Consider the following 56,741-nt stretch of genomic DNA (forward strand, 5'->3'; position numbering starts at 1 on the left):
ACACCTGACCTTTTCGGTTGACGACTTCGCCAACCTCATCGCCCGTGCGAAGCAGGGTGAATTCAGCGACTGAACTGCTCAGCGAAGCGAGGTTTCGGTGACGGTGGTGCGCCCGGCTGTAGTCTCGTTCCGGGTCGACGCGGACAGGGGCCGGCACAGATGAGCGAGACCGATCCGCACATCCACGTTGAGCGGAAGGTGCTAGAGGGGGCCCCGATGTCCGCAACCTGATCTCGTCGATGCTGGGCCGCGTGCCCGACGCACCCAGCGTCGTCACCTCTGGTTGCGGCCTCCAGGTCTCGTATGCGATGACCTCCTCGCGTCCGGAATGTGTCACCTGCCTCGTCTTTCGGGAGCACGCTCACTCGGAGTACCTGCGCTTTGCCGAGCAGGTCGAGCGCCTGTGGCACGGCCCGATGCCCAGGGTGAACGTCACTGGGGACCAGCTATCTGAGGCTGTGGAACGGGTCACGGAACTTGCGAAGCGGTTCTCCGAGCGCTGACGAGTCCCGGGCCAACTCGCTGTTAGAGAGCATTCCCCTTGAAGGGGTGCACCACTGAAGGGGTGGGGGTCTGGGGGCTTGCCCCCAGCTTGGGGCTCGGGGCGGGAGCCTCGATGGGGTCGTCCGAGCGGAGCGAGGGCCTTGCTTTGGGAGGCGCGAGCGGTGCGGGGCCGCGCTTGTGGGCGTGGTCACGTTGGGAACAGGTTTGTGAGTCGCGGTGTTGGGGCTCCTGGGCCACACTGGGAGCTTGGCCCTTTTCCGGTCTCTCAGGAGGATCACGCATGCCCACGCTCGACGCCGCGACCGAAGCCGTTCAGGCGCAGACGCAGGTCGACGGGGAGCCGTGCGTGCTGATCAAACTCGGTGAGGTCGTGCTCAAGGGCAAGAACCGGGAGCTGTTCGAACGGCGGCTGGCCGACAACGTGCGGGCGGCGGTCCGGCCCATCGCCCGGGTGGACGTGATCCGGCGGCACGGCGTCTTCATCGTGCGGACCAAGGACGCCACGGTGGAGAGGGTCGACGCGCTGGCCGAGCGGATCTCCGATGTCATGGGCATCGTGTGGGCGCACCGGGCGTGGCGGGTCGGCAAGGACGTCGAGAGCGTCCAGCGGGCCGCCCTTGAGCTCATGGCCGGGCGGAGCGGGTCGTTCGCGGTACGCACCAAGCGGCGGGACAAGCGCTTCCCGTTGACGTCCACGGAGCTGGACCGGCTGGTCGGCGGGCTGATCAACGACACGTACGGGCTGCCGGTCAAGCTGAAGGGGCCCGACCACACGGTCTCGATCGAGATCGACCGGGATGAGGCGTTCGTCTTTTCGGGCGGGCTGCCCGGGCAGGGCGGGCTGCCGGTCGGGATGAGCGGGCGGGGTCTCGTGCTCATGTCGGGCGGCATCGACTCGCCGGTGGCGGCCTACCGGATGATGCGGCGCGGGCTGCGGGTCGACTACCTGCACTTCTCCGGCATGCCGTTCACGGGGCCGGAGTCGATCTACAAGGCGTACGCGCTGGTGCGCGAGCTCGACAAGTTCCAGGGCGGCTCGCGGCTGTTCGTGGTGCCGTTCGGCAAGGCCCAGCAGCAGATCAAGTCGTCCGGTGCCGACAAGCTCGCGGTGATCGCACAGCGCCGGCTGATGCTCAAGACCGGTGAGGTGCTGGCGCACCGGCTGGCCGGCGGCACGCTGATCACCGGGGACGCGCTGGGGCAGGTCAGCAGCCAGACGCTGACCAACATCACCGCGCTCGACGACGCGGTGGAGCTGCCGATCCTGCGGCCGCTGATCGGCATGGACAAGATGGAGATCATGGATCAGGCGCGCCGGATCCGGACGTTGTCGATCTCGGAGCTGCCCGACGAGGACTGCTGCACGCTGCTGGCGCCGCGGCGGGCCGAGACGCGGGCCAAGATCGACGACCTGCGGCAGATCGAGAAGCGCCTGGACGTGGCCGAGCTCGCCGACCAGCTGGCCGAGTCGGTGCAGGAGCACCGGCCCGTGTACGGCGACTCCTAGTCTTTCGGGCGCGGGGGCTCGGGGCCTTCGGCGCCCATCAGCACGATCCGTTCGATCCGGACGATCCTGAAGCGGCGTCCGGCCACCTCCAGCCCGTTCTGGCGGGAGCGGCCGGACAGCTGGGCCGCGGCCGCGGCGTACTCTTCGAGCTGCTCAGTGGCGGGATGCTCGACCGCCGGCACCACGTGACGGAAGTAGGTGGCGAGCGAGTCGCGGGCCTGCTGCGGCGTCTCGTGCAGCCTGCCGCCAGGACGCCAGCGCCCGCTGGCACGTTCCGCGACGGTGAACGCGGGGGAGAGCGACACCGGGGTCAGGAACGCCCCGGGCTCGGTCGCGGTACCCGCCGTCGTCGCGTCCAGCAGCTGGCACAGCAGCTCGGCGGTGGCGATGTCCGGGGCCGACTGGTCGTCGGGCAGCAGGTCGTACGGGCGGCACGGTGGCAGGCGCCGGTCGTCCGGCCTGGGATCGAAGTCCGTCGGCCGCGGCGGCTCGGGGCCGTCCGGACCCGTGCGCACCAGCTGCTCGATCCGCACGATCCGGAAGTGCGAGCCCGCCACCCGCACGTCGTCATGAGGTTCGTCCGCCAGGCTCCGGGCGGCCGCGCGCAGCTCGCGGCCGGGTATCCAGTCGGCCAGGGCGGCGCGGTCGTGGAGGTGCTCGGCGAGCAGTTCCCGGGCTCCCTGGGGCATCGGGTCGCAGGGACAGACGATCTGCCAGCCGCGGGGCACCCGTTCGGCCGCCGCGAACAGCGCTCCCGCCGCCACCAGCTCCGGGTAGGCGGCGATGGAACGGCAGGCGTCCGCCAGCATCACCGCGGCGACCGGATCGACCCCGTCCAGGTCTTCGGGGAACAGCCGCCCTCCGGCGTCCCCATCGCCCAATGTCATGCGCGACATCATCCTCGCCAGAGCCGATGCTGGCGAGGGGTTCGCCGCACATTTCCGTTCTGATTCGAACGACTGACGCCGCGCCGACGGGGCCCTTCCGTGCTGACCGGGTGGCCCCGCACTGGCTTGGCGGGGCCACCCGGCCGGGGGCGGATTACTCGCGTGACGGGAGCATCAGCAGCACCAGGCTCGCCGCCAGCAGGGCGAGTCCGGCCAGGGCCAGGCCGCCGAGTTGCTCGTCCAGCACCGCGACTCCCAGCACCGCCGCCACCGCGGGCTCGGCGAGCGTCAGCGTCGTCGCCGTGGTCGCCGGGGTGGTGCGCAGCCCGCGGGCGAACAGCAGGTAGCCACCGGCCGTGGTGATCCCGCCCAGGTAGAGGAGGATCAGCGCCCCCGAGGGCGTGGCCGTCCAGCCGGGCCCGGTGGTCGCCAGCACGGGCAGCAGCATGATCGCCGCCATTCCGAAGAGCGCCGCCACCACGGCGCGGTCGTCCTCGCCCCGGGTGATGAACGCGGACGCGACGCTGGCGTACACCGCGTACGCCAGCCCCGACAGCAGCGCCAGCCCCACGCCGACCGGCTCCACCCCGGCCGACTCGCCGCCGCCGACGAGGGCCGCGCAGCCGGCCACGGCCCCCGCGGTCGCGGCGAGCCACCGCGGGGTCAGCCTGGCCTGGCGGGTGAGGGCGCCGAGCAGTCCCGCGAACGCGGGCGCGCTGCCGATGGTGACGACGGTGCCGACCGCCACGCCGGTACGGGCCGCCGCGACGAAGAACGCCGACTGGTACACGGCGACGGCGACCGCGCCGAGGCAGGCCAGCGCCCAGCCGCGGCGCGTGCTCAGCAGCCGGGCCAGGCCGGCGCGCGAGGTGACCATGGCGAGCGCCAGCAGCAGCCCGCCGCCGAGGACGATGCGGGACGCCGCGATCGAGACGTTGGACGCCCCGTCGACGAAGGTGCGGACCGTTCCGGTGGTGCCCCACAGGCAGGCCGCCACCAGGATGTCGAAGGTCCCTCCTGCGCGCACGGGCGCAGGACGGGAAAGAGTGCGTGCGGACACGAAGAATCGCTCCAGAACTCGAAACCGGAAGAAGGGTTCGAATCCGGGGCGCAGGAGATCAAGACCGGGCGCGCGTCAGCGCCGGTCTCGCAGCATGCTCAGGGTGAGATGAGTCGCACGCCCCGGTCAGGAACGGGGCGGGCCGCAGTTGGGGGTCCAGTACGCCATGGGCGAGACCCTACCACCCGCCGCGATCATGACCCGGGGCTCCATGATCGCGGCGAGGGGGGACGGGGCGAGGCGTGCTCAGGCGGGCACGCCGTCGGGGGCCTGCGTGAGGCCGCGGCCGACCATGGGGGGCAGATCCCGCACGACCTTGGCGAGCTCCCGCAGGTCGCCGTCCACGAGGGCCTGCGGGCCGTCGCACAGGGCGGTCTCCGGGTGCGGGTGCACGTCGATGATCACGCCGTCCGCACCGACCGCGATCGCGGCCCGGGTGAGCGGCAGGACGAGGCCGCGGCTGCCGCCCGAGTGCGACGGGTCCACGATCACCGGCAGATGGGAGAGGCGCTGCGCGACCGGGACCGCGGAGATGTCGAGGGTGTTGCGGGTGGCCTTCTCGAACGTGCGGATGCCGCGTTCGCAGAGCACGATGTCGAGGTTGCCGCGCTGCGCGACGTACTCGGCGGCCATCAGCCACTCCTCGATGGTGCCGCTCATGCCGCGCTTGAGCATGACCGGCTTGCCCGCCTCCCCGGCCGCCTGCAGGAGGGCGAAGTTCTGCGCGTTGCGGGTGCCGATCTGCAGCATGTCGGCGTACGAGGCGACCAGTTCGACGTCGTGGGCGTCCACGACCTCGGTCACGACCGGCATCCCCGTCTCCTCGCGGACGTCGGCGAGGATGCGGAGCCCGGCCTCGCCGAGCCCCTGGAAGGCGTACGGCGACGTACGCGGCTTGAACGCGCCGCCGCGCAGCAGCGTGGCACCGGCCGCCTTGGCCATCTGCGCCGCCGCCAGCGTCTGCTCCGGGGTCTCCACGGCGCACGGCCCGGCGATGAGCGTCATCGTGCCCGGCCCGATCGGGACGCCGCCGACGCGGACGACCGTGCGCTCGGCGTGGTTCTCGCGGCTGACCAGCTTGTACGGCGCCGAGATCCGGATCACGTCGGTCACGCCCCGCATGCCGCGCAGGTTGAGGGAGCCGAACTGCTGGACGTCGCCGACCAGCCCCACGATGGTGCGTTCGACGCCACGGCTGACGAACGCGTCGCCGCCCGCCGTCTCGACCAGTGAGACGACGGCCTTGATATCTGCTTCGCTGGCCTCCGGGGCCATGACGACGACCATGCTTGCTGCCTCTCCTCATCCGCGGAACCGGGGCGGGTTCCGCCTACGACACCCGGGCCGACGAACCCCCGGGAACGACAAAAGCCCCGGGCCATCGCGGCCCGGGGCTTTCGCCATGTGGTCTGTCAGCGCAGCGTCTGGCAGACCAGCCTCCCGGGCTGGTCGTACCAAAAGAAATAGATCACGTTGCGCATGCCCCACAGCGTAGCCCATGAGGCGGGTGCGTCGGCGAGGTGGGGGCGAATATGGCTCAGCTCACCCCAGATGGCAGTATGGCCGCGTCATGTCGCCACCCGAAAAGCAACTGCCGCCCGGGCAGTACATCCCCCGCGGCTGGCCGGTCCTGCACTACGGCCCGGTTCCCAAGTTCCGTCCCAAGGACTGGGACTTCCGGGTCTTCGGCGCGACCGAGTCCGGGGAGCAGCACCGCTGGACGTGGGACGAGTTCGACGCGCTGCCGCGGATCAAGGCGGTCTCCGACTTCCACTGCGTCACCAAGTTCACGATCCCCGACAACGAGTGGGAGGGCATCAGCGGCTCGGCGATCGTCGAGCTGGCGCCGCCCGCCCCGGACGTCACGCACGTGATGGTGTGGGCCGAGTACGGCTACAGCGCCAACATCCGGATGAGCGACTTCCTCGCCGAGGGCACGCTCTTCGCCACCCACCGGAACGGCGAGCGGATCAGCCCCGACCACGGGTTCCCGATCCGGATCGTCGTGCCGCACCTGTACGCGTGGAAGAGCGTCAAGTGGGTCCGCGGCGTCGAGTACCTCGTGAGGGACCGGCGCGGGTTCTGGGAGGAACGCGGCTACCACAACGTGGCCGATCCGTGGCGTGAGCAGCGCTACTCCTACCAGGAGGACGAGGGCGAGTCCCCACCGCTCTGACCGCCGATGTGCGGGACCCGCCCCCGCGGTGCCTCATGCGGCGTTACCGTGGGTCATCGTGATCGCACCGTCTGTGCAGGATGTGGTGGCGTGCGCGCTCATCACCGGCACGGCTCTCCTCCTGAGCGCCGTGCGGCGCTGGCTGCGCGCCCGGCGGCGCGGGTTCGGGACCCTGGCCGACGAGGCGACCTTCGCGACCCTGCACACCATCTCCCGTGCCTCGCCCTCGCTGCGCGCCGGGCTTGACCGCGAGTCCGCGCGCAAGGCCGCCAAGCACCTGCGCGTCCTGCTGGGAGCCGAGGCGGTCGCGCTCGTCGCCGTCCACCCGCACGACGCCGGTGACTTCGATGCCCGCGCCCAGGCCGCCGAAGACTGCCAGGCCGCCGCGAACGGCGAGGAGGCCGCGAACGGTGGGGACGCCGCGAACGGTGGGGACGCCGCGAACGGTGGGGACGCCGCGAACGGTGGGGACGCCGCGAACGGCGAGGACGCCGACGAGCTGGCCGACGAGCACGGACGGCTGTTGGTGTGGGACGGCCCCGGCGGCGAAGCGCACGCCCGCCAAGCCCTACGGCACGCGCGGCCGGTGCTCACCTCCGGAAGGCCACGCGTGGTGGCCTCCGAGCGCGACTGCTGCGACGACCCGCTGTGCCGCATCCGGGTGGCCATGATCGCTCCGTTGTCCGTCGAGGGCCGGGTCGAGGGCGCGCTGGCCGCGTACGGCCCGGGTGCCTCCGCCGCCCGCGTCCGCGCGGTGGGCGAGGTGGCGCGCTGGGTCTCCAGCCAGCTGGAGCTCGCGGAGCTCGACTCGTCCAGAGCCCGGCTCGCCGAGGCGGAGATGCGGGCGCTCCGCGCGCAGATCTCCCCGCACTTCGTCTACAACTCGCTGACCACGATCGCCTCGTTCGTCCGGACGGACCCCGAACGGGCCAGAGAGCTGCTGCTCGACTTCGCCGACTTCGCCCGCTACTCGTTCCGCAATCCCCGCGACTTCACCACGCTGGCCGACGAGCTGCGTTCGATCGACCGCTACCTGCTGCTGGAACGGGCGCGCTTCGGTGACCGGCTGCAGTTCAGTGTGGAGGTCGCGCCCGAGGTGCTGCCGGTGGCGATGCCGTTCCTGTCGTTGCAGCCCCTCGTCGAGAACGCCATCCGGCACGGCATGGAGGGCAGCCGCGAGTCGTTCCACATTCGGATCGTGGCGCGCGACGCGGGCGCCGAGGCCGCCATCAGCGTCGAGGACGACGGCGTCGGCATGGATCCTGACCGGCTGCGGGAGGTGCTCTCCGCGGGCGCCGGGCCGCCGGGGCGGTCGGGCGCCGGGATCGGCCTGGCGAACGTGGACGAACGCATGCGGCAGGTCTATGGCGACGAGTACGGGATGACCGTGGAGACGGCCCTCGGCGCCGGTGCGAAGGTCAATCTGCGGGTGCCGAAGTACCGTCCCGGCGTCTTCCCGAACTGACCAACGCCCGCCCCGGGGCGAATTTGACGGCGACATTGACCTCGCATAGCGAAATCGATTGCGGACAGAGAGTAATCACGGCAGGGTCCTCTTTATGCTGCGCGTCCTGACGGTCGATGACGAGGTTCCCGCACTGGAGGAAATGCTCTATCTGCTGCGCGAGGATCCGCGCATAGAGCAGGTCACCGGCGCCGGTGACGCGGCGGCGGCGCTGCGCGACCTCAGCCGCATGCTGGTCGCCGGTGAACGCCTCGACGCGGTCTTCCTCGACATCCGCATGCCGGGACTGGACGGCCTGGACTTCACCCGGCTGCTGACCGGGTTCGCCGCACCGCCCGAAGTGGTCTTCGTGACCGCGCACGACGACTGCGCCGTCGACGCGTACGAACTGGGCGCGCTCGACTACCTCCTCAAACCGGTGCGCCCCGAACGTCTCGCCGAGGCGATCCGCCGCGTCGACGAGGCCGTGCACCGGCCCTCGCGCGAGGACGCCGCGCCCGAGCAGCCCGCCGCCGACGAGATGGTGCCCGTCGAGCTCGGCGGACGCACCCGACTGGTCTCCCGCCGTTCGGTGACGCACGTCGAGGCCCACGGCGACTACGTGCGGCTGCACACCGGCGAGGGCAGTTACCTGGTGCGCATGCCGCTGGCCTCGCTGGCCCGGCGATGGGAGGCGGCCGGGTTCATCCGCATCCACCGCAGCACGCTGGTCGCGTCCGCCCACATCAGCGAGCTGCGTTTCGACGGCGGCCGGGCGGCCGTGCAGGTCGGCGCCGAACTGCTCCCGGTGAGCCGCCGCCACACCCGCGAGGTCCGCGACCTGCTCGTCCGCCGCTTCCGGCACACCGAGTCCGGCGACGAGCAACGCGACCCTGCCAGCGACCCCCGCGAGGGCCACGATGGACGTTTTGTGCTGCGCGAGGTCTCTGGCCGGGAACGGGACGGGGATGTCTGAGCTGCGGCGGGTCGTGGTGTCGAGCCCGCGTACGCACCGGGCGCGCATGGCCGCCCAGCGGAGCTGGAGCCTCGCCCACGACCTCGACGAACAGACCGAGCTCGGCGCCGTGTACGTGCGCACGCTCATCCGCGCCCAACTGCGCGCGGCGCTGGCCACCCTCACGGTCGTCGCGGTGGTGATCGTCGGGCTGCCGCTGCTGCTCGTGCTGGTTCCCGCGGTGAGCCGGTCGCGGGTGTACGGCATCCCCGTCACCTGGCTGGCGCTCGCGCTGTGCATCCAGCCGATCTGGATCGCCGCCGCGGCCCGGCACCTGCGCCAGGCCGAGCGCATCGAGCGGGACTTCGCCAGGCTGGTGGACCGGTCATGATCGTGATGGCCGTGGCCGCCGCGCTCACCGCGCTGGTCGCCGTGCTCGGCATGGTCGCGGTCCTCGGCTCGTACGGGCGGCGGCGCACCCCGACGACCTCGGACTTCCTCGTCGCCTCACGTGGCGTCACGCCGTTGTGGAACGCGTCGGCGATCAGCAGCGAGTACATCTCGGCCGCCGCCTTCCTGGGGACGGCCGGGATGGTGCTGGCCTACGGCGCCGACGTGTTGTGGCTACCGATCGGCGCGGCGGCGGGCTACGTGCTGCTGCAGGCGTTCGTGACCGCCCCGTTGCGGCGGTCCGGCGCCTACACCATCTCCGACTTCGCCGAATGGCGGCTGGGCTCGCGGGCCGTACGGCACATCGTCAGCGTGTGCGTGTGCTTCATCGGATGGTTCTACCTGCTCCCGCAGTTCCAGGGGGCGGGTGTGACGCTGAGGGTGCTGACCGGGGCGCCGGTATGGGTCGGCTGGGCCGTCGTAGTCGGGGTGGTCCTCGCCATCGTCCTGTCGGGCGGCATGCGCAGCATCACCGTCGTGCAGGGCGTGCAGTACTGGGTGAAGCTGGTCGCGGTGGCCGTTCCAGCGGTGGCGCTGCTGTCGCTGTGGCACCTGGACGGCGGCGACGACCCGACCGCCGACCGGCTGCCCGCGTTCCCCCGTGAGACGACCGTGCGGTTCCAGGCCGAGGTGGCCGTCCGCGTGGTCACGAGCGACACCGTCGTGACCGTGCACGGCGAGGTGGACGGCAGGTACTACGACGGGGCCGATGTGCCGTTCCCCGCGGGCAGGCACGTCGTGGGGGAGGGGAGCACCCTGGTCTTCCCCGCGGGCGCGCCCGTCCCGCACGCCGAGCGCCTGCCGCTCCAGGACGGGCACACGTGGGCGATGCCGTTCGGACGGGACGAGGGCCACCCGTTGTTCGCCACCTATTCGGCGGTTCTCGGCGTGCTGCTCGGCACGATGGGGCTGCCGCACATCCTCATGCGCTTCTACACCGATCGCTGCGGCCGTGCCGCCCGGCGTACCGCGGCGTGCGTTCCGGTGCTCCTGTCGCTGTTCTACGTGTTCCCGGCGCTGTACGGCGCGCTGGGCCGCCTCTACACGCCCGAACTCCTCATGACCGGGGACACCGACGCCACGATCCTCATGCTTCCCCAGCGGCTCGCGCCGGGGGCCGGGGGCGCCCTGCTGGCCGCGCTCGTGGCGGCGGGGGCGTTCGCCGCGTTCATCTCGACGTCCTGCGGGATCGTCGTGGCGATCGCGGGCACGTTCTCGCAATGCCTGTGGCGCGGCGGCGTCCACGCGTTCCGGATCGGCGCGCTCCTCGCCCTGGCGGCACCGCTCACCCTCGTGGCCCATATCGGGCCCCTGGGCGCCGCAAGCCTGGTGACGCTCGCCCTTACCGTCTCAGCGTGCTCCCTGTGCCCGCTGCTGGTGCTGGGCATCTGGTGGCGCCGGCTGACACCCGCCGGCGCGGGCGCCGGTCTGGTGGTCGGCGGCGGCCTCGCCGTCATGGCGGGGGTCGTCTGGATCCTCGGCGGCCCGTGGTCCGGCTGGACTGCCGCCGTGCTGGCCCAGCCCGCGATGGTGATCGTGCCGATCAGCGTCGCGGTGACGGTCGCCGTGTCACTGTTCACACGGCGTCACATTCCGCGCCGCGCGGACCGTGCGATGGCCCGCCTGCACCTCCCCGAAGAGATCGTCAGCCGCTGAGGCACCGTTCCGGGCTTCGCCGAACGGGGCGGAGTGCCGCGTGGATCGGTCCCATCACCCGGCCGCGACCGTTCGTCGCGCGGAACCGACCGCCCATCGCGCGACTACTCTACGTATATCGATGACTGCGCACCGTTCATCGAGCGTGGGGCCGTGCAGGCCCCGATGGGCACGCTGACCCCTCTAGTGTTCTCAGTACCGCACCGGGGAAGCGGGCGGGATCGGAGACGGTCCCGCGAAGACCTCGGCCAGAACGACACTGGAGATCCGGCGGGCGCCCGTCGAACGCCGGATCAGGAGCCGTCGGATCCCGTACCGGGGGGGTGGGATCCGATGGCGGTCGGCTCGGGCGCTGCTGAACAGTCGGGGGGTTGTTCAGTAGCGCCTGAGTCTTTTTCTTTTACGGCCTCGGGCCCTCGCCTGGCGGCTCGGACCCGAACCGCAAAAGCGGCGAGCGCGACATCGCTTCGCGATCTCTCGTGAAGCTTCGCCTCCGGCTCGCTTCACGACCCGTTAGCGCGCTCGCGTGACGGTTGCGGTTGTTGCGCTGAGACGGTTGAGCCAGGTGGTTATGCGTTGTCGCGTAGGCGTTTGAGGGTTTCTACGTCTTTGCGGTGCGGGTCGGCGCTGCGGCCCGGGGTCTCGATGATGAACGGGACGCCCGCGACCTCCGGGTGGCGGAAGAGTTCGGCGAAGGGCTTCTCGCCGATCTGACCGGCGCCGATGTTCTCGTGCCTGTCCTTGAACGAGCCGCACGGGTCCTTGGAGTCGTTGGCGTGGACGAGCTTGAGGCGACCCGGGCCTACGGTCTCCACGAGCAGGTCGAGGGTCTTCTGGACGCCGTCGGGGGCGGCCAGGTCGTGACCGGCGCAGAACGCGTGGCAGGTGTCGAGGCACACGCCTAGCTTGGGGTGGTTTTCCAGGTGCTCGAAGAACGGGCCCAGCTGGTCGACCGTCGCGCAGAGCATCGCGCCCTGGCCTGCCATGGGTTCGAGGAGGATGTCCGGGGCGTCGTTCGGCAGCTCGTCGAGGAGCGGGAGGACGTGCTCGCGGACCTGGCGCATGGCGTCGTCGAAGGGCTGGGTGACGGCCGAGCCGGTGTGGACCACGACGCCGAGCGCCCCGATGGCGGCGCCGCGCTGGAGGGAGTGGCGCACGGAGGCGACCGACCTCTCCAGGGTTTCGGGGGTCGGGGAGCCGAAGTTGACGAGGTAGGGAGCGTGCACGAACGTCGGGACGCCGCTCTCGCGCATCGCCGCGTCCTCGGCGGGCTTGCCCGCCGCCTGCGCCCACCCGCGCGGGTTGGACACGAACACCTGGACGGCCTCGGCGCCGATCTCGGCGGCGTACTTCAGGCCCTTGGTGGCCATCCCGCCGGCGACGGGGATGTGTCCTCCGACAGGGCTCTTCTTAGAGGTCATAGGTCTCCCAGCCTAGTGGCGGGAGGGGCCTGGTCAGGGGGCGCGCACCAGCGTGATGGTCGAGCCGCGGGGCGCCTCGCCGCTGCTGGGCTGCTGGAAGCGGACGATGTTGCCGCCGATCCCCGTGACGTTGACCTTGAAGCCGGAGTTCTCCAGGGCCTGGCGGGCCTCGTCGACGGTGCGGCCCGTCATGTCGGGAACGGGGATCTTCTCCTCGTCGTCGCCTCCGCCGCCGTCCCGGCAGAAGAAGTCGCCGAAGAGGCAGTCCTTCTTGTTGACGACGATCGTCACCTCGTCGCCGCCGGAGACGCCCGTGCCGGGGTCCGGGGACTGGCTGAGGACCGTGCCCGGGGGCTTGCCGCCGTCCTTCTGCTTCTCGACGTTGACCTTCAGCCCCATCGAGCGCAGCTGGTTCTCAGCCTGGTCGGCGTTGCGGCCCACGAGGGACGGCATGGACATGCCGGTGCTCACGACGATGGCGACCGGCTGGTCGGGTGAGTGCCGTTCGCCCGCCGCGGGATCGGTGCGGATGACCTCGTCCTTGGAGACGGTGACGCTCGGCGCCTTCTGGACGTCGCCCGGCGTGAAGCCCTTGTCCTTGAGGATCTGCTGCGCCTCGCTGAGCGATTTGCCCTCCACGTCCGGCACCTTCCTGGGCGTGCGGCCCTTGGACGGTGTCAGCGTGACCACCGCGCCGCTGGACACGCGTGCGCCGGCGGGCGGGTTGGACTTGGCGACCTGGCCCTTCTTGACCTGGTCGGAGTAGACCGCCGAGGCGACCCGTACCTGGAGCCCGTCGTCCTGGAGCCGCTGCCTGGCGTCCTTCAGCTCCATTCCGATGATCTTGTCGGGGACGTGGTCGTACTGCCCGGAGACCTGGTACCACACCGCCCAGCCGAGGATCACGGCCGCGACGGCGCCGATCGCGATGAGCACGTACTTGCCGGTGATGGCGCCGATCGCACGGTCGGTGGCGGTGCGCTGGGGCGCGTACTGCGTCTCGTATCCGGGCGGGGCGGTGGGGCCGGCGCCGTAGACGGCGGTGTGCCCGTCCAGGGGTCCGGCTTCGAACACGGCCGTCTGGTTGCGGGAGGCCGCCGCGACGCGCTGGTCGAAGTCGCGCGGGAGCCCGCCGTGCACCTCGGCCGTGGCGGCCAGGAACTGGTTGGCGTCCTGCGGACGCTGGGCGGGGTCGTGCGAGGTGGCCCGGGTGACCAGCAGGTCGATCTCCGGCGTCGACCCCGGCACGGCCGTCGACGGCGCGGGCACGGTCTCGTTGACGTGCTTGTAGGCCACGGCGAGCGGCGAGTCGCCCCGGTGCGGCAGGACGCCGGTGAGCAGCTCGAACAGCATCACCCCGGCCGCGTAGACGTCTGAGCGCACGTCGGCGTTGCCCGACAGCACCTGCTCGGGCGCCAGGTAGCCGACCGTGCCGATGATGAGCCCGGTCTTGGTCATCTTGCTGGCGGACTCGGCCCGCGCCAGCCCGAAGTCGGCGACCTTGATCTGGCCGTCGTCGGTGATGAGGACGTTCTCGGGCTTGACGTCGCGGTGCACCAGGCCGCTGCGGTGCGCGGCGCCGAGCGCCGCCAGCACCGGCTGCATGATCTCCAGCGCCTCGCGCGGCCCGAGCCGGCCCCGTTCGTCCAGCAGGTCGCGCAGCGTCCGGCCGGGCACGTACTCCATCACCAGGAACACGTGCTCGCCGTCGGTCCGCTGGTCGTAGACGGCGACCACGTTGGGGTGCGACAGCGCCGCGGCGGCCTTCGCCTCCCCGATGAAGCGCCGGACGAAGTCGTCGTCGGCCGCCAGGTGGGAGTGCATCACCTTCAGGGCGATCTCACGGTCCAGCCGGATGTCGCGGGCCACGTACACCGTGGCCATGCCGCCGCGGGCGATCCGGGACTCAATGCGGTAGCGCCCGTCGAGCACTTGCCCGACGAGTGGGTCAGCAACCGTGGCGTCCATCAGAGCGAGTTTAAAGGCGAACCCAAGGTGGTCTCATCACTCGGGAGTATGAGCATGAATCACGCCGAAGGACTGGATTCGTCCGGACCGTCGCCTAGGGTCGGCCTATGGGCGCTCCTCACCTCGAATTCACGTTGTCCCTTCTCCGTGAGTTGCCGGCCGGGGAGAACTTCGCCTGGTCGCCGTACTCGGTGGCGTCTGCACTCGGCGTCGCGTCCGCGGGCGCGCGGGGGCGCACCTACGACGAACTGGCGGCGGCCATCGCGCCGGGCGGTGATCTGGGTCACGTGGCGGCGATGCTGGCGAGCTCCGCGGAGATCGAGCGGCCGCACGGAGAGGGCGGGCCCGAGATCGCGGTGGCGAACGACCTGTGGATGCGGGCCGGGCTCGGCTTCGACGAGGAGTTCCAGAAGACCGTGCTCGGCTGGCCCGGCGGGGCGCTGCACACGGCCGACTTCGTGGGTGATCCCGACGGGGCGCGGCGGGAGATCAACCTTGACGTGGAACGGACGACCAGGGGGCTGATCAAGGATCTTCTCGCCGCCGGGTCGATCCACCCGGACGTGGCGGCCGTCATCGTCAACGCGCTCTACCTGAAGGTGGCGTGGCTGCACGCGTTCGAACAGACGATCACCAGGCCCGCGCCGTTCCACGCCCCGTCGGGGACTCGCGAGGTGCCGACGATGCGGCAGTCGGAGTTCTTCGGCTACGCGGAGGGCCACGGCTGGCGGATGGCGACGTTGCCGACCGAGAGCGAGGCCGTGGTCGACGTCCTGCTGCCGGACGGCGATCTGGCCACCGCGGAGCGCTCCCTGACCGCGGACGTGCTCGGCTCCCTGTACGGCGACGGAGAGGGCGGAGCCGAGCTCGACCTCGCCCTGCCCAGGTTCCGCGTCGAGTCCGAGGTGGGCCTGGATGGGCCGCTCCAGGCCCTCGGCGTGAACGCGGCGTTCACGCGGGAGGCCGACTTCTCCGCCATCACCGAGGAGACGGACATCTGGATCGACCAGGTGGCGCACAAGGCCGTCCTGACGGTGGACGAGGAGGGCTTCGAGGGGGCCGCGGCGACGGCGCTCGTCATGCGGGCGGTCTCGGTCCAGGTTCCCGCCACTCCGGTGCCGTTCCTGGTGGACCGGCCGTTCCTGCTGATCGTCCGGCACCGGCAGACCGGCGCGGTCTACTTCGTGGCGCGGATCGTCGAGCCCTGAACCGGCTCGGGCTCCCGCTCCAGCTCGCCGGCGGGCTCGGGCTCGGGCTCGGGCTCCACGACGGGCGCGGGCGCGGCGACGGGCTTCTTCCCGCCGCGTGAGACCGCGACGCCCGCCAGGCAGAGCACGCCGCCCAGGAGGGTCAGCCAGCCGGGGACCTCGCCGAGGAACGACCACGACATCAGCACGACCAGCGCGGGGGCGGCGTAGGTGGTGGCGCCCATCTTGCCCGCCGAGGTACGGGCCAGCGCGTAGGCCCAGGTGGTGAACGCCAGGGCGGTCGGGAAGACGCCCAGGTAGATCACGTTCAGGGTCGCGGTGAGCGAGGCGTCCGGCACCTCGGAGATCAGCCGGCCGGAGAACGGCAGGCAGGCGATCGTCCCGACCACGCAGCCGAACGTGGTCACCTGGAGCGCCGAGCCGTGCCGGAGGGCGGGCTTCTGGCTCACGACCCCCGCCGCGTACGTCACGGCGGCCAGCAGGCACAGCCCGACGCCGAGGAGCGAGGAGCCCCCGCCGTCGGACATCGAGACGCCCACGACGGCGGCGCCGGCGAACGAGACCGCCATGCCGGCCAGCAGCCGCGGCGGGAGGCCCTCCTTGAGCAGCCAGCCGCCCAGGAGCGCGATCAGGATCGGGCCGACGTTGACCAGCAGGGCCGCCGTGCCCGCGTCCACCTCCTGCTCGCCCCAGTTGAGCACGACCATGTAGAGGCCGAACCAGAGGAGCCCTGAGGCGACGATCCCCGGCCATGCCGCGCGCGGTGGCAGGCCCTCCCGCCGCACCAGGCAGATGACGGCGAGCGCGATGGAACCCGCCAGCAACCGCCCGAGCGCGAGCGCCCCGGGGCTGTAGTCCTCGCCGGCGCTGCGGATGGAGACGAACGCCGAGGCCCACAACACCACGGTGACGGTGGCGGCCGCGATGGCCAGGCGCTCCGTACGGGACTCGGCTGACTTACGTTGATCCATGCGCTGAACCTTAGGTAGGGGACATTTCCACGAACACCGAAAGATGGCCGGTGGCTGCGGTGGCGGTGGGTGCAGTCTTCTGTCCCGTGACCGTTCAGGTCCAGCGATTATTTCTTCAGGTCATTAATTAGCGATGCTTCACTCTGGGCGGCTCATTCCGTCCCACGGCGACGACGCCTGGGCGTAGCGGCGCTTGGGAATGCGGCCCGCCAGCCGGGCCAGGCGCCCGCCCTCGACGGCGTGCCGCATGGCGGTGGCCATCATGACGGGGGACTGGGCCCGGGTGACGGCGGTCGCGAGCAGGACGGCGTCGCAGCCGAGCTCCATCGCCAGGGCGGCGTCGCTCGCGGTGCCGAGACCGGCGTCCAGGATGATCGGCACGTTCGCGCGTTCGACGATCAGCTCGATGTTGTGCGGGTTGCGGATGCCGAGGCCGGAACCGATCGGCGAGCCCAGCGGCATGACGGCGGCGCAGCCCAGCTGCTCCAGCCGGCGCGCCAGGACCGGGTCGTCGTTGGTGTAGGCCATGACCACGAAGCCGTCGTCGACCAGTTGCTCGGCGGCCTCCACCAGCTCGATCGGATCGGGCAGCAGCGTGTGCTCGTCCGCGATGACCTCCAGCTTGACCAGGTCGGTCTCCAGCGCCTCACGGGCCAGCTTGGCGGTGAGTACGGCCTCGCCCGCCGTGAAGCACCCGGCGGTGTTGGGCAGCACCTCGATGCCGCACTCGCGCAGCACGTCCAGCACGGACCCGCGCGCCGCCGGGTCGACCCGCCGCATCGCGACCGTGGTGAGCTCCGTACCGGACGCGGCGAGCGCCGCGCGCAGCACGTGCATGCTCGGCGCGCCGCCGGTCCCCATGATCAGGCGTGAGCCGAACTCCCGGTCCCCGATGACCAGCCGCTCGGCGCCCGCGTTCGCGCTCGCCCGCTCGTTCGTTCCCGGCTCCGGCCGCTGAACGTTCATGGCCTCGCTCACCTCAACCTCCCTGCACGGCGGTCAGCACTTCGAGCCGATCCGCGTCCCGTACCGTCGTCGCGTCCCACTCGGACCGCCGGACCACCTCGTCGTTGAGCGCCGCGGCCACCCCGGACACGGCCGTGGTGACGGTGGCGACCACCTCGGCGACGCTCACGCCGGCCGGCAGCTCGCGCGCCTCGCCGTTGACGATGACCTTCACGATGGGATCACCTCGAAACGATCGGGGGTGAACGGCTTGCCGAGGTCGGGCACGGTGCCGTCCAGCAGTACTTCGGTGAGGATGTCGGCGCTGACCGGGGTCAGCAGGATGCCGTTGCGGAAATGACCGGTGCCGAGGACCAGTCCGGGCAGCGCGGTCGGGCCCATCACCGGCGCGTTGTCCGGCGAGCCGGGCCGGAGCCCGGCGGTGACCTCGGCGAATTCGAGCTCGGTGATGCCGGGCAGCAGCTCGCGGGCGTCCCGGAGCAGCTCCCACAGGCCGCCCGCGGTGACGCGGGTGTCGAACCCCATCTCCTCCTGGGTGGCACCGATCACGATCTCCCCATCCGCGCGCGGCACCAGGTAGATCGAGAAGCCCTTCACCAGGCCCCGGGTGGACCGCCGGAGGAACGGCACGCGGCTCCGGAGCCGGATCACCTGGCCCTTGACCGGCCGTACGGGCGGCACGACCCCGGCGGGCACACCCTCGATGTCACCCGACCACGGTCCGGCGGCGAGGAGGACCTTGGCGGCCCGTACGTCCGAGCCGTCCTCCAGGCGCACGCCCACGGCCGTGTCGTTCTCGACGACGATGCTGGTGGCGCGCTGCCGTACGAGCCGTACGCCGAGCCTGTCGCCCGCCGCCCGCAACGCCGGAGTGAGGCGCCGGGGATCGATCGAGCCGTCGTCGGGCGCCAGCAGGCCGCCGCGCACACCGGGCGCCAGCATCGGCTCGGCCTTGCGGCACTCGCGGCCGGTGAGCGCCTCGGTGGGGATGCCGAGCGACTCCTGGAACCGGCGCAGCTCGTCGAGACGGGCGAGGTCGTCGGCGTCGAAGGCGACCTCCAGGATGCCGTCGGCGCGGTAACCGGTGTCGTGCCCGGTCAGCTCCTCCAGCTCGGCCACGAACGTCGCGTACCGCTCCCTGGAGGCCAGCCCCAGGCGCAGCAGCGGCTCCTCGCCGTACGTCAGCTCGCTGACGGGTGTCAGCATCCCGGCGGCGACGGCGGAGGCCCCGCTCGCCGGGTCGGGATCGACCAGGGTGACGGCGGCGCCGCGGGCGGCGGCCCGCCAGGCGGTCGCCAGCCCGATGACCCCGGCACCAATGATCACAACGTCCATCGCGCTCCCTTCGCCGGCATGATCCGGATCAGGTCGTGGCGGTCGGCGGCCCATGTGGCCGGTGTCGGTCACCGGCCTCAGCCGCCCTCTCAGCCCGGTCGAACCGGACTCCCGCGCCTTCCCACAGCCCAAAGGCTGCCTACCCAAGCCTACGTCTTCCTGCATGTATGCATATGTCTGGACACCCGTCTAAATATCGGGGAAGGGCGGCCGACTAAGGTTCACCTTCATGGACAGGGTGATCGTCGTAGGCGGCGGGCTGGCGGGCGTTCGCGCCGTGGAGTCCCTCCGCAGCAAGGGATACGAGGGTGAGCTGACCCTCGTCTCGGCCGAGCGGCACAAGCCGTACGACCGGCCGCCGTTGTCGAAGGCCGTCCTCGCCGGGGACACCGACGACACCACCGTCGACGCAGACTGGGAGGCGCTCCGCTGCCGGCTGCTGCTCGGCGAACGGGCGACGGCGCTGCGGCTCGGAGCCGAACGCGGCGGCACCGTGGCGACGACCGCGGGCGACCTGCCGTTCGACGGGCTCGTCATCGCCACCGGCGCGACCCCGGTCACCCTGCCCGGCGACGGTCCCCAGCACGTGCTGCGCACCGTCGACGACTCCCGCCGGCTGCGCGCCAGGCTGGTCGAGGGCGCCCGCGTCGTCATCGTCGGCGCCGGCTGGATCGGCGCCGAGGTCGCGACCACCGCCGCCAAGAAGGGCTGCGCGGTCACCGTGGTCGAGGCCGCCGACGCGCCGCTGGCGAACGCGCTCGGCCCGGAGGTGGGCGGCCTGACCGCGCGCTGGTACGCCGAGGCCGGGATCGACCTGCGCACCGGCGTCAAGGTCGCCGCCATCGAGCACGGCCGGCTGCTGCTGGCCGACGGCGACCACGTGGCGGCCGACGAGATCGTGGTGGGCGTCGGCGTCCGGCCCGAGGTGGGCTGGCTGGAGGGGTCCGGGCTGGAGATCGAGGGCGGTGTCGTCACGGACGCGGCGCTGCGCACCGGCCGTCCTGAGATCGTCGCGGTCGGCGACTGCGCCGCCTGGTGGTCGGAACGGTACGGCCGCAGGATGCTCGTCGAGCACTGGGACACCGCGCTCAACGCCCCCGACGTGGCCGCCGCGACCCTGCTCGGCCAGGAAGCGGGCTACGACGCCGTGCCGTACTTCTGGTCTGAGCAGTTCGGGAAGATGGTGCAGTACGCGGGGTACCACCCGGTGGCCGAGCGCATGGTGTTCCGCGGTGATCCGGCCGAGGACAAGTGGGCCGTGTGCTGGCTGACCGGCGACCGCCTCGACGCGTTCCTGACCGTGGACAGGCCACGTGACCTGGTTCAGGCCCGGCGGCTCATCGCCACCGGGACACCGGTCGACCCCGCGGCCTTGGGTGATCCGGAGGTGCCCGTTCGCCAGGCGGTGAAATCCTGAGGGTTTGACGGAACGGCGGGCGTGGTAGGCAGGTGGCGTGACGCAGATGCACGCAACCGTCGACAACGCTCTCGACCCGCAGACCGATGCCCTGGTGGGGGAGTGGCTGACCCTCAACGAGGCCGCCGACCGCCTCGGCATCAGGCTCAACCGCACCAAGCAGCTCCTCAGCGAGCGCAGGCTCCTCGCCGTGAGGCGGGAGGGGAGCCCCGCCGTGCCCGCGGCGTTCATCAAGGACGGCCAAGTGATCAAGGGCCTGTCCGGCACGCTGACGCTGCTCTCCGACGCCGGTTTCGACGACGTCGAGACGCTGCGCTGGCTGTTCACCGCGGACGACACGCTGCCGGGCACGCCGGTCCAGGCCCTGAGCGAGAACCGCGGCACCGAGGTGCGCAGGCGCGCCCAGGCGCTGGCGTTCTGAGGGGGTCCGCACGGCCGTTCGCCGACATAGCTGAAATAGGGAAGAAGACTGACGTGGCAGGATTGCGGGGTCACGCGGGCGATGTCCGCGTGGCCCCGCATCCACGTCTGAGAAAGGAACCGGCCCGCACCGTGTCCAGGCACCTGCTCTCCGATCGCGCGGTCGCCCTCCGAGCCCGGCTCAGCCGCGCGCGCCTCTACCTCTGCACGGACGCCCGGGAGCGCCAGGGCGACCTGCCGGAGTTCCTCGACGCCGTCCTGGCGAACGGGGTGGACATCGTCCAGCTCCGCCAGAAGGGCCTGGAGGCGCGGCAGGAGATCGAGCACCTGCGGGTGTTCCGGGCCGCGTGCGAACGGCACGGCGCCCTGCTGGCGGTCAACGACCGCGCCGACGTCGCCCACGCCGTGCACGCCGACGTGCTCCACCTCGGACAGGACGACCTGCCCGTTCCGGCGGCCCGCGCCATGGTGGGCGAGGACATCCTGATCGGCCGTTCCACCCACTCGGGCGAGCAGGCCACCGCCGCCGCCGCCGAGCCGGGCGTCGACTACTTCTGCGCCGGCCCGGTCTGGCCGACCCCGACCAAGCCGGGCCGCGAGGCGCCCGGGCCCAAGCTGCTGGAGTACGTGGCGGCGCAGCGCGAGGGGCGGCCCTGGTTCGCCATCGGCGGAATCGACCTCGGCAACCTCGACGAGGTGCTCGCCACCGGAGCCCGCCGGGTCGTGGTCGTCCGGGCGCTCACCGAGGCCGCCGATCCGGGCGCCGCGGCGGCCGAGTTCGCGCGGCGCCTGCCACCCGCCGACTGATCCGCCCGTGGCGCGGCGGGCGGACCGGTTCCGTTCACGCCGCCGACACCGGGGGTTCGCCGATAGCAGTTCGCGGCATGCCGCAGAATGGACGCATGACCTTGGGACCCGACGACGACCGGCCGGTCGAGCTGGACGACGACCTGGAGATCCTTCCGGACCAGACGTCGGACGACACCGACACCGGCTGGGGCGAGTGGCGCGGCGGCGGAAGCGACGACGACCGCCTGCTGGAGGATCGCCCGCCGCACTGGTGACGTCCGCGGCGGTGACGTTTGCAGCGGCCTGACCGGGACGCTAGAGCAGCCCGATCAGGAAGCCCAGCGTCATCACCGCCGCGAGGGCGAGCATCATCCGCCAGCGGTAGGCGGGGATGCGCGTGGGCTTGGGTTTGGGCGTCGGCACCTCGTTGTCGCGCAGCGCCCGGACGAGCTGCCCGGCCCTCGGGCGGGCGGCCGGGTTCTTGTCGAGGCAGCGGGCGACCAGGTCGCGCAGCGGCCCGTCCAGGTCGCCGAGGTCGGGACGGCGCGTGGTGACCCGGCGCATGACCGCGGCGGTCGCCCCCGTGCCGAACGGAGGCCGCCCGGTGGCGGCGAACACCATCGTGGCGCCCCACGAGAAGACGTCCGCGGGCGATCCGACGGGCTCGTCCTCGATCTGCTCGGGCGCCATGTAGGCGGGGGTGCCGACCGGCCCGGTGGTGATGGGTGTCGCGTCGGGCGTCCGGGCGATGCCGAAGTCGATGACCTTCGCGCCGTCCGGGCCGAGCAGCACGTTGCCGGGCTTGAAGTCGCGGTGCACGACGCCCGCCCGGTGGATGGCGGCCAGGGCGCCCGCGGTGCGCAGTGCGAGCCGGTGGAGCTGCGGCTCCGGCAGGGGGCCGTCCTCCTCGACGACGTACTGCAGCGACGTGCCCTCGACGAACTCGCTGACGATGTAGGGGCGGTCGCCGGTCACGTCGGCGTCCAGCACCCGGGCGGTGTGCCGGTTGGCCACCTGCCGCGCGGCGTCGACCTCCTTGACGAACCGGCTGCGCGCCCGCTGCCCGGCGGCCATGCCGCCGCGCAGCAGCTTGACGGTCACCAGCTCGCCGTCCGCGGCACGGCCGAGGTAGACCACGCCCTGGCCGCCCTCACCGAGGCGGCCCAGCAGCTCGTAGCCGCCTACGCGATGCGGATCGTCCGGCCCCAGCGGCCGGTCGTGGCGGGACGGACGCGGAAGCGTCCGCCCTGGAAGGGAATCGTGCGGCACGGGGGGCTCCGGCTCGGCGGGGACGAGGTGGATTGCCTGATTGGGTCATTTGTACCGCGTGCGGCCGACAACCGCGCGGGTATCTCCGATCTTCCTCAGCGGGCGGCTGCGTTCACTGCATCGCCTCCGGCTCGTTCATCGCATCGCCTCCGGCTCGTTCATTGCTTTCGGCTCGCTTCATGACCCGGTCGCGCGCTCGCAGAAGCTCCCCGTCAGGGCGATGTCGCGTGACGAGGCGCCGACCATGACCTTGTAGCAGCCCGGGGCGACCTTCCAGGCGTCCGCCGAGTCGTTCCAGTAGGCCAGGGAACGCGACGTCAGCGGGAACGTGACGCGGGTGCTCGCGCCGGGTGCCAAGGAGACCTTGCGGTAGCCCTTCAGCTGCCGGGGCGGCTGCGGGACGTCCACGCCGGGGGATGGCAGGCCGAGGTAGAGCTGCGGTACGGCGATGCCGGAGCGCGAGCCCGTGTTGGTCACGGTGACCTGTACGCCGGTGCGGCTCACGGAGAGGTTGCTGTAGCGGAAGGCGGTGTAGGACAGGCCGTGACCGAACGGGAAGCGCGGTGCGATCCCTCGGGCGTCGTAGTGCCGGTAACCGACGAACACGCCTTCGGAGAACGTCACGGTCTTGCCGGCGCCCGGATACTGAGCCGGGTTGCCCGCCGTCGGCACGTCGCTCTCGCGGACGGGGAAGCTCACCGGGAGGCGCCCTCCGGGGTCGACGTCCCCGTACAGAACGCGGGCGATCGCGTCGCCGCCCTGCTGGCCGGGGTACCAGGCCTCCACGATGCCCTTGACCTGGTCCGCCCAGGGCGCGGTCACGGGGCCGCCGGTCTCCAGCACGACGATGGTGTTGGGGTTGGCCTTGGCGACCTCGGAGATCAGCGCGTCGTGGTCGCGCGCGAACAGGCCGGCGCAGGCCAGCGTCAGGCACGACTTGTCGAAGAACTCGCCCTGGCCGTCGGCGGCGAAGACGATCGCGACCTCGGCCTCCCTGGCGGCCGCGGCGGCCCGGCGCCGGTCGCCGCCGTCGTGGTAGGTGACCTTGGTGCCCGTCCCGGCGCGCCGCGCGATGCCCTGGCGCGGGGTGACGCCGCCGAACGGCTGCACCTGGGCCGAGCCGAATCCGCTGGGGTTCTCGTCGGCGGGCTTGCCGATCAGCGCGATCGACGCGGGAGCCTTCAGCGGCAGCGCGCCGCCGGTGTTCTTGAGCAGCGTGATCCCGTTCTCGGCCAGCCCGCGCGCGGTGGCCTCGCTCGCGGTCCGGTCGATCCTGGTGAGGTCGTTGGGGTACGCGGCGCGGTCGAAGACCCCGAAAGCGAACATCATGCGGAGGATGTTGCGGGCGGCGCCGTCGATCTTGGCGGGTGAGACCTTCTTCTCGGTGATCGCGCGCTTGAGGTTCCAGGCGTTGAACCTGATCCCGATCGGCAGCTCCATGTCGAGGCCGCCGTTGGCGGCGCTCGCGGCGTCGTGCGCCGCGGTGTGGTCGGACGGCACGAAGCCCTTGAAGCCCCATTCCGCACGCAGGATCTTGTTGAGGACGGCCCCGTCCTCGCAGGCCCAGCGTCCGTTCAACTGGCCGAACCCGCACATCACCGCCCCGGCCCCGCCGTCCTTGACGGCCGCCTCGAACGGCGGCAGGTAGATCTCGCGGAGCGTGCGTTCGGCGACCCTCATGTTGAGGCTGTGGCGGTCGGTCTCCTGCGTGTAGACGGCCAGGTGCTTGACCGAGGCCGACACGCCCTGGCCCTGCGCGCCGCGGACCCAGGACGCGCCGGTCGTCGCGGCGAGGTACGGGTCCTCGCCGAAGGCCTCGAAGGTGCGCCCGTTCCGCGGGGTGCGCAGCACGTCGACGGTCGGGCCGAAGATCACGTCGTTGCCGCGGTGCCGGGCCTCCCAGCCCACCGTGGCGCCGTACCGCCGCGCCGCGTCCGGGTCGAACCCGGCGGCGACGGAGATCGGCGCGGGCAGCTGGGTGGCCCTGCCCTGGCGTACCCCGGCGGGGCCGTCGGCCATGTAGAGCGGCGGTATGCCCAGGCGCGGGATCCCGGCGTTGGTGTCGGCGTGCGCGTTCTCGCTGAACCCGCCGAGCGGCCCGCCCAGCGGGTCGTCCGACGCCATCAGCGCGATCTTCTCGTCCAGCGTCATCGCGGCGAGCAGCAGAGCGGCCCGCCGGTCGGCACCGAGCGAGGTGTCGCACCACGGCCGCCGTGCCGGGTCGCCGCATCGTCCGGCCGCGGCGTCCGCCGGAGAGGGCACGACCATCAGGGCGAGGACGGAGGCCAGCGCGCCCGCCGCGGCGAGGGCTCTTCGGGCGGTGGTTCTTCCGGCGGCGTCCATCAGTGGCTCTTCTCCGGCTGGACGCGCAGCGCGTTCAGCGCGAACGCCACCATGTGGTAATGCCCGATGAGTATCACCAGCTCGATCAGTTCGCGCTCGTCGAAGCGCCCGGCCAGCTCGGCCCAGGTGGCGTCGCTCACGGTGCCGCGCGAGTGGAGGTCGTCGGCCGCCGCCAGGACCATGCGGTCGGCGGCGCTCCAGCCGTGGTCGTCGAGGCCGAGCCGCAGCGCGGCGATCTCCGCCTCGGTGAGACCCGCGTCCAGCCCCAGCCGGCGGTGGTGGTGCCACTCGTACGCGCAGGACCGGTGGTGGGCCGTGCGCAGGATGGCCAGCTCGCGGTCGCGGGCGCCGAGCGTGCCCTTCATGAGCAGCATCGAGCCAAAGCCGATCCACGACTCGAACAACGCGGGGTGGCGGCCCAGGGTGGTGAAGACGTTGAGCGGACCGGCGGTCTCGGCCACGGCCTTGAGCAGGTCGCTCCATTCGTCCTGGGGTAGCGGGGCGATCCGGGGCGTTTCGGCAGACATGGCGACATTTCTGCCACCAAACGGTGGAACAGTGCTACCCCGAGCGGCCGATGTGGCCACATCGTGTCATTTTCGCCGGCGTCACGGAGGAACTGGGAGGGCGTTCAGACGCGGCGGGCGGTGGCGGCGATCGTGAGCTCGCCCAGCGCCTCCCGGGCTTCAGCTGTCAGCGGCGCGGCGTCCAGCGCGGCGGCGGCCTCGGCCGCGTACCGGTCGATCATGGCCTCGCAGGCGGCCAGGCCGCCCGTCTCCTCGATGATCGCGCGCAGCCCGGCCACCCCGGCGTCGTCCAGCGCGGGATCGCCCAGCCGCCGCCGGACGGCCGCGGCCGCCGCCGCATCCGCCCGTTCGAGGGTCAGGGCGATCAGCACCGTCCGCTTGCCCTCGCGGAGATCGTCACCGGCCGGCTTGCCGGTCTCGGCCGGGTCGCCGAACACCCCGAGCACGTCGTCCCGGAGCTGGAACGCGACGCCGAGCGGCCGCCCGTAGGCGCTCAGGGACTCGATGACCTCGGTGGACCCCCCGGCCAGCGCCGCGCCCAGGTGCAGCGGGCGCTCGACGGTGTACTTCGCGCTCTTGTACTCGACCACCCGCAGCGCCGTCTCGACCGTGCCGGTGTCGCGGGTGCCCTCCAGCATGTCCAGATACTGGCCGGCCATGACCTCGGTCCGCATCAGGTCGTACACGGCGCGACCCCGGCCGAGGCCGGCGGCGTCCAGCGCCGCCGACTCGTACATCTCGCTCGACCAGGCGAGACAAAGATCACCCAGCAGGATCGCGGCGCCCGCGCCGAACGGCGCCGCCGCACCCGGCCAGCCCTGCTCGCGGTGCATCGCCTCGAACCGGCGGTGCGCGGACGGCTGCCCCCGGCGGGTGTCGCTGGAGTCCATGACGTCGTCATGGATCAGCGCGCTGGCCTGCAGCAGCTCCAGGGACGCGGCGGCGGTCACGATGCCCGGCGCGCCGGCGGGCCCGCCGGCGCCGCGCCAGCCCCAGTAGCAGAAGGCCGGGCGCAGCCGCTTGCCGCCGGACAGCAGCGCGTCGAGGGCCGAGACCATGGGGCCCAGCTCGTCGCTGATGGCCAGGAGGCCGGGACGCTGCCGGTCGACGAAGGCCCAGAGCGCCTCGTCGACCTCCTTGCGTATGAGCCGGGTGGACATGTCCGTGATCGTATCCATCTGGCCGCCGATCGCATCCATCGTGACGCCGCCGCGACGGGAGGGCCACGCGGCCTCCATTAGGCTGTGGGAATGCGACAGGCACCCGACCGAGCGCCGGCCATCCGCGAGCTGCTCGCGGGCGGCGGCCGATCGTTCTCGTTCGAGTTCTTCCCTCCCAAGACCGACAAAGGGGTCCGGAGCCTCTGGCGTACGATCCGCGAGCTGGAGTCGCTGCACCCGACGTTCGTCTCGGTGACGTACGGGGCGGGCGGCGGCACCCGCGACACGACCGTCGACATCGTCGAGCGGATCGCCACCGACACCACCCTGACCCCGGTGGCGCACTTCACCGCGGTCAACCACTCCCAGGCCGAGCTGCGCAACCTCATCGGCCGGTTCGCCGCCGTGGGCGTGCGCAACATCCTCGCCCTGCGCGGCGACCCGCCGGGCGACCCCATGGGTGAGTGGATCAAGCACCCCGAGGGCGTCGAGTACGCGGCCGACCTGGTCAGGATGATCCGCTCGTACGGCGACTTCTGCGTCGGCGTCGCCGCGTTCCCCTACAAACACCCGAGGTCGCGCGACATCGAGAGCGACACCCGCTACTTCGTCGAGAAGTGCCGGGCGGGCGCCGACTACGCGATCACGCAGATGTTCTTCCGCGCCGAGGACTACTTCCGGCTGCGCGACCGGGTCGTGGCGGAGGGCTGTGACGTACCGATCCTGCCGGGCATCATGCCGGTGACGCAGCTGAGCACGATCGAACGGTCCGAGCAGCTGTCCGGCGCGCCGTTCCCGCCGGAGCTGCGGGCCCGCTTCGAGGCCGTCGCGGACGACCCGGAGGCCGTCCGGCGGCTGGGCATCGAGCACGCCGCCGGGCTCTGCCGCGAGCTCCTCGACCAGGACGCCCCCGGTATCCACTTCATCACGTTCAACAAGTCGACGGCGACCCGCGAGGTCTACGGGCTGCTCGACGCCGCCGCGTACGGGGCCAGCGGGAACGCCGCGCCCATGACCGCGTAGCGCGGCCCGCCGCCCGGAAACTCGAAGTCGGTGAGCAGATCGACCATGCCCACCGACCGGTAGAGGCGCCGGGCGGGCGAGTCGGGTATGCGGTCGAGCGTCGACAGCACCACGGTCCGCTCGCGGCGCCCCTCGCACAGCGACGTCAGCAGCGCCCGGCCGAGCCCCCGGCCCTGGTGCTCCGGATGGACGTGCAGCTCGGCGACCTCGAACGGGTCGTCGAGCCACTCCGCCGCGTGGTCAGGGCCGCCGACCCCGGTGAGGGCGTTGTGGACGACGTCGTGCCACCACTGCCCGGCGGCGCCGTGGAAGCCGTACGCGAAGCCGGCGACCTCGACGGGGGAGAGGAAGGATCCACGCCGTTCGGCCACGAACGCCCGGAAGCCCGGGTACGCGGCGTGCCGTTCCATGATCGTGTGGCGGCCCGGCAACTGCTCCGACGGCGGCCGCATCGCGGCCGCGTAGACGTCCAGGATCGGGCTCAGACGGCGCAGGAACATCCGCTCGTCGATCTCGCGCAGCTTCGGCTCCCTCACGGGCAGAAGCGTAGACCTCCACCGGCCCCCACCCACCCCCCATTAGATCGACAAGCTCCGCTTGGCAGCCGTCCTGCGGCCCCCACCCACCCCCCATTAGATCGACAAGCTCCGCTTGGCGCTCAGAGGCGGGCGATGACCCGTTGGGTGGCGGACAGGCGGTCGTAGATGTCCCACAGGATGCGGTCGGCGGCCTTCTGCAGGTGGCCGCGCTGGGCGTCGAGCTGGCCGCCCCACTCCCGGGCCTCCGGCCCGAGCCAGGCGTCCGTGCCGCGCAGGGTCTTGAGAGCCGGGTCCAGGGCCTTGCGGAGCTGCCCGATGCTGCCGTACGCGTCGACGTATGACTGGTAGAGCTGCCGGTAGGCGGGATTGGGCTGTTCGGTGGGCGGCAGGCTTACCGCCGCCGCCTCGTCCAGGGGCGGCGGGAGGCTGCCGGGAGGCGGCGGAGCTGCCATCAGGACCTCACTATGCCGACTGGGTACGGGGGTGCAGGCCGAGCTTGGCCATGGCGTCGCGGGTCTTCTGGGTCACGTCGGCTTCCGTGAGGAGCCGCACGACCAGCGCGCGGTTGCCGGTGCGGTCGGCCTCCGCCAGCAGCGCCCGCAACCATTTGACGTCCATCGGCACGTGGTGGCTGGCCATGCCGAGCGCCTCCTGGATCGCCCTGAGCTTGGCCTGGTCGCCGTTCGCCGCCTCGATCAGGCCGGCGACCCCGGCCGGGCCCAGCCGCTCGTACAGCCGCTCGGTGTAGTCCGGATCGTCGGCGTTGGCCTTGAGGTGCCTCCAGACCGAATCCGGGATGGGCCGGCGGTCCTGGAGGGCGCCGGCCACCGCGAGCGCGTCGGCCTTGGCCGCCTTGAGGGCCGCCTGCCGGTTGGGGAAGCCGCCGAGGCCGCCCGCGCCCCGCGGAACGGTCTTGTCACGGCGTGGGGGAGGGATCTTCGGCGCGGGCGTTCCGCCGCCTCCCGGCGCACCGGGGCCGGGTGTGCCGGAGCCGGGCGAGGGCGGCACCGGCGGCGTGTGCACACCGCCGCCCTGGTCCGGATGCGTGATGGCGTAGTTGTAGCGGCGGCTCAGCATGCCCAGCTGGTCGACGGCCCACTGTGCGACCTGGTCAGCCTGGCGGTACCCGGCCGCCGACACGCCCGGCGGCGGCCGGTGCCCGTTCAGCCAGCTCTTGATCGCGTTGTCGGCGTCCTTGACCTGCTTGATGAGCCGGTTGAGCGCGGCGGGGTCGATGCCCCGGAAATCCGAGTGACGTGCGCCCGGGCCGGTGCGCATCTCCGCGGTCATCGCCCCTCCCAACCGGCAGCCGGTTTCCCAGAATCACACTGACATCACGCGCTGTCGAGTGCCCTGCGGACCGAGTCGGGATCGCGGGCCACCACGGCGGCGCCGTCCGTCAGCACGATCGGCCGCTGGATGAGCACCGGGTGGGCGACCATGAGCTCGATCCACCGCGCCCGGTCGTGTTCGAGGTCCTTCAGCCCGAGCTCCTTGGCGACCGGCTCGGTCAGCCGCGCCACCTCCCACGGCTCGGCGCCGATCCGGTCGAGGACCGCCGCGAACTCCTCGGCCGTCGGCGGATCGTCCAGGTAGCGGCGCTCCACGTACTCGACGCCCGCCTCGTCCAGCGCGGCCTTGGCGGTACGGCTCTTCGAGCAGCGCGGGTTGTGCCAGATCTCGGTGCTCACGTGCTCAGTCTCCCACTTCGGCCGGGTCGCCCCCGGTGATGCGCAGCAGTTCGTCGAACGAGGTCGGGAAGACGGTGTGCGGGTGGCCGCCCGCCGCCCAGACCCGGTCGTGCTTCTGCAACCAGACGTCCACGAGGGTACGGATCGGCGCGGGATGGCCCACGGGGGCGACCCCGCCGATCGGCTGGCCCGTGGACTCCCGGACGAACTCGGGCGTCGCCCGCCTGACCTTCTCCGCCCCGACCAGCGCGGCGATCCTCGCGGTGTCGACCCGGTGCGCGCCGCTCGTCAGCACCAGCAGCGGCGCCCCGTCGGCGTTGAAGATCAGACTGTTGGCGATGGCCCCGACCTCGCAGCCGAGCTGGTCGGCGGCGGCCTGGGCGGTGGGGGCTGACTCGGGGAGTTCGATGACCTCGCCGGCCGCCCCGTTCGCACGCAGGGCCGAGGTCACGCGTTCGGCGTTGGGATGCATGGCCAGCACTTTAGGGTGTACGAACCTCACCGGCCGACGAGGCGTCCAACCGAACGCAGGGGGCATGGGCCGGGTGAGGGAGAGCGATGAACGCGCGAACGATGATCGTGGTCGCCGCCGCGGTGGCCCTGACGGGGTGTTCCGCCGACGGCTCGGCCACCGGCGCTTCCGCACCGGCCAGCGGCAGCTCGGGCCCCGCTACCGGCACACCCAAGTCGACAAGCTCTGCTCCGGCCCCGCCCCAGCACCCCAGGCTGAAGCCGGGCGCCAAAGGGGCCGCCGTACGCGAACTGCAGCAACGCCTGAAGCGGCTCGGCTATGACCCGGGCCGGGTGGACGGCAAGTACGGGAACGGCACGCAGATGGCCGTGTGGGCGTTCCAGAAGGTCAACCGGCTCAAGGTGAGCAACAGCGTGAACAAGCGGCTCTGGGCCGCGCTGGACGCCCCGAAGGCCCCGCAACCGATGGCCAAGCGCCGCGAGGCCGACCGCGTGGACGTCGACCTGCGCCGCCAGTACCTGGTCGTCTACAAGGACGGCAGGCCCGCCCTCATCACGCACATCTCGTCCGGCTCCGGCGAGTACTACTGCGCCAAGGACCGCGGCGCCACCGTCGCGCGCTGCCGGTACGCCACGACCAGCACCGGCGACTTCCGGACCGGGCGGCGCGCCTCCGGCTGGGAGGTCTCACCGCTCGGACGGCTCTACAACCCGATCTACTTCAACGGCGGCATCGCGTTCCACGGCGCCCTGGACGTTCCCCGCTACCCCGCCTCGCACGGCTGCGTACGCATGCCGATGCACGTCGCCGAGTACTTCCCGAAGCTGGTCGGGACCGGTGTGCCGGTCCACCTCCGGCGTCCTCGCTGACGAATTGTCCGACCCGGCTGTTCTACTGGTGTCGTGCCGTTGACCAGCGCAATCGCACCGGTCAGTGACACGCGTTCGAACGCATTGACGAATCGTCGTCAGGGCGATTTACTGTGAGTGCGTCGAACTTATGTTCGACGTGGTGCGGGACTCGCGGCCCGCGCCAGGGCGACGTCCCCGTGGAGGTTGTCCACGGGACGGACGGCCGGGCGGAGTGAGGGGAAGCTCTCCGCCCGGCCGGCCCGAGCCGGAAGGAGACAGAACATGTCCGCAACGATGACCGCGCACAGCGTTCACTCGTCCGCCCAGTTCAGCCAGCCACCGGGCCCTCGCCCCCGACCGCTTCCTGCCCCCAGGCCCGCGCACACCGCCGTCGGGCAGCTCCAGGCCGCCAGGATGGGCCTGGCCGAAGCGGCCGAGGCGACCTCGCCCGCCGTCCGCTACGTCTGCGCCCACCTTGCCGCCCTGCGCGCCGCCGCGGCGGTCCTGGCGTCCAAGGAACCCCTGGAGACCCACCGCCGCGGGCGTCCCCGCAGCGTCTGGGTCCTGCTCCCCGAGGCCGACCCGGCACTGCGCGAATGGGCCGCCTTCTTCGCCGCCGGCGCCGACAAGCGCGCCGCCGCCGAAGCGGGCCTCCCGAGAGCGGTCACGCCGCGCGAGGCCGACGAGCTCCTCCACGACGCCGAGATCTTCGTGTCCCTGGTCGAGGACTCCCTCGGCATCCCCAGCCAGCCCACCCTCCCGATACCCGACACATGGGCGAGTTGAGCGATCCTCGGGGTGAAGTGTGGTCGGTGGCCTTCGGCCACCTTCCGCGGCTCGGCCGCTCAGTGTCTTCCCAGGGGGGCGACCCCCTGGAACCCCCGGGGTGCGGGGCGGAGTGTGGTCGGTGCCCTCCGGGCACCTTCCCCGAGCCGCCCCCGGCGATGCCAGCCCAGGGGGACGACCCCCTGGAACCCCCGGTGTGGGGGCTCCGCCCCCACGCCCCCGACCCCTTCCGGGGTTCGGCTCCACGTCTCGGTCGAAGGGGTGGCCGTTCTTGGGAAGGGGTGTGGTTGATGCCTTCCGCATCTTCCCCGGCCTCGGCCGCTCGATGCCTGCCCAGGGGGACGACCTCCTGCAAACGCCGGTGTGGGGGCTCTGCCCTCACGCCCCGACCTCTTCCGGGGTTCGGCTCCACGTCCCGGTCAAGCGGGCGGGCAGTGTCTGTCCAGGGGGGATCCCCTCGAACCCCCGGTGTGGGGCTTCGTCCCCACACCCTCGCCTCTTCCGGGGTTTGCTCCTAGTCCCGGTTGAGGGGTCGGCCGCCCTCCCCCTGAGCGGCCGCGCCGGAAGCCGGGGCCGTCGTCCGCCACTCCTCACCGGCGGGCGGCGGTCCCGGCACCGGGTCGCTGGGGCGGTTCCAGGTCAGATGACCGCGCCGGTGGTGGCCGTGTCCCCATCGGCGTGGCCGCAAACGGTTCGCAAACGGCTTGTGGACGCTTGGGCTGTCTGATCGGGGCTGTTCCTAGCAACAGACCCCCTTCAGGGAGGCTCGATGAAGCTCTACCAACTCGTGCCGGTGGGCATGGCGGCCGTGGCCGTCGTCGGATTGGCCCAGCCGGTGAGTGCCGCGGCACGGCCGGCCGAGCAGGCGGTCGCGGTGTCCCAGGTGGTCGCGGCGGCGGCCGCGGAGGCCGAGGCCGCGAGGCGGTGCAATATCGTCGCCGGCGCTCCGTTCAGGGTCGGGAAGCGGATCAAGGCCAACGTCAAGTCGACCGGGTGCAACGCGACGTGGGTGCACACGGCCAGCCTCTGGCGGAAACGCGCCTGGGGATGGCAGCGCCTCGGCGGCCAGCAGCGCTGGATCGCCGGCAAGTTCAGGACCATCAACATCCCGTGTGACCGGAAGAGCATCTACCCCTACAAGACTCACATCCTGTCCAAGCAGGGTGGGAGTATCCTGCACACCTGGAGCAGCAAAAGGGGCACCACCATCAGGTGCCCGTGAGCGCGCGCCGGGCGGGCCTGCGGGCCCGCCCGGCTACCGCCTGAGCAGGCGGCGGAACTCCATGCTCGGCTCCACGCCCAGGTTGTGGTCGAGGTCGGCCCGGTAGTCGTCGTAGACGCGCCGGGCCGTCGCCATGTCGTGGCGGGCCAGGTTGGCCTCGGCGAGGAGGCGGTGGGGACCCTCGTTCAGCGGGTCGATGCCGAGCGCGTGGCCGGCCACGTCGATCGCGCCGGAGATGTCGCCCTCGGCGAGCTTGGTGTGCGCCAGCCGCTCCAGGGCGAGGAGCCGGAGACGGTCCCAGCGTTGCCGCGCGGCGCGGACCTCGTCGTCGTCCGACTCGGGGAGGAGCGGGCAGGCGAGCAGGCTCCAGTCGGTGTCGGTGGAGAGGGGCCGGTGGACGAGCCGTTCCGCCTCGTCGAGGTCGACGTGGACGCCGTCGGCGAGCATGACGGCGTCGTGACCCGCCTGGATGATCTGCTCGCCGGTGAGGCGGCGGAGTTGCCACAGCACGTACCGGAGCCTGCGTGCGGCGTGGTCGGTGTCGGGCCACAGGCAGGCCGCGGCCAGCCGTCTGGCCATCCTGTGCTCGCCGACGGCGAGGCGGACGACCAGGCGCCGAGGATGCTCCGGAAGGCGCACCTCGCAACCGTCCACGTGGCAGACGAACGAGCCCAGTACATGCAGGCACCCGCGGGCGGGGCATAGGGACATGCGCAGGACGGTAGGGAGCCGCGGCACCGCGTTCCTAGGGCCCTGGGACCCTTGTGGGGGCCTTTATGTTTGGGGAGGCGTGATCGTGCGGGGTCTGGTGCCGTTGCTGGCCTTTCTGGGCGTGATGGCCTACTCGCTCTCGATGGCGGTGGTCACGCCCGCGTTGCCGCTCCTGCAGCAGGGCCTGCGCACGACGGCGGCGGGGGCCGCGTGGGCGCTCACGGCCATGACCCTCTCGGCGGCGGTGTCCACGCCGGTCGTGGGACGCCTGGGCGACCTGTACGGGCCGCGGCGGGTGCTGCTCGTCGTGGTCGCGGTGGCGACGGTGGGGATGGTCATCGCGGCGGCGGCCTGGTCGTTGCCGGTGATGGTGGCGGGGCGGGTGCTGGCCGGGGTCGGGGGAGGCGTCTTCCCGCTGGCGTACACGATCATCCGGGACGTGTTCCCGCCCGAGCGGACGGTCTCGGCGGTGGGGTTGATGTCGTCGATGCTGGGGCTCGGCGGGGCGCTCTCGTGGTGCATCGCCGGGCCGGTCATCGACCATCTGGGGTGGCGGTGGTTGCTGTGGGTGCCGGTGCTGGGCCTGGTACCCGGCCTGGTGGCCGCGTGGTGGATCGTTCCAGCGTCGGCGCCGCGTGAGGGCGCGGGCGTCGACTGGTGGGGAGCGCTGCTCTTCGCGGGGTGGCTGGTCGCGGCGCTGACGGCGCTGACGCAGGGCATGGACTGGGGTTGGGCCTCGCCTGGGGTGATCGGGCTGCTGGCACTGGCTTTGGCGCTGGCGGTCTGCTGGCTGGTGGTGGAACACCGGGTGCGCGAGCCGCTGATCGATCTGAGGCTGATGCGGCGGCGGGGCGTCTGGACCGCCAACGCGGCCTCGTTGTTGGCGGGGTACGCGCTGATGGCGGGAGGGGTGCTCTTCCCGCTGCTGGTCCAGCTTCCGGAACGTTCCGGATTCGGGTTCGGGGGCACCGCCACGCAGGCCGCGCTGCTGCAGATCCCGGCGAGCGTCGGGATGACGGCGGCGGGGATGTCGGCGGGCCTGCTGGACCGGTGGATCGGGTCGCGCGCGGTGCTGCTGGTGGACGCGGTCGCGACAGGCGCGGGGTACGGGTTCCTCGCGTTCGAACACGGGGCCATGTGGCAGCTCTACCTGGGCGGCACCGTCCGCGGTGTCGGGCTCGGGTTCGCGTACGCGGCGGTCGCCAATCTCGTGGTCGCCGCCGTGCCCCTGAGCGAGACCGGGGTCGCGACCGGGATCAACACCCTCATCCGTACCGTGGGCGCCTCGCTGGGCACGCAGGTCAGCGCGGTCCTCGTCGCGGCGTCGGTGACCGCGGGCCTGCCCGGCGAGCGCGGGTTCACCATCGGGTTCGCGGTCAGCGGCGTGCTGATGGCGGGCGTGCTGGTCGTCGCCCTGATCGCGCCGCGCCGGGGGGAGCGGGCGAGGGGAGGGCAGGAGATCGCGGTGGCTCCGACGGCTTTATCGAGCCTTTCGGGGGGCGTTGATCGGGTTGGGGCCGACGACCCTGGGAGGAACACATGAGGCTCATCGCTTCTCTCGTCGCGGCGGCCGTGGTGGCCGCGCCCTCGGCGGCGCTGGCGGATACGGTGCCGCCCGATCCCGCTCCCGGCGGGCCCCAGCGCCCGTACGAGGCCGACGTGGCCGGACCGGACAACCTGGACACCCTCACCGCGGCGGTCACGCCGGACGCGGGCCGCAGCGTCACGGTGGAGCTCGACCGCAGGAGCCGGACGGCCTCGGGCGTGATGTCGGCGGCGGCCCGGCGGTTCGTGTTCCTGTTCGACCGGTCCCTGACGCTCAACCCCGACGCGTTCCCGGTGTGCGCGCGAACGGTGATCGAGGCCTCGGGCCCCGGCGCGTGCCCGGGCGGGTCACGGGTCGGCGGCGGCGTCGGGACGTCGTTCGGCGGGCAGGAGACCGAGGTCCTGGTGTTCAACACACGGATCGGGCGCCTGCGCGGGGTGCTGGTGGTGTTCCCGGCCAGCGGGGTGATCCTGGAGCAGACCCTCGAACGGGCCGCGGCGCCCTATCGCGGGAGCTACCGGTGGGCGCTGGACGAGATCATCCCGCCCAACGCGACTCCGCCCGGGCAGCGCGCGGGCAACGCCAGGTTCCGCCTGTGGTTCGGGGCGACGCGGATGGAACGGGGGAGGGCGGTCGGGTTCGTCGAACGGCGGCATCCCGCGAAGGTCCTGCGGTTCGGGCTCTGGAGCGAGTTCGTCACCGGCCAGGTCGTGCTGCCGCAATGGCAGACTTTGTCCCCATGAGCGACTGGGTGGGGCGGACCGCGACGGAGATCGCGGCGGCGGTACGGGCGGGCGAGGTCACGGCGGCGGAGGTGGTGCGCGACCATCTGGACACCATCGCCGCGCTGGACGGCGAGCTGGGCGCGTTCGTCCGCGTGCGCCGCGAGCGTGCCCTGGCGGAGGCCGCGGAGGTGGACGCGCGGAGCGACCGGGCCGGGCTGCCGATGGCGGGCGTGCCGGTGGCGATCAAGGACAACGTGCCGGTCGCGGGCGAGCCGATGCGCAGCGGGTCGGCCGCCACGCCGGACGTGCCGCAGGAGTCCGACCACCCGGTGGTGGCGCGGCTGCGCGCGGCGGGCGCCGTCGTGGTGGGGCTGACCAACCTGCCCGAGCTCGGCATCTACCCGTTCACCGACAACGCCTACGGCGTCGCGCGCAACCCGTGGGACCCGACCCGGACGGCGGGCGGCTCGTCGGGCGGCGCGGCGGCGGCGGTGGCGGCCGGGATGGTGCCGGTCGCGCACGGGAACGACGGCGCGGGGTCGATCAGGATTCCGGCGGCCAACTGCGGCCTGTTCGGCATCAAGCCGGGGCTGGGCGTGGTCCCGGCCGAGATCGGCGGCGACGCCTGGGACACGATGTCGGAGAACGGCCCGCTCGCGACCACGGTCGGCGACGCCGCGCTGATGCTGGCGGTGATGGCGGGGACGCCCGCGCTCGCCGAGGTGGACGGGCCGCACGGCGTGCGCGTCGCGCTGTCGGTCAAGCCGCCCGCGCCCGGTGTCCGCATCCGGCCGGAGCTGAGGGCGGCCGTGCGTGCGGCGGGCAAGGCCCTGGTGGGGCTCGGCCACCACGTGGTCCGGGACGACCCCGCCTATCCGCTCTGGGCGGGGACCGCGGTGATCTCCCGGTGGTTCGCGCTCCCGGCGGTGGACGCCGGCCCCTACCTGTCGGACCCGCGGCTTGAGACGCGTACGCGGCGCCACGTTCGGGCCGGGCGGCTCATCTCCAGGGTGCGGGCGCCGCAGGCCGACGACCGTGCGCGGTTCAGAGAGGCCGTAGCGCCGCTGTTCGAACGGCGTGACGTGCTGGTGATGCCCACCCTCGCCCAGCGGGCCCCTAAGGCCCGGCAGTGGGGCTCGGGCTCCTGGCTGCACAGCGTGGGCTCCGCGATGACGTACGCGCCGATGACGGCCGCCTGGAACCTGGCGGGCTTCCCCGCCGCGTCGGTGCCGATGGGCGTGGGCGACTCGGGCCTGCCCCTGTCGGTGCAGCTGGTCGCCGCGCCGGGCAAGGAGGCGCTGCTGCTCGGCCTGGCTGCGCAGCTGGAGGCGGCCCTGCCCTGGCAGCGGTACGCGCCCGGCTACGGCGTCACGGCCGACCCTGCCCTGGCGGCGGAACGCGCCGCGCTGGCGGCCGGGGACACCGGGCACAGCCCCGACGGGCACGACGGCTGCGGCCACTGAGGCGCGGTCACTGAGGGGCACAGAAGAATCCGGGGCCCGGCCTCACGGCCGGGTCCCGGACACCGAAGCATCGCCCGGCGGCTGCCGGGCAGGGTGGGCGGGACGCGTCGCGTCCCGCCCGGTGAGGGTCAGAACGACTCGACGGCGCGTCGCGCCTCCGGGTCGAGGACACCCCAGGTGATGAGCTCTTCGGTCAGCTCGGTCGGGGACTTGTCATAGATCACTGCGAGCGATCGCAGGTCCTCCTGCCGGATGGACAGGACCTTTCCGTTGTAGTCGCCCCGCTGGCTCTGAATCGTCGCGGCGTAACGGGCGAGTGGACCGGCCTTATCCTTCGGAAGCTGCTGCAGACGCTCGAGATCGATCACGAGCTTCGGTGTTGGCCCGAGTGGGCTCGGCGCGGCTCCGCCGGGCAGCAACTCGGATACCGGCACGCCATAGAAATCGGCGAGCTCGGCCAGCTTCTGAACGGTGACGGCGCGGTCGCCCCGCTCGTACGAACCCACGACGACGGCCTTCCAGCGGCCACGTGACTTCTCTTCCACACCGTGCAGGGAGAGTCCCTGCTGGGTACGGATGGCGCGCAGGCGCGCGCCGAGAGCCTTAGCGTATTCAGACGGCATGTTGCGGCCCCCCAGGCTCACTTTCGTCGTCGTTGTCGGGGCCCTGGGGAAGATCAGGATCCGGCGGGCCTATTCACCCTAAGGGTCCATCTCCAGGGATGGTTACGGACAGTGACGGTAAAACGGTGACGGCGCCAGGTCAAGCTGATTGGAAAAAAGGGGTCGAATACGTAGGTCTCGATCCGGGCCGTCCGGATCGGCGCGAAGCCCCGCACGCACGGCGTGACAGTCGTTTCACCGGTGCCGCGGACAGGCCGTTCGCCTCCCGAGTGTGACCCCTCTCACCAGGCAAGACGCCGCCAGGCCCGGGTACTGGGCAGACCGGTGTGACTGCTACGGTGAGGGGGACAGACGTCCTTTAAGACCCGTCCTGTGAGGCGGGAAAGGAGGTTCCGGTGGTGAATGCTGCCTCCCGGCCGGACGGGCCGGTCGAGGCGCGCGTGGCAGACGGTCACAAGGCGGTTCTCGAAGGACCTGACATCCGACGCGCGCTCACCCGGATCGCACACGAGATCCTCGAACGCACCAAGGGCGGCGACGACGTCGTCCTCCTCGGCATCCAGACCCGCGGCGTCACGCTCGCCGAGCGGCTCGCCGAGCTGCTCCGCGAGGTCGAGGGCCGCCCCGTGCCCTGGGGCTCGCTCGACGTGACGATGTACCGCGACGACCTGCGCATGAAGCCCGCCCGGGCGCTCGGCCGCACCGAGCTGCCGGCCGCCGGCGTCGACGACCGCATCGTGGTCCTGGTCGACGACGTGCTGTTCTCGGGCCGCACCGTGCGCGCCGCCCTCGACGCCCTGAACGACCTCGGCCGCCCGCGCGCCGTCCAGCTCGCGGTCCTGGTCGACCGCGGCCACCGTGAACTGCCGATCCGCGCCGACTACGTGGGCAAGAACCTGCCGACCTCGATGCGCGAGAACGTGAAGGTCCTGCTGGCCGAGAACGACGCGCGCGACGCCGTCCTCCTCGGCCCCGCGCCGGGGACGGGCCCGAAGGAGAGCAGCAAGTGAAGCGCCATCTCATCTCCGCAGCGGACCTGACCAGGGACGACGCGCTGCTCGTCCTGGACACGGCCGAGGAGCTGGCCCAGGTCGCCGAGCGTTCCATCAAGAAGCTGCCGACCCTGCGCGGCCGCACCGTGGTCAACCTCTTCTTCGAGGACTCCACACGCACCCGCATCTCGTTCGAGGCGGCCGCCAAGCGGCTCTCCGCTGATGTGATCAACTTCTCGGCCAAGGGCTCCAGCGTCTCCAAGGGCGAGAGCCTCAAGGACACCGCGCTGACGCTGGAGGCGATGGGCGCCGACGGCGTCGTCATCCGGCACATGGCCTCGGGCGCGCCGCACCGGCTGGCCAACTGGGTCCGGGGCAGCGTGATCAACGCCGGTGACGGCACCCACGAGCACCCGACCCAGGCCCTGCTGGACGCGCTCACCATGCGCAAGCGGCTCGGCAGCCTGGACGGCCGCAAGGTCACCATCGTCGGCGACGTCCTGCACAGCCGGGTGGCACGCTCCAACACGCTGCTGCTCAACACGCTCGGCGCCGAGGTCACGCTGGTCGCGCCGCCGACGCTGTTCCCCGTGGCGGTCGACACCTGGCCCTGCGAGGTGTCGTACGACCTGGACGCGGTGCTCCCCAAGAGCGACGTCGTCATGATGCTGCGGGTCCAGCACGAGCGCATGAACGCCTCGTACTTCCCGACCGTGCGCGAGTACAGCCGCCGCTACGGCCTGGACGCGGAGCGAATGGCCCGGATGCCCGACGACGCGATCGTCATGCACCCGGGCCCGATGAACCGCGGCGTCGAGATCGCCGCCGAGGTGGCCGACTCCGTGCGTTCCACCATCGTCGAGCAGGTCGCCAACGGCGTCAGCGCCCGCATGGCCGTGCTCTATCTGCTCCTCGGCGGCTCGGAGCCCGCCATCGGCAAGGAGGTCTCCGAATGACCAGCGCCACGCCCAGCGCCCCGCACAGCGCCGCACGGGGCGCCTCCACCTACGTCATCAGGAACGCCCGCGTCCTCGGCGGGGAGACCGCCGACATCCTGGTCCGCGACGGCGTGATCGCCGAGATCGGCCCGGGGCTCGGCGCGGCCGGCGCCGAGACGGTCCAGGCCGACGGTCTGGTCGCGCTGCCCGGCCTGGTCGACCTGCACACCCACCTGCGCGAGCCGGGCCGCGAGGACGCCGAGACGGTCGAGTCCGGCACCAAGGCCGCCGCGATGGGCGGGTTCACCGCCGTGCACGCCATGGCCAACACCGACCCTGTCGCCGACACCGCGGGCGTGGTCGAGCAGGTCTGGCGCCTCGGCCGTGAGGCCGGCCACTGCGACGTGCAGCCCGTCGGCGCCGTCACCCGCGGCATCGCGGGCGAGCAGCTCGCCGAGCTCGGCGCGATGGCCGACTCGGCCGCGCGGGTCCGCGTGTTCTCCGACGACGGCCACTGCGTCTCGGACGCGGTCATCATGCGGCGGGCGCTGGAGTACGTGAAGGCGTTCGACGGCGTCGTCGCCCAGCACGCCCAGGAGCCGCGGCTCACCGAGGGCTCCCAGATGAACGAGGGCGTCATGTCGGCGGCGCTCGGCATGCGCGGCTGGCCCGCGGTCGCCGAGGAGGCCATCATCGCCCGCGACGTGCTGCTCGCCGAGCACGTCGGCTCGCGCCTGCACGTCTGCCACGTGTCCACGGCGGGCTCGGTCGAGCTCATCCGCTGGGCCAAGAGCAAGGGCGTCCAGGTCACCGCCGAGGTCACGCCGCACCACCTGCTGCTCAACGACGAGCGGGCCGCCACCTACGACCCGATCTTCAAGGTCAACCCGCCGCTGCGCACCGCCGACGACGTCACCGCGCTGCGGCACGCCCTGGCCGACGGCACCATCGACTGCGTCGCCACCGACCACGCCCCGCACCCGGTCGAGGCGAAGGAGACCGAGTGGGCCGTGGCGGCCATGGGCATGATCGGCCTGGAGACCGCGCTGCCGGTCGTCCAGGAGGCCATGGTGGAGACCGGCCTGCTCGACTGGGCCGGCGTCGCCGACCGCATGTCCTACCGTCCCGCCCAGATCGGGCGGCTCAGCGGACAGGGTCGTCCGCTCCAGGCCGGTTCGCCGGCCAACATCACCCTGTACGACCCGTCGACGCGCCGCACCGTGGAGCCGTCGGCGATGACCTCCAAGAGCCGCAACACCCCGTTCCAGGGGCTGGAGCTGCCCGGCCGGGTCGTCGCCACGTTCCTGCGCGGCCGTCCGACCGTGCTGGAAGGAAAGCTTCAGTGACCCCACCCCCGGCGATGTTGATCCTCGAAGACGGACGAGTTTTCCACGGGGTCGCGTACGGGGCGGAGGGAGAGACGTTCGGCGAGATGGTCTTCAACACCGGCATGACCGGTTACCAGGAGACGCTCACCGATCCCTCGTACGCCCGCCAGATCGTGGCGATGACCGCGCCGCACATCGGCAACACCGGCGTCAACGCCGAAGACCCCGAGTCGCGGCGCATCCAGGTGGCCGGGTACGTGGTGCGCGAGCCCGCCCGCGTCGCGTCCAACTGGCGGGCCACGGGCTCGCTGGGCTCCGCGCTGCGCGAGCAGGGCGTGGTGGGCATCGCGATGCCCGGCACGCGCGCGCTCACCCGCCACCTGCGCGACCGCGGCGCCATGCGCGCCGGGATCTTCAGCGGCGCGGCGGCGGAGGCCGCCGAGGCCGACCTGCTGGACAAGGTGCTGGCGTCGCCGCGGATGGAGGGCGCCGACCTGGCCGCCGAGGTCGCCACGACCGAGCCGTACGTCGTCCCGGCCATCGGCGCCAAGCGCTTCACCGTGGCCGCGGTCGACCTCGGCATCAAGTCGATGACCCCGCACCGGATGGCCGAGCGCGGCTGCGAGGTGCACGTCCTGCCCGCCACCGTGACGGCCGAGGACATCCTGTCCCTCGACCCCGACGGGGTGTTCTTCAGCAACGGGCCGGGCGACCCGGCGACCGCCGACCACCAGGTCGAGGCGCTGCGCGGGGTGCTGGACGCGGGCAAGCCGTTCTTCGGCATCTGCTTCGGCAACCAGATCTTCGGCCGGGCGCTGGGCCTCGGCACCTACAAGCTGCGGTTCGGGCACCGCGGCGTCAACCAGCCGGTGCAGGACAGGCGCACCGGCAAGGTCGACGTCTCCGCGCACAACCACGGCTTCGCGGTGGACGCGCCGCTTGACGGCCCGTTCGACACCGCCTACGGCCGCGCCGAGGTCAGCCACGTCAACCTCAACGACGACTGCGTGGAGGGCCTCCGGCTCCTCGACCGGCCGGCGTTCAGCGTCCAGTACCACCCGGAAGCGGCGGCGGGTCCCCACGACGCTACAAACCTCTTCGACCGTTTCTGTGAGCTGATGGAGCTCAGGGAGGTGCGAGGCTGATGCGGCGTTCAGCGTCCAGTACCACACAGTGCCGCCGGGAAGCGGCGGCGGGTCCGCACGACGCGACCGGCCTCTTCGACCAGTTCTGCCAGATCATGGAAGGGCCGAGGTAATGCCGCGCCGTGAAGATCTGAAATCCGTCCTGGTCATCGGGTCCGGCCCGATCGTGATCGGGCAGGCCTGCGAGTTCGACTACTCCGGGACGCAGGCGTGCCGGGTGCTCAAGGCCGAGGGCCTGCGCGTCGTCCTCGTCAACAGCAACCCGGCGACGATCATGACCGACCCGGAGTTCGCCGACGCCACGTACGTCGAGCCGATCACCCCCGAGGTCGTCGAGAAGATCATCGCCAAGGAGCGCCCGGACGCCCTGCTGCCCACCCTGGGCGGCCAGACCGCGCTCAACACCGCCATCGCGCTGTACGAGAGCGGCGCGCTGGAGCGGTACGGCGTCGAGCTGATCGGCGCCGACGTCGACGCCATCCAGGCGGGGGAGAACCGCGAGCGCTTCAAGGAGGTCGTCGCCAAGGTCGCGCGCGAGCAGGGCCTGAACGCCGAGTCCGCGCGCTCGCTCATCTGCCACACCATGGACGAGGTCATGGAGGCGGCGGGCGAGCTCGGCTACCCGCTCGTCGTGCGGCCCTCGTTCACCATGGGCGGCGCCGGGTCCGGCTTCGCGCACACCGAGGACGACCTGCGCCGCATCGCCGGCACCGGCCTCGACGCGTCCCCGACCAGCGAGGTGCTCCTGGAGGAGTCGATCCTCGGCTGGAAGGAGTACGAGCTGGAGGTCATGCGCGACAAGCACGACAACGTCGTGATCGTCTGCTCGATCGAGAACCTCGACCCGATGGGCGTGCACACCGGCGACTCGATCACCGTGGCGCCCGCGCTGACGCTCACCGACCGCGAGTACCAGAACATGCGGGACGTCGCGATCGCGGTCATCCGCGAGGTCGGCGTCGACACCGGCGGCTGCAACATCCAGTTCGCCGTGCACCCGGGCACCGGCCGCATGATCGTCATCGAGATGAACCCCCGGGTGTCGCGGTCGTCGGCGCTGGCGTCCAAGGCCACCGGCTTCCCGATCGCCAAGATCGCGGCGCGGCTGGCGGTCGGCTACACGCTCGACGAGATCCCCAACGACATCACCCGCGAGACGCCGGCGAGCTTCGAGCCGAGCCTCGACTACATCGTGGTCAAGGTGCCGCGGTTCGCGTTCGAGAAGTTCCCCGGCGCCGACGGCACCCTCACCACCCACATGAAGTCGGTGGGCGAGGCCATGGCCATCGGACGCAACTTCACCGAGGCCCTGCAGAAGGCGCTGCGCTCGCTGGAGCAGAAGGGCTCGTCCTTCTCGTGGGCCGAGCCGGTCGCCGACCTGGACGCGCTCGTCGAGGAGACCAGGCGGCCGCACGACGGGCGGCTGCGCAAGGTGCAGCAGGCGCTGCACGCCGGAGCCACGATCCAGCGGCTGTACGAGGTGACGGGCATCGACCCCTGGTTCCTCGACCAGATCGCCGGGATCAACGACATCGCCGACGAGATCCGCACCGCTGAGGACGCGCTCACCAAGGACAAGCTCCTGCGCGCCAAGCGGCACGGCTTCTCCGACGCCCAGATCGGGGAGCTGCGCGGCCTCTCGGAGGAGGTCGTGCGCGAGCTGCGGCACGCCCTCGGCATCCGGCCGGTCTACCTGACGGTCGACACGTGCGCGGCCGAGTTCGCGGCGCGGACCCCGTACCTCTACTCGGCCTACGACGAGGAGACCGAGGTCCCGCCCGGCACCAAGCCCAAGGTGCTCATCCTCGGCAGCGGGCCCAACCGCATCGGCCAGGGCGTCGAGTTCGACTACAGCTGCGTGCACGCCTCGTTCACGCTGGCCGAGGCGGGCTACGAGACCGTCATGATCAACTGCAACCCCGAGACCGTCTCGACCGACTACGACACCTCCGACCGGCTCTACTTCGAGCCGCTCACGCTGGAGGACGTCCTGGAGGTCGTGCACGCCGAGCAGCGGTCCGGCGAGATCGCCGGCGTGATCGTCCAGCTCGGCGGGCAGACGCCGCTGGGCCTGGCGCAGAAGCTCAAGAACGCGGGGGTGCCGATCGTCGGCACCTCGCCGGAGAGCATCCACCTCGCCGAGGAGCGCGGCGCGTTCGGCCGGGTGCTGCACCGCGCCGGGCTGGCCGCGCCCAAGCACGGCACCGCCACCTCGTTCGAGGAGGCGCGCGAGATCGCCGCCGAGATCGGCTACCCGGTCCTGGTGCGGCCCTCGTACGTGCTGGGCGGCCGCGGCATGGAGATCGTCTACGACGAGACCACGCTGTCGACGTACATGGCCAAGGCGACCGACGCCAGCCCCGAGCACCCGGTGCTGGTCGACCGGTTCCTGGACGAGGCCATCGAGATCGACGTGGACGCGCTGTACGACGGCCAGGAGCTCTACCTCGGCGGCGTCATGGAGCACATCGAGGAGGCCGGCATCCACTCCGGCGACTCGGCGTGCGCGCTGCCGCCGATCACCCTCGGCCACGACGACATCCGGCGCATCCGCGAGTCGACCGAGGAGCTCGCGCGCGGCATCGGCGTGCTCGGCCTGATGAACGTGCAGTACGCGCTGTCGGCCGGTGTGCTCTACGTCCTGGAGGCCAACCCCCGGGCCTCCCGTACGGTCCCGTTCGTCTCCAAGGCGACCGCGGTGCCGCTGGCCAAGGCCGCCGCCCGCGTCATGATGGGCGCCACGATCCACCAGCTGCGCGCCGAGGGGCTGCTGCCGGAGGCGGGCGACGGCGGCTCGCTGCCGCTGGACGCGCCGATCGCGGTCAAGGAGGCGGTGCTGCCGTTCGACCGCTTCCGCAACGCCCAGGGCCAGGGCGTCGACACCGTGCTCGGCCCGGAGATGCGCTCGACCGGCGAGGTCATGGGCATCGACGAGGTCTTCGGCACCGCCTACGCCAAGTCGCAGCAGGCCGCCTACGGCGCGCTGCCGACCAAGGGCCGGGCGTTCGTGTCGGTCGCCAACCGGGACAAGCGGCACATGATCTTCCCGGTGAAGCGGCTCGCCGACCTCGGGTTCGAGATCCTCGCCACCGAGGGCACCGCGGAGGTCCTGCACCGCAACGGGGTCCGTGCCAAGATCGTGCGCAAGCACAGCGAAGGCCCCGGATCGGGCGGCGAGCCCACGATCGTGCGGCGCGTCCTCGACGGCGAGGTGGACCTCATCGTCAATACTCCCTTCGGAAGCCCCGGCCAGTCGGGGCCGCGCCTCGACGGTTACGAGATCCGTACCGCCGCGGTGCTGCGCGGCGTGCCCTGCGTGACCACCGTCCAGGGCCTCGCGGCGGCGGTCCAGGGCATCGAGGCCGTCGCGGGCGGTCAGATCGGCGTGCGCTCGCTGCAAGAGCACGCCGAACGGCTGCGTGGCGCGCACGGCCGGGGGTAACCCCGGCATGGGCCGCCCCCGGCGGGGCGGCCCCGGCCGCACACGACGAGAGGGAGATGGGTGTCCGACACACCGGTGCAGACGTCGGCAACCGTTCTGACGGTCCGCCAGGTGCAGGACTACCACGCGATGACGCTGGTGGCGCCGGCGATCGCCGAACGGTTCCGGCCCGGCCAGTTCGTCGCCCTCGCGGTGGGCGGCGAGCACACCAGCCGGCTGGTCCGGCGCTGTTTCGGGGTGTACGAGGTGAAGTCGGACTACGGCGGCACCGTCGAGGTCGTGTTCGCCGACCGTGACCTCGGCACGGCGTGGCTGGCCGGCCGCCGGGCCCGCGACCAGGTCGACCTCGTCGGGCCGCTCGGCCGCCCGTTCCGGCTCCCGCGCGACCCGGTCAGCTGCCTGCTGGTCGGCGGCGGCCCCGGCGGCGCCGCGCTCTTCGCGCTCGCCGACACGCTGCACCGGCGCGGCTGCCAGGTGCACTTCGTGCTCGGCGGAACGGCCGCGCGGCAGGTGTTCGGCTCGCGGATGGCGCAGCGCATCGGCGACACCGCCGTCATCACCACCGAGGACGGCTCCCTGGGCGAACGCGGCACCGTCCGCGACGTCCTGCCACGGGTCATCCAGGAAACGGGGGCCGACGTCGTCTACGCCTGCGGCCCGACCCGTCTCCTTCGCACCGTCACCGCCACCGCCTCCGAACACGGGCTGCCGTCCCAGGTGTCGGTCGAGGAGTTCCTGCAGGAGACCGGCGCCTGCGGCATCGGGGTGTGCATGACGTGCGTTCTGCCCATCCACGGAGAGGACGGCGTCACCCGCATGGTGCGCGCCTGCGCCGACGGGCCGGTGCTGCGCGGTGACCGGGTCCGCTGGAACGACCTCGGCACGATCCCGTTCGACGCGCTGGGCGCCCCGCGCGCGCTGAGCGGAGGTTCCAAGTGAACGCGCGCGGCCGCGTACCGATGAGCACGGGCGGAGCGAACCGATGAGCACAGAACGCCTGCGGACGACACTCGGCTCCCTGGAGCTGCCCAACCCCGTCATGACGGCGTCCGGGTGCGGCGGTACGGGACGCGAGCTCGCGCAGTTCTTCGACCTGTCCAGGCTCGGCGCGTTCGTCACGACCTCCGTCATGCCGCAGCCGCGTGCGGGACGGCCTACTCCGCGCATGGCCGAGACGCCGAGCGGCCTGCTCACCGCCATGGGCCTGCCCGGGCCCGGCATCGAGTCGTTCCTCGAACGCGACCTGCCCTGGCTGGAGGAGCAGGACGCCCGCACCATCGTCTCGCTGGCGGGCAACAGCGTGGAGGAGTTCGCCGAACTCGCCGACCGCCTGCGCAACGTGCCCGGCATCGCGGCGATCGAGGTCAACATCGCGTGCCCCAACGTCGAGGACCGCGGGCGCATGTTCGCCTGGCATCCCGCCGCGGCCTCAGCGGTCGTACGGGCGGTCAAGGCCCACGCCCGCGTTCCGGTGCTGGCCAAGCTGGCGCCCGACGTCACCGACATCGTGACCATCGCGCTGGCCTGTGCCGACGCGGGCGCCGACGGCCTGACGCTCATCAACACCATGGAGGGCATGGCGATCGACGCCCAGACCCTCCGCCCCGCGCTCACCGGAGTGTCGGGCGGCCTGTCGGGCCCGGCCATCCGTCCCATCGCGCTCCGCTGCGTCTACCAGGTCCACGCCGCGCTGCCCAGCACGCCGATCATCGGCGTGGGCGGGATCGCGACCGGCCTGGACGCCCTGGAGTTCGTCCTCGCGGGAGCCTCGGCCGTCGCGGTGGGCACCACCGTGTTCCACGACCCGTCCGCCGCTCCCCGCATCCTGCGCGAGCTCGAAGACGCCCTCGCGGTCCGCCGCCTGCGCCTCGCCGACGCCGTCGGCCTCGCCCACAAGCCCGCCGGCCCCGTCCACAAACCTGCCGGTCACATCCCGCCCCAGGTCCGTCCTGAAAAGGTCGACGAGGAGCTGAAGGAGAGGCTTCCGTGAATCCCGCCCCCATCGCCGTCGCCCTGGACGCGCCAGACCTGGAGACGGCCGCGCGCTGGGCCAGCCTCGTCACCCCGCACGTGAGCACCGTCAAGGTCGGCCTGGAGCTCTACCTGCGCTACGGGCCGGACGTCGTGGCCAGCGTGCGCGGCGCCAGCCGCATCCAGGTCTTCCTGGACCTCAAGCTGCACGACATCCCGGCCACCGTCGCCGGCGCCACCCGCGCCGTGGCCCGGCTGAAACCCGCCTTCCTCACCGTCCACGCCGCGGGCGGTCAGGCCATGATCCGCGCCGCCGTCGAGGCCGCCCCCGCCACCAAGATCGCGGCCGTCACCGTCCTCACCTCCCTCCGCGACGCCGACCTGGACGCGATCGGCCTCGCCGGACCGGCCTCAGACGCCGTACGCCGCCTTGCGGCCCTCGCCGTAGGGGCGGGTGCCCAAGCGCTCGTCTGCTCGCCTCAGGAGGCCGCTGCGGTCCGCGCAGAGGTCGGTCCCGACATCACGCTCATCACCCCCGGCGTCCGCCCGGCGGGCGCCGCCAACCAGGACCAGGCCCGCGTGGCCACCCCCGAGGACGCGCTGGCCGCCGGCGCCGACCTCCTGGTGATCGGCCGCCCCATCACCGGTGCCTCCGACCCCGGCGCCGCCGCGGCCGCGGTAGCAGCGGTACTTCGGAAGCTTCCACGACCTGAACCGCTCGCCTAGCGGCTGTGTTTATGGCCTTCGCGGCCTCGGCCCCTCGCCTAGCGGCTCAGGACCGAACCGCAAAAGCGGCGAGCGCGACATCGCTTCGCGATCTCTCGTGAAGCTTCGCCTTCGGCTCGCTTCACGACCCGGTCGCGCGCTCGCGAGCGGGCTGGGGTCGGCGGTGGGTCTTGACTGACGTTGCAGAGAAATGGACACATTGGGTCAAATGGGGTGTGAATTCAGCGGCGGGGCGCGAATGTGATGGGGATCACGGTGGGGGTGCGGGGGCGGGGCCTGCTGGGGGTGAGAGGTGACACACTTAGGGCCTTGGTGGGTGGTTTCTTGCGATCTTGCGAAAGTCCCAGGGTGGTAGGGGGTTCGCGGCTGGAGGGCCCAAGTTGCGCACAGTGCGTATTCAGGACACTCCAAAGAGTGATTTTCGCGATTTTGTGGCGTGCTAAACGGCACTTCACGTTGCCTTATGGGGTCTGAACTCGCTAGTTTCCCAACCCGTCCGACTCCGTCGAGTGGAAACCTGAGGTGACCCGGCGTGGCTCTTCCGCCCCTAACCCCCGAACAGCGCGCCGCAGCCCTTGAGAAGGCTGCCAAGGCTCGCAAGGAGCGGGCCGAGGTGAAGAACAAGCTCAAGCACGGGGGAACCTCGCTTGCCGAGGTCCTCAAGGAGGGACAGACCGACGACGTCATCGGAAAGATGAAGGTGTCGGCCCTCCTTGAATCCCTGCCCGGTGTGGGCAAGGTTCGTGCGAAGCAGATCATGGAGCGTCTGGGGATCGCCGAGTCGCGCCGCGTGCGCGGCCTCGGTGCCAACCAGCGCGCCTCACTGGAGCGTGAGTTCGGCGGCGGCAACCGCTGATGCGACTCGCGGACGGGCGCGGCGGTTCGGACGCCGCGGCCGGCTCGGGTATACCCATGGGCATGCCCGCCTCCGGCCCCATCCCGTCCAGCTCCGGCGCACCCATTCCTGTGCCGGACGGCTCCCACCCGCAAGACCAGCTTGTGCGACGGCTGACGGTCCTCTCCGGCCCGTCAGGCGTCGGCAAGAGCACGGTCGTCGCCGAGATCCGGCGAGCGCACCCGCAGGTGTGGCTGTCGGTCTCGGTGACCACCCGGCCCCCCCGGCCGGGTGAGACCCACGGCGTGCAGTACTACTTCGTCGACGACGCCGGTTTCGACCGGCTCGTCGCCGAGGGCGAGCTGCTGGAGTGGGCCGAGTTCGCGGGCAACCGCTACGGCACGCCACGACGGCCGGTGATCGATCGGCTCGAACGCGGCGAGGCCGTCCTCCTGGAGATCGATCTTCAGGGCGCCCGGCAGGTCCGGCAGAGCATGCCGGAGGCCCTGCTCGTCTTCCTCGCCCCTCCGTCCTGGGAGGAGCTGGTGCGCCGGCTGGTGGGCCGCGGCACCGAGCCCCCCGAGGTGATCGAACGGCGGCTGGAGGCGGCCCGGACCGAGCTTGCGGCGGAGAAGGAGTTCGACGTCACCCTGACCAACAAGGCCGTCGGGGACGTGTGCCGTGAGCTGGTAACGTTGATGTCCGTTGAATAACCACTAGTGGAAGGCGACGGTGTGGCAGCCAGCACCGAAGGCATCACCAACCCGTCGATCGACGAGCTTCTGGAGGTCGTCGACACCAAGTACGGCCTCGTGAGCATCGCGGCCAAGCGGGCGCGGCAGATCAACGCCTACTACGCCCAGCTGGGCGAGGGCCTGCTGGAGTACGTCGGCCCGCTCGTCGAGACCCAGGTCCAGGAGAAGCCCCTGTCGATCGCGCTCCGCGAGACGCGCGAAGGCCTCCTGAACGCCGAGCCCATCGAAGGTTAGTCTTTTTTGCGTCGGCCTCGGCGTCGGGCGTGGGACGCCCTCCTTCAACGGCCACCGCGGCGATCGCTGCATCGCTTCGACTCGCCCAGGGGATCGCTTCGCGATCGGTTTCTCGCAGGCTCGAAACCGGCTTCGCACGCGATCGCAACGCTGGGGCGTCGGCTTCGATAGAAAAAGAACGCCGGGTATCGGCTTCGTAGGGAATGATCTATGAGCTCGCGTAAGCCGCGTGTTGTGCTTGGCGTCAGCGCGGGGATCGCCGCGTACAAGGTGTGCGAGCTTCTGCGGCGTCTGACCGAGTCGGGGCATGACGTTCGCGTCGTGCCGACGCGGGACGCCTTGCGGTTCGTCGGCGAACCCACCTGGGCGGCGCTGTCGGGCCACCCCGTGTCCACCGAGGTGTGGCACGGGGTTGACGAGGTCCCGCACGTACGGCTGGGGCAGGAGGCCGACCTGGTCTTCGTCGCCCCGGCGACGGCCGACCTGCTCGCCAAGGCGGCCCACGGGCTCGCCGACGATCTGCTCACCAACACGCTGCTGACCGCGCGCTGCCCGGTCGTGTTCGCGCCCGCGATGCACACAGAGATGTGGGAGCACCCCGCCACCCAGGCCAATGTGGCGACGCTGCGCGCCCGGGGCGCCGTCGTGGTCGAGCCCGCCTCCGGGCGGCTCACCGGCAAGGACACCGGCAAGGGGCGGTTGCCCGACCCGGCCGAGCTGTTCGAGGTGGCGCGGCGCGTGCTCGCTCGCGGTGGCGCGGACGAGGACCTGGCCGGCCGCCACGTGGTCGTCTCCGCCGGCGGCACGCGGGAGCCCATCGACCCGGTGCGCTTCATCGGCAACCGCTCGTCCGGGCTCCAGGGCTACGCGCTGGCCCGCACGGCCGTGGCCCGCGGCGCCAGGGTCACCCTGGTGGCCGCGAACGTGGCGCTGCCCGATCCGGCCGGAGCGGACGTCGTCCGGGTGGGATCGGCGGAGGAGATGCGCAAGGCGGTCCTGGAGGCCGGGGGCGCCGCCGACGCGGTCGTGATGGCCGCCGCGGTGGCCGACTTCCGGCCGGCCGGCTACCGGGACTCGAAGATCAAGAAGACGCCGGGCGCCGAGCCCGAACCGATCCGCCTCACCAAGAACCCGGACATTCTGGCCGAGCTCGGCCAGCGCCGCCAGGACGGCCAGGTGATCGTCGGCTTCGCCGCCGAGACCGACGACGTGCTCGCCAACGGCCGCGAGAAGCTCGCCCGCAAGGGCTGTGACCTGCTCGTCGTCAACCAGGTGGGCGACGGTCTCACCTTCGGCCAGGCCGACAACGCCGCGACGGTCCTCGCCGTGGACGGCGATCCCACCGTCGTCCCGCGCGGCCCCAAGGAGGCCCTGGCAGACGTGGTGTGGGACCTCGTGGCCGCCCGGCTCGAGTGATATACCTACCATTCCGGTGAGGATTGAGTGGCCCTTGAGTCGGGACCGCTAGACTCCGCCGTAACGAACATCGCCGTATCAGACTCAATACAAACCTGGCGCGGGCATGGTCGCCTGCCGCCGTTGACCACGTCCGTCCGCCCTGCGACATCAGTCAGCAGCCGCTGCAAGGAGTTCACGTACCGTGTCTCGCCGCCTGTTCACCTCCGAGTCCGTCACCGAAGGACATCCGGACAAGATCGCGGACCAGATCAGTGACGCGATTCTGGATTCGATGCTCAAGGACGACCCCAAGAGCCGGGTCGCCGTCGAGACCATGATCACCACCGGTCAGGTACACGTCGCCGGCGAGGTGACCACCGAGACCTACGTCGACATCCCCGGCGTCATCCGGGAGAAGATCCTTGAGATCGGCTACGACTCGTCCAAGAAGGGCTTCGACGGCCACTCGTGCGGCGTCTCGGTGTCCATCGGCGCGCAGTCGCCCGACATCGCGCAGGGCGTCGACGACGCCTACGAGACCCGTGAGGGCGAGGACCGCGACAAGCAGGGCGACGACCTCGACCGGCAGGGCGCGGGCGACCAGGGCCTGATGTTCGGGTACGCGACCAACGAGACGCCCGATCTGATGCCGTTGCCGATCACCATCGCGCACAAGCTGGCGCACCGGCTGTCGGCGGTCCGCAAGTCCGGTCAGGTGCCCTACCTGCGGCCTGACGGCAAGACCCAGGTCACCATCGAGTACGACGGCGACCGGGCGCTGCGCCTGGACACCGTCGTGGTCTCCAGCCAGCACGCTCCCGACATCGACCTCAAGGAACTGCTGACCCCCGACATCAAGGAGCACGTGGTCGACCCCGTTCTCGCCCAGTTCGACCTGGACGCCGAGGACTACCGGCTGCTGGTCAACCCGACCGGCCGGTTCGAGATCGGCGGCCCGATGGGCGACGCCGGGCTGACCGGCCGCAAGATCATCGTCGACACCTACGGCGGCATGGCCCGCCACGGCGGCGGCGCGTTCTCGGGCAAGGACCCGTCCAAGGTCGACCGGTCGGCCGCGTACGCGATGCGCTGGGTCGCCAAGAACATCGTCGCCGCGCAGCTGGCCGACCGCGCCGAGGTACAGGTCGCCTACGCGATCGGCAAGGCTCACCCGGTCGGGGTGTTCGTGGAGACCTTCGGCACCGAGAAGCTGCCGGTCGCCAAGATCCAGGACGCGGTGCGTGAGGTCTTCGACCTGCGCCCGGCCGCCATCGTGCGCGACCTGGACCTGCTGCGCCCGATCTACTCCCAGACCGCCGCGTACGGCCACTTCGGCCGCCCCGACCCGGACTTCTCCTGGGAGCGCACCGACCGCGCCGAGGCCCTCGCCAAGGCCGCGAGCTAGTTGGCTTTTCGGCCTCGGGGGTCTCGCCTGGCGGCTCGACCCCCGAACCGTAAAGCGTGCGGGCACGGCATCGCTTCGCGATCTTCGCGTGAAGCTTCGCCTGGCGGCTCGCTCCAGCTCAGGTAACGCGCCCGCGTGACGGCTGATCTCCACCGCGCGAGAAGAGCGGCTACGACCGCGTGAAGGTCCCGAGGACTACCTCGGGACCTTCGTCGTTGCCACTGTCAGTGGCGTGCCCCGCGAGCCTGATCGTGTGCAGGGCGGGCGTCAGGCGTCTGGGCAGGGGGTGCCGCGGGGGAGCTCGTAGCGGGCCTGGACGTGGTAGCGGCCGGGGCCGGGTGCGTCGAGGCGGACGAAGTCACCGGCGCGCGCCAGGCAGCCCTTGCGGTGCCCGCGCACGCTCAGCCACGGCGACCAAGAGATCCGCAGCAGCACCGAGGCCTTGCCTGGGACCTTCACCACCATGCGGTCAGGGCTGATGCGCTCGACCGTGGCGGGCGCGTCGGCGAGGGGCGCGGGGTCGGCCACCCGGTAGACGCGCCAGTGCCGGTCGCGCCAGACCTCGCTCAGGTACGGCTGGCCGCTGCGGACGAGGGCCGCCTCGTGCCGGGCGGCCCAGTCGACCTCACGTTCCGGCAGGACGACGTATTGCACGGCCCACTTGTGGAGCCAGTCGTGATAGGTGGCGGGGCTCAGGGTCTCGTCGTAGAACAGCGTGTTGCGGTGGGCGTCGACCTGGCGGTTCCAGCCGCGGGCGAGGATGAAATGCCGGCTCAGCCCGTACGCCTCCCAGTGGGAGCGCAGCGGGACGACCTCGATGCGGCCCTGGGCCGCGCCGAGCCGTCCGAGCGCGGTGATCAGCCCCGGGGAGTGGCGCGCGGTCGCGCTTGCGGGGCGGGTGTGAATGATGTCGTCGACCGGCTTCACCACCTGCCAGCCGGCGGTGACCATGAACGCGACGCAGAGCACCGCCAGCCGCCGCCGGTCCGTGGTGCGCGCCACCGCCATGATCAGGAACATCCCGCCGAACAGCAGCGCGAGCCGTTCGACGTTGCTGCCGATGGGGGAGGGGATCGCCCACGTCAGCAGGATGCCGAGGAGGTAGACGCCCGCGCCGACCCGGATGACGCGCCAGGAACGCGGCGCGCACAGCGTCACCGCCACCACGCTGGCGAGGGTCGGCAGCACGATGGCGGTCGTGGAGATCGGCTGCTTGCCGTAGAACGGGAACAGCGCCGACGTGGCGGCCACGACGAGCGGCGGTCCGAGCGCCAGCATGAGGCCCGCCCTGCGCCGCCCGGTCAGGAAGAGCGCCGCCGCCAGCACCATCAGGAACAGCCCGGCGACGGGGCTGGCGAGGGTGGCCACCATGCCGAGGACCAGCATCGCGCCCGCCCGGAGCGCCGGGGTGCCGCGCGGCGAGAAGGCCGGGAACACCGCGGCCAGGGCGAACAGCAGGCCCAGACCGAAGGTCACCCGCCCGGACGCCGAGTTGCAGGAGATGGCGAACGCCGCCCACACCGCCGCCGCCATCGCCATCGGCGCCTTGAACCGCACCAGCAGCAGCGCCGTGAACGTGGCCGACAGCGTGCCGGTGACCGCCGCGACCGTGCGGATCCCGAACCACCCCATGAGGTAGGGGGACAGGACGCTGTAGGAGGCGGGATGCATGCCGCCGTACCAGGCCAGGTTGTACGAGGCCTCCGGGTTCTTGCGGGCGAAGGTCGTCCACGCGGCCTGCGCGGCGAGGTCGCCGCCGTTGTTGGCCAGGTGGAACCCCCACACCAGATGCAGGATCCCGGCCGTCAGCGTGGCCGCCATCACGGGGCGCCGGGGATCGAGCCACTCCCGCCAGCGAGGCCCGCCTCCCGTGGGCGACGGCAGGCTTGCGCGCCGCGGCGGCGTCGCGGCGGCAACTCGGCCGTCCACCCTCGCCGGGGTCTCCGCGGTGGTCACGGAGCCGGAACGGGTCGGGCGGACATAAAGGGAGCCGGGGGCATCGGGCAATGATCCCGTCAACGAGGTGGTAGTTCAAACCGGCGTGCCCCGGCCGCGCCTGTCAGGACCTGTGAACGCCGCCTCCGGCGCCGTGGGCCAGCGGCGGTCCGCTCATCTGGTAGGACGGTGGAGTGACGAACGACGGCGGAGCGGCGGAGCTCATCCCGGGATTGGACGCTCTCGTCCCGGTGGCCCCCGCGAAGCCGGACAAGGCCGGGAAAGCGCCCAAACGGCAGTCCAAGAAGGGCGCCAGACAGCCCGCCGACGCCTCGCCGGTCGCCCGTATCGCGGTGGACGTGGCCCTGCCGCACCTGGACCGTCCGTTCGACTACCTGGTCCCGGCCGAGCTGTCCGAGAAGGCCGTCCCGGGCTGCCGTGTCCGGGTGCGGTTCGCGGGCCAGCTCGTCGACGGATTCCTGCTCGAACGGGCGGAGCAGAGCGATCACGAGGGCACGCTGCTGTTCCTCGACCGGGTCACCTCTCCGGAGCCGGTGCTCACGCCGGAGATCGCCGCGCTGGCCCGTGAGGTCGCCGACCGCTACGCGGGCTCTCTCTACGACGTACTGCGGCTGGCCATCCCGCCCCGGCACGCCCGGGTCGAGGCCGAGCCGCCGGGCGAACGCTCGGCACCCGAACCGGAAGCCGAGGCCGAGGCCGGCGACGGCCCCTGGGCCGACTACCCGGCGGGCCCGTCCTTCCTCGCCGCCCTCGCCGAGCGGCGGGCTCCGCGCGCCGTGTGGACCGCGTTGCCCGGCCCGGGCTGGCCCGTCGCGATGGCGCGGGCGGCTGCGGTCACCCTCGCGGGCGGGCGGGGCAGCCTCATCGTCGTGGCGGACTGGCGGGACGTGGCGCGGGTGGACGAGGCGCTCACGGCCGAGCTGGGGGAGGGACGGCACGTCGCACTGACGGCGGACCTGAAGCCGTCAGAGCGGTACCGCCGCTGGCTGGCGATCCTGCGCGGCGAGGTGCGGGTGGTGGTCGGCACCCGCGCCGCGATGTTCGCCCCCGTCCACGACCTCGGCCTGGTCGTGCTCTGGGACGACGGCGACGACGTGCATCCCGACCCCCACGCCCCGTACCCCCATCCGCGCGAGGTCCTGGCCCTGCGTGCGCACCGTACCGGCGCCGGGGCGCTCATCGGCGGCTTCACCCGGACCACCGAGGCGACGCAGCTGGTCGAGTCGGGCTGGGCGCACGCGCTCGCCGCCGACCGCACGCGCGTCCGGGCGGTCATGCCGCGCATCGGCCCGGTCGGCGACGACGCGGAGCTCCCCAAGGACGCCGCCGCCCGGAGCGCCCGGCTCCCGAACGTGGCGTTCCAGGCGGCCCGCCGTGCGCTGGAAGCGGGGCCGGTGCTCGTGCAGGTGCCACGGCGCGGCTATCTCCCGGCCCTGGCGTGCGGCCGGTGCCGTACGCAGGCGCGCTGCCCCGCCTGCCAGGGCCCGCTCGCCCTGAGGTCGTCGCACGCCACCCCGTACTGCCGCTGGTG

54 protein-coding genes (2 of these 54 cut by a window edge) are annotated in these 56,741 nt (G+C 72.0%); 33 read left to right on the top strand and 21 right to left on the bottom strand.

Annotated features, from left to right (window positions below; all coding sequences use genetic code 11):
- Positions 1-73, top strand: partial view of a DUF397 domain-containing protein gene (locus ABD333_RS04265; RefSeq protein WP_344537833.1) — the end only. Its footprint begins 122 nt before the window's first position; the window shows 73 of its 195 coding nt (coding positions 123-195); its start codon lies beyond the left edge, outside the window; it ends in the stop codon at positions 71-73.
- Positions 74-784: 711 nt separating this feature from the next.
- Complete coding sequence (gene thiI, locus ABD333_RS04270; protein ID WP_344537835.1) at positions 785-2,011, top strand: tRNA uracil 4-sulfurtransferase ThiI; 1,227 nt, start codon at positions 785-787, stop codon at positions 2,009-2,011.
- Here thiI and ABD333_RS04275 read toward each other — a convergent pair.
- The 3 genes from ABD333_RS04275 to aroF all read right to left on the bottom strand — a co-directional run bounded on the left by ABD333_RS04275 (position 2,008) and on the right by aroF (position 5,245).
- Positions 2,008-2,898 (bottom strand): DUF5954 family protein, encoded by an 891-nt coding sequence (locus ABD333_RS04275; protein ID WP_344537836.1) that lies wholly within the window; start codon positions 2,896-2,898, stop codon positions 2,008-2,010. The two genes, thiI and ABD333_RS04275, sit on opposite strands and share 4 nt — an antisense overlap.
- Before the next feature lie 154 nt (positions 2,899-3,052).
- Complete coding sequence (locus ABD333_RS04280) at positions 3,053-3,925, bottom strand: EamA family transporter (RefSeq protein ID WP_344537837.1); 873 nt, start codon at positions 3,923-3,925, stop codon at positions 3,053-3,055.
- A 279-nt stretch (positions 3,926-4,204) separates the two neighbouring features.
- Positions 4,205-5,245, bottom strand: coding sequence for a 3-deoxy-7-phosphoheptulonate synthase (aroF, locus tag ABD333_RS04285; RefSeq protein ID WP_344537838.1), 1,041 nt, complete (start codon positions 5,243-5,245; stop codon positions 4,205-4,207).
- Between the two features lie 283 nt (positions 5,246-5,528).
- Between aroF and ABD333_RS04290 the strand changes: the two genes are divergently transcribed.
- From ABD333_RS04290 to ABD333_RS04310, 5 genes are all read left to right on the top strand, one after another.
- Positions 5,529-6,134 carry a sulfite oxidase-like oxidoreductase gene (locus ABD333_RS04290; RefSeq protein ID WP_344537839.1) on the top strand — a complete coding sequence of 202 codons (606 nt, stop codon included), beginning with the start codon at positions 5,529-5,531 and terminating at the stop codon, positions 6,132-6,134.
- A gap of 58 nt (positions 6,135-6,192) precedes the next feature.
- Positions 6,193-7,599 (top strand): histidine kinase, encoded by a 1,407-nt coding sequence (locus ABD333_RS04295; protein WP_344537841.1) that lies wholly within the window; start codon positions 6,193-6,195, stop codon positions 7,597-7,599.
- Between the two features lie 94 nt (positions 7,600-7,693).
- Positions 7,694-8,554 carry a LytR/AlgR family response regulator transcription factor gene (locus ABD333_RS04300; RefSeq protein ID WP_344537843.1) on the top strand — a complete coding sequence of 287 codons (861 nt, stop codon included), beginning with the start codon at positions 7,694-7,696 and terminating at the stop codon, positions 8,552-8,554.
- Complete coding sequence (locus tag ABD333_RS04305) at positions 8,547-8,924, top strand: hypothetical protein (RefSeq protein ID WP_344537844.1); 378 nt, start codon at positions 8,547-8,549, stop codon at positions 8,922-8,924. Before ABD333_RS04300 ends, ABD333_RS04305 begins: the two co-directional genes overlap by 8 nt.
- Positions 8,921-10,639, top strand: a complete 1,719-nt coding sequence (locus ABD333_RS04310) for a sodium:solute symporter family transporter (RefSeq protein WP_344537846.1) — start codon at positions 8,921-8,923, stop codon at positions 10,637-10,639. Before ABD333_RS04305 ends, ABD333_RS04310 begins: the two co-directional genes overlap by 4 nt.
- A 569-nt stretch (positions 10,640-11,208) precedes the next feature.
- Here ABD333_RS04310 and ABD333_RS04315 read toward each other — a convergent pair.
- Complete coding sequence (locus ABD333_RS04315; RefSeq protein ID WP_344537848.1) at positions 11,209-12,060, bottom strand: deoxyribonuclease IV; 852 nt, start codon at positions 12,058-12,060, stop codon at positions 11,209-11,211.
- A 33-nt stretch (positions 12,061-12,093) separates the two neighbouring features.
- Positions 12,094-14,028 (bottom strand): Stk1 family PASTA domain-containing Ser/Thr kinase, encoded by a 1,935-nt coding sequence (gene pknB, locus ABD333_RS04320; RefSeq protein ID WP_344537850.1) that lies wholly within the window; start codon positions 14,026-14,028, stop codon positions 12,094-12,096.
- A gap of 107 nt (positions 14,029-14,135) precedes the next feature.
- On the opposite strand from pknB, the gene ABD333_RS04325 reads away from it, so the two are divergent.
- Complete coding sequence (locus ABD333_RS04325; protein WP_344537852.1) at positions 14,136-15,236, top strand: serpin family protein; 1,101 nt, start codon at positions 14,136-14,138, stop codon at positions 15,234-15,236.
- Here the strand turns inward: ABD333_RS04325 and ABD333_RS04330 are convergent.
- From ABD333_RS04330 to thiO, 4 genes are all read right to left on the bottom strand, one after another.
- Entirely contained in the window at positions 15,206-16,207 is a 1,002-nt protein-coding gene (locus ABD333_RS04330; RefSeq protein ID WP_344537854.1) for a DMT family transporter, read from the bottom strand. The genes ABD333_RS04325 and ABD333_RS04330 overlap by 31 nt on opposite strands.
- Positions 16,208-16,345: 138 nt before the next feature.
- Entirely contained in the window at positions 16,346-17,173 is an 828-nt protein-coding gene (locus ABD333_RS04335) for a thiazole synthase (protein ID WP_344538838.1), read from the bottom strand.
- Positions 17,174-17,186: 13 nt separating this feature from the next.
- A complete protein-coding gene (gene thiS, locus ABD333_RS04340; protein WP_344537856.1) occupies positions 17,187-17,387 on the bottom strand; it encodes a sulfur carrier protein ThiS in 201 nt (66 codons plus the stop codon).
- Positions 17,384-18,508 (bottom strand): glycine oxidase ThiO, encoded by a 1,125-nt coding sequence (gene thiO, locus ABD333_RS04345; RefSeq protein ID WP_344537858.1) that lies wholly within the window; start codon positions 18,506-18,508, stop codon positions 17,384-17,386. The genes thiS and thiO overlap by 4 nt, the downstream gene beginning before the upstream one ends.
- 229 nt (positions 18,509-18,737) lie before the next feature.
- Here thiO and ABD333_RS04350 point away from each other — a divergent pair, with 229 nt between their 5' ends.
- From ABD333_RS04350 to ABD333_RS04365, 4 genes are all read left to right on the top strand, one after another.
- Complete coding sequence (locus tag ABD333_RS04350) at positions 18,738-19,925, top strand: NAD(P)/FAD-dependent oxidoreductase (RefSeq protein ID WP_344537860.1); 1,188 nt, start codon at positions 18,738-18,740, stop codon at positions 19,923-19,925.
- A 46-nt stretch (positions 19,926-19,971) separates the two neighbouring features.
- Entirely contained in the window at positions 19,972-20,346 is a 375-nt protein-coding gene (locus ABD333_RS04355) for an Rv2175c family DNA-binding protein (protein ID WP_344537862.1), read from the top strand.
- Positions 20,347-20,477: 131 nt separating this feature from the next.
- Entirely contained in the window at positions 20,478-21,152 is a 675-nt protein-coding gene (gene thiE / locus ABD333_RS04360) for a thiamine phosphate synthase (protein ID WP_344537864.1), read from the top strand.
- A gap of 95 nt (positions 21,153-21,247) precedes the next feature.
- Positions 21,248-21,409: a hypothetical protein gene (locus ABD333_RS04365; protein WP_344537866.1), complete on the top strand. Its 162-nt coding sequence runs from the start codon at positions 21,248-21,250 to the stop codon at positions 21,407-21,409.
- A gap of 40 nt (positions 21,410-21,449) precedes the next feature.
- Here ABD333_RS04365 and ABD333_RS04370 read toward each other — a convergent pair whose 3' ends face one another.
- From ABD333_RS04370 to ABD333_RS04385, 4 genes are all read right to left on the bottom strand, one after another.
- Entirely contained in the window at positions 21,450-22,403 is a 954-nt protein-coding gene (locus tag ABD333_RS04370; protein WP_344537867.1) for a serine/threonine-protein kinase, read from the bottom strand.
- A 177-nt stretch (positions 22,404-22,580) separates the two neighbouring features.
- Positions 22,581-24,746 carry a beta-glucosidase family protein gene (locus tag ABD333_RS04375; protein WP_344537869.1) on the bottom strand — a complete coding sequence of 722 codons (2,166 nt, stop codon included), beginning with the start codon at positions 24,744-24,746 and terminating at the stop codon, positions 22,581-22,583.
- Positions 24,746-25,273 (bottom strand): carboxymuconolactone decarboxylase family protein, encoded by a 528-nt coding sequence (locus tag ABD333_RS04380; RefSeq protein WP_344537871.1) that lies wholly within the window; start codon positions 25,271-25,273, stop codon positions 24,746-24,748. Before ABD333_RS04380 ends, ABD333_RS04375 begins: the two co-directional genes overlap by 1 nt.
- 104 nt (positions 25,274-25,377) lie before the next feature.
- A complete protein-coding gene (locus tag ABD333_RS04385) occupies positions 25,378-26,433 on the bottom strand; it encodes a polyprenyl synthetase family protein (protein ID WP_344537872.1) in 1,056 nt (351 codons plus the stop codon).
- A gap of 90 nt (positions 26,434-26,523) precedes the next feature.
- Here ABD333_RS04385 and metF point away from each other — a divergent pair, with 90 nt between their 5' ends.
- The gene (metF, locus tag ABD333_RS04390) at positions 26,524-27,456 is read left to right on the top strand and encodes a methylenetetrahydrofolate reductase [NAD(P)H] (protein WP_344537873.1); all 933 of its coding nucleotides are present in this window, start codon (positions 26,524-26,526) and stop codon (positions 27,454-27,456) included.
- Here the strand turns inward: metF and ABD333_RS04395 are convergent.
- The 5 genes from ABD333_RS04395 to ABD333_RS04415 form a co-directional block, all read right to left on the bottom strand.
- Positions 27,393-27,992: a GNAT family N-acetyltransferase gene (locus ABD333_RS04395; protein ID WP_344537874.1), complete on the bottom strand. Its 600-nt coding sequence runs from the start codon at positions 27,990-27,992 to the stop codon at positions 27,393-27,395. The two genes, metF and ABD333_RS04395, sit on opposite strands and share 64 nt — an antisense overlap.
- A gap of 122 nt (positions 27,993-28,114) precedes the next feature.
- Positions 28,115-28,447 carry a hypothetical protein gene (locus ABD333_RS04400; protein WP_344537876.1) on the bottom strand — a complete coding sequence of 111 codons (333 nt, stop codon included), beginning with the start codon at positions 28,445-28,447 and terminating at the stop codon, positions 28,115-28,117.
- Positions 28,448-28,457: 10 nt separating this feature from the next.
- Positions 28,458-29,285 carry a hypothetical protein gene (locus ABD333_RS04405; RefSeq protein WP_344537878.1) on the bottom strand — a complete coding sequence of 276 codons (828 nt, stop codon included), beginning with the start codon at positions 29,283-29,285 and terminating at the stop codon, positions 28,458-28,460.
- Positions 29,286-29,329: 44 nt separating this feature from the next.
- On the bottom strand, positions 29,330-29,686 hold the full coding sequence (locus ABD333_RS04410) for an arsenate reductase family protein (RefSeq protein WP_344537880.1): 357 nt from the start codon (positions 29,684-29,686) through the stop codon (positions 29,330-29,332).
- Between the two features lie 4 nt (positions 29,687-29,690).
- Positions 29,691-30,158, bottom strand: coding sequence for a YbaK/EbsC family protein (locus ABD333_RS04415; protein ID WP_344537882.1), 468 nt, complete (start codon positions 30,156-30,158; stop codon positions 29,691-29,693).
- A gap of 86 nt (positions 30,159-30,244) precedes the next feature.
- On the opposite strand from ABD333_RS04415, the gene ABD333_RS04420 reads away from it, so the two are divergent.
- From ABD333_RS04420 to ABD333_RS04430, 3 genes are all read left to right on the top strand, one after another.
- A complete protein-coding gene (locus ABD333_RS04420) occupies positions 30,245-31,027 on the top strand; it encodes a peptidoglycan-binding protein (RefSeq protein ID WP_344537883.1) in 783 nt (260 codons plus the stop codon).
- Between the two features lie 264 nt (positions 31,028-31,291).
- Complete coding sequence (locus ABD333_RS04425) at positions 31,292-31,795, top strand: SAV_6107 family HEPN domain-containing protein (RefSeq protein WP_344537885.1); 504 nt, start codon at positions 31,292-31,294, stop codon at positions 31,793-31,795.
- A gap of 769 nt (positions 31,796-32,564) precedes the next feature.
- Positions 32,565-33,017, top strand: a complete 453-nt coding sequence (locus ABD333_RS04430; RefSeq protein WP_344537887.1) for a hypothetical protein — start codon at positions 32,565-32,567, stop codon at positions 33,015-33,017.
- A 33-nt stretch (positions 33,018-33,050) separates the two neighbouring features.
- Here the strand turns inward: ABD333_RS04430 and ABD333_RS04435 are convergent, their stop codons facing one another.
- A complete protein-coding gene (locus ABD333_RS04435; protein WP_344537889.1) occupies positions 33,051-33,728 on the bottom strand; it encodes an AfsR/SARP family transcriptional regulator in 678 nt (225 codons plus the stop codon).
- A gap of 79 nt (positions 33,729-33,807) precedes the next feature.
- On the opposite strand from ABD333_RS04435, the gene ABD333_RS04440 reads away from it, so the two are divergent.
- Genes ABD333_RS04440 through ABD333_RS04450 form a run of 3 tightly spaced genes read left to right on the top strand, consistent with a single transcriptional unit; the run spans position 33,808 to position 37,462 of the window.
- Positions 33,808-35,271 carry an MFS transporter gene (locus tag ABD333_RS04440; RefSeq protein ID WP_344537891.1) on the top strand — a complete coding sequence of 488 codons (1,464 nt, stop codon included), beginning with the start codon at positions 33,808-33,810 and terminating at the stop codon, positions 35,269-35,271.
- Positions 35,268-36,017: a hypothetical protein gene (locus ABD333_RS04445; protein WP_344537893.1), complete on the top strand. Its 750-nt coding sequence runs from the start codon at positions 35,268-35,270 to the stop codon at positions 36,015-36,017. The genes ABD333_RS04440 and ABD333_RS04445 overlap by 4 nt, the downstream gene beginning before the upstream one ends.
- A complete protein-coding gene (locus ABD333_RS04450) occupies positions 36,014-37,462 on the top strand; it encodes an amidase (RefSeq protein WP_344537895.1) in 1,449 nt (482 codons plus the stop codon). The genes ABD333_RS04445 and ABD333_RS04450 overlap by 4 nt, the downstream gene beginning before the upstream one ends.
- A 128-nt stretch (positions 37,463-37,590) precedes the next feature.
- Here the strand turns inward: ABD333_RS04450 and bldD are convergent, their stop codons facing one another.
- Positions 37,591-38,085 carry a transcriptional regulator BldD gene (gene bldD / locus ABD333_RS04455; RefSeq protein WP_030145002.1) on the bottom strand — a complete coding sequence of 165 codons (495 nt, stop codon included), beginning with the start codon at positions 38,083-38,085 and terminating at the stop codon, positions 37,591-37,593.
- Positions 38,086-38,483: 398 nt separating this feature from the next.
- Here bldD and pyrR point away from each other — a divergent pair, with 398 nt between their 5' ends.
- From pyrR to metK, 13 genes are all read left to right on the top strand, one after another.
- The gene (pyrR, locus tag ABD333_RS04460) at positions 38,484-39,095 is read left to right on the top strand and encodes a bifunctional pyr operon transcriptional regulator/uracil phosphoribosyltransferase PyrR (RefSeq protein WP_344538840.1); all 612 of its coding nucleotides are present in this window, start codon (positions 38,484-38,486) and stop codon (positions 39,093-39,095) included.
- Positions 39,092-40,033 (top strand): aspartate carbamoyltransferase catalytic subunit, encoded by a 942-nt coding sequence (locus tag ABD333_RS04465; RefSeq protein WP_344537897.1) that lies wholly within the window; start codon positions 39,092-39,094, stop codon positions 40,031-40,033. The genes pyrR and ABD333_RS04465 overlap by 4 nt, the downstream gene beginning before the upstream one ends.
- On the top strand, positions 40,030-41,361 hold the full coding sequence (locus ABD333_RS04470) for a dihydroorotase (RefSeq protein ID WP_344537899.1): 1,332 nt from the start codon (positions 40,030-40,032) through the stop codon (positions 41,359-41,361). Before ABD333_RS04465 ends, ABD333_RS04470 begins: the two co-directional genes overlap by 4 nt.
- Positions 41,362-41,375: 14 nt before the next feature.
- Complete coding sequence (carA, locus tag ABD333_RS04475; protein ID WP_344538842.1) at positions 41,376-42,488, top strand: glutamine-hydrolyzing carbamoyl-phosphate synthase small subunit; 1,113 nt, start codon at positions 41,376-41,378, stop codon at positions 42,486-42,488.
- A 112-nt stretch (positions 42,489-42,600) separates the two neighbouring features.
- A complete protein-coding gene (carB, locus tag ABD333_RS04480) occupies positions 42,601-45,930 on the top strand; it encodes a carbamoyl-phosphate synthase large subunit (protein ID WP_344537901.1) in 3,330 nt (1,109 codons plus the stop codon).
- A 60-nt stretch (positions 45,931-45,990) separates the two neighbouring features.
- The gene (locus tag ABD333_RS04485) at positions 45,991-46,869 is read left to right on the top strand and encodes a dihydroorotate dehydrogenase electron transfer subunit (protein WP_344537903.1); all 879 of its coding nucleotides are present in this window, start codon (positions 45,991-45,993) and stop codon (positions 46,867-46,869) included.
- 43 nt (positions 46,870-46,912) lie between these two features.
- Entirely contained in the window at positions 46,913-47,920 is a 1,008-nt protein-coding gene (locus ABD333_RS04490; protein WP_344537905.1) for a dihydroorotate dehydrogenase, read from the top strand.
- A complete protein-coding gene (gene pyrF, locus ABD333_RS04495) occupies positions 47,917-48,627 on the top strand; it encodes an orotidine-5'-phosphate decarboxylase (protein ID WP_344537907.1) in 711 nt (236 codons plus the stop codon). Before ABD333_RS04490 ends, pyrF begins: the two co-directional genes overlap by 4 nt.
- 532 nt (positions 48,628-49,159) lie before the next feature.
- Entirely contained in the window at positions 49,160-49,483 is a 324-nt protein-coding gene (gene mihF, locus ABD333_RS04500) for an integration host factor, actinobacterial type (RefSeq protein WP_151566390.1), read from the top strand.
- Between the two features lie 62 nt (positions 49,484-49,545).
- On the top strand, positions 49,546-50,175 hold the full coding sequence (gmk, locus tag ABD333_RS04505) for a guanylate kinase (RefSeq protein ID WP_344537910.1): 630 nt from the start codon (positions 49,546-49,548) through the stop codon (positions 50,173-50,175).
- A 21-nt stretch (positions 50,176-50,196) separates the two neighbouring features.
- Positions 50,197-50,451 (top strand): DNA-directed RNA polymerase subunit omega, encoded by a 255-nt coding sequence (gene rpoZ, locus ABD333_RS04510; protein ID WP_151566392.1) that lies wholly within the window; start codon positions 50,197-50,199, stop codon positions 50,449-50,451.
- 210 nt (positions 50,452-50,661) lie between these two features.
- Entirely contained in the window at positions 50,662-51,867 is a 1,206-nt protein-coding gene (gene coaBC / locus ABD333_RS04515) for a bifunctional phosphopantothenoylcysteine decarboxylase/phosphopantothenate--cysteine ligase CoaBC (protein WP_344537911.1), read from the top strand.
- 184 nt (positions 51,868-52,051) lie between these two features.
- Positions 52,052-53,254 (top strand): methionine adenosyltransferase, encoded by a 1,203-nt coding sequence (gene metK / locus ABD333_RS04520; RefSeq protein WP_344537913.1) that lies wholly within the window; start codon positions 52,052-52,054, stop codon positions 53,252-53,254.
- 267 nt (positions 53,255-53,521) lie between these two features.
- Here the strand turns inward: metK and ABD333_RS04525 are convergent, their stop codons facing one another.
- Entirely contained in the window at positions 53,522-55,183 is a 1,662-nt protein-coding gene (locus tag ABD333_RS04525; RefSeq protein ID WP_344537914.1) for an MFS transporter, read from the bottom strand.
- A gap of 200 nt (positions 55,184-55,383) precedes the next feature.
- On the opposite strand from ABD333_RS04525, the gene ABD333_RS04530 reads away from it, so the two are divergent.
- Positions 55,384-56,741, top strand: partial view of a primosomal protein N' gene (locus ABD333_RS04530; RefSeq protein ID WP_344537916.1) — the 5' portion only. 730 nt of this gene lie beyond the right edge of the window; 1,358 of the gene's 2,088 nt are visible here — the first part of the coding sequence; it begins with the start codon at positions 55,384-55,386; its stop codon lies off the right edge, out of view.

It is taken from the genome of Actinomadura fulvescens (assembly GCF_039533225.1).
In the GTDB taxonomy this organism is placed as follows: Bacteria; Actinomycetota; Actinomycetes; order Streptosporangiales; family Streptosporangiaceae; genus Spirillospora; species Spirillospora fulvescens.

Coding starts and splice junctions, on each gene's coding strand:
- ABD333_RS04470 (WP_344537899.1), top strand. CDS start 40,030: ATGACCAGCGCCACGCCCAGCGCCCCGCACAGCGCCGCACGGGGCGCC.
- ABD333_RS04350 (WP_344537860.1), top strand. CDS start 18,738: ATGGACAGGGTGATCGTCGTAGGCGGCGGGCTGGCGGGCGTTCGCGCC.
- ABD333_RS04420 (WP_344537883.1), top strand. CDS start 30,245: ATGAACGCGCGAACGATGATCGTGGTCGCCGCCGCGGTGGCCCTGACG.
- ABD333_RS04400 (WP_344537876.1), bottom strand. CDS start 28,447: ATGGCAGCTCCGCCGCCTCCCGGCAGCCTCCCGCCGCCCCTGGACGAG.
- ABD333_RS04445 (WP_344537893.1), top strand. CDS start 35,268: ATGAGGCTCATCGCTTCTCTCGTCGCGGCGGCCGTGGTGGCCGCGCCC.
- ABD333_RS04415 (WP_344537882.1), bottom strand. CDS start 30,158: ATGCATCCCAACGCCGAACGCGTGACCTCGGCCCTGCGTGCGAACGGG.
- ABD333_RS04305 (WP_344537844.1), top strand. CDS start 8,547: ATGTCTGAGCTGCGGCGGGTCGTGGTGTCGAGCCCGCGTACGCACCGG.
- bldD (WP_030145002.1), bottom strand. CDS start 38,085: ATGCCGTCTGAATACGCTAAGGCTCTCGGCGCGCGCCTGCGCGCCATC.
- thiI (WP_344537835.1), top strand. CDS start 785: ATGCCCACGCTCGACGCCGCGACCGAAGCCGTTCAGGCGCAGACGCAG.
- ABD333_RS04315 (WP_344537848.1), bottom strand. CDS start 12,060: ATGACCTCTAAGAAGAGCCCTGTCGGAGGACACATCCCCGTCGCCGGC.
- ABD333_RS04355 (WP_344537862.1), top strand. CDS start 19,972: ATGCACGCAACCGTCGACAACGCTCTCGACCCGCAGACCGATGCCCTG.
- pknB (WP_344537850.1), bottom strand. CDS start 14,028: ATGGACGCCACGGTTGCTGACCCACTCGTCGGGCAAGTGCTCGACGGG.
- ABD333_RS04335 (WP_344538838.1), bottom strand. CDS start 17,173: ATGAACGTTCAGCGGCCGGAGCCGGGAACGAACGAGCGGGCGAGCGCG.
- ABD333_RS04435 (WP_344537889.1), bottom strand. CDS start 33,728: ATGTCCCTATGCCCCGCCCGCGGGTGCCTGCATGTACTGGGCTCGTTC.
- ABD333_RS04405 (WP_344537878.1), bottom strand. CDS start 29,285: ATGACCGCGGAGATGCGCACCGGCCCGGGCGCACGTCACTCGGATTTC.
- ABD333_RS04330 (WP_344537854.1), bottom strand. CDS start 16,207: ATGGATCAACGTAAGTCAGCCGAGTCCCGTACGGAGCGCCTGGCCATC.
- ABD333_RS04275 (WP_344537836.1), bottom strand. CDS start 2,898: ATGACATTGGGCGATGGGGACGCCGGAGGGCGGCTGTTCCCCGAAGAC.
- ABD333_RS04325 (WP_344537852.1), top strand. CDS start 14,136: ATGGGCGCTCCTCACCTCGAATTCACGTTGTCCCTTCTCCGTGAGTTG.
- gmk (WP_344537910.1), top strand. CDS start 49,546: ATGCCCGCCTCCGGCCCCATCCCGTCCAGCTCCGGCGCACCCATTCCT.
- ABD333_RS04490 (WP_344537905.1), top strand. CDS start 46,913: ATGAGCACAGAACGCCTGCGGACGACACTCGGCTCCCTGGAGCTGCCC.
- coaBC (WP_344537911.1), top strand. CDS start 50,662: ATGAGCTCGCGTAAGCCGCGTGTTGTGCTTGGCGTCAGCGCGGGGATC.
- ABD333_RS04300 (WP_344537843.1), top strand. CDS start 7,694: ATGCTGCGCGTCCTGACGGTCGATGACGAGGTTCCCGCACTGGAGGAA.
- metF (WP_344537873.1), top strand. CDS start 26,524: ATGCGACAGGCACCCGACCGAGCGCCGGCCATCCGCGAGCTGCTCGCG.
- ABD333_RS04290 (WP_344537839.1), top strand. CDS start 5,529: ATGTCGCCACCCGAAAAGCAACTGCCGCCCGGGCAGTACATCCCCCGC.
- aroF (WP_344537838.1), bottom strand. CDS start 5,245: ATGGTCGTCGTCATGGCCCCGGAGGCCAGCGAAGCAGATATCAAGGCC.
- ABD333_RS04425 (WP_344537885.1), top strand. CDS start 31,292: ATGTCCGCAACGATGACCGCGCACAGCGTTCACTCGTCCGCCCAGTTC.
- carB (WP_344537901.1), top strand. CDS start 42,601: ATGCCGCGCCGTGAAGATCTGAAATCCGTCCTGGTCATCGGGTCCGGC.
- ABD333_RS04365 (WP_344537866.1), top strand. CDS start 21,248: ATGACCTTGGGACCCGACGACGACCGGCCGGTCGAGCTGGACGACGAC.
- thiO (WP_344537858.1), bottom strand. CDS start 18,508: ATGGACGTTGTGATCATTGGTGCCGGGGTCATCGGGCTGGCGACCGCC.
- ABD333_RS04430 (WP_344537887.1), top strand. CDS start 32,565: ATGAAGCTCTACCAACTCGTGCCGGTGGGCATGGCGGCCGTGGCCGTC.
- ABD333_RS04310 (WP_344537846.1), top strand. CDS start 8,921: ATGATCGTGATGGCCGTGGCCGCCGCGCTCACCGCGCTGGTCGCCGTG.
- ABD333_RS04375 (WP_344537869.1), bottom strand. CDS start 24,746: ATGGACGCCGCCGGAAGAACCACCGCCCGAAGAGCCCTCGCCGCGGCG.
- ABD333_RS04450 (WP_344537895.1), top strand. CDS start 36,014: ATGAGCGACTGGGTGGGGCGGACCGCGACGGAGATCGCGGCGGCGGTA.
- carA (WP_344538842.1), top strand. CDS start 41,376: ATGTTGATCCTCGAAGACGGACGAGTTTTCCACGGGGTCGCGTACGGG.
- ABD333_RS04385 (WP_344537872.1), bottom strand. CDS start 26,433: ATGTCCACCCGGCTCATACGCAAGGAGGTCGACGAGGCGCTCTGGGCC.
- ABD333_RS04380 (WP_344537871.1), bottom strand. CDS start 25,273: ATGTCTGCCGAAACGCCCCGGATCGCCCCGCTACCCCAGGACGAATGG.